Below are 51598 nucleotides of genomic sequence, written 5' to 3' on the forward strand. Positions count from 1 at the left end.
AATCAATCCTTTTTGATTTTATTCCCATAATGTCGGTATCACTACCTCACCAACATTGCGTAAGAACCACTCCTATTTTGCATTACACATGGATGCGCTCGTGACCGCTGATCTCCTTGCCCCGGTCCGTCGTCGCCGTCTCGAACGTGCCTTCCGGGAAGGCACCGTGCACCGCATGGATCGCCCCCTCCATCGAGGCCGCGGTGCGGTCCGCGATTGGCAGGGCGAGATAGAACCGGCTCTTCCGCTCGATGAACGTCGCGACGCACGCCTTCGATTTCTCACGTCCGGAGACGACGGTGTCGAGCTCCCAATGCCCGAATGTCCGGCGACCCCTGACCTCTGGCGGCCGTTGCGAGATGGGGAGTCCGATGTTGATGCGCCCGTGCGTCTCGGTCGGCTTTTGACGTTTCCCTTTCTGGCGGAGCACGGTCAAGGGCACGTCGATCCGTCCCGCGTAAATCCAACGGTAGATGGTGGAGAAGGCAATTTTTTCCTGCGTAGAGGCGGCCGACGATCTGTTCCGGGGACCAGGTCGCACGCAGCTTCTCGACGATCGTCCGGCGCATCGTGTCATCGAGTTTCGTCTTGGCACCACAGTTGGTCTTCGCCTTCTCGTAGCGTTTCTGGGCACGTTCAGCCACGTAGTCGGGGTTCCGTCTGATCTCCCGCGAGACGGTCGATGGCTGTCGACCGTCTCGCGATGGACCGGATGGACATCCCGAGCTCCAGATACGTCTCTATTTTCACGCGTTCCGTTGTGGTAAGATGGGTGTAGCTCATAGCGATTCCTCCGTCTGAATGTTTGTGTCGTAACTTCATTCTACACGAGGACGTCGCTGTGGGCTTTTTGTGCGTTCACTTTTAGGTGTTGCACTTAATTTTATAATTCATCATGCAAAAATAATTTTAGGCTTAGAGCCATTATTCTTTTTGTATTTTTTCCATCATACATTCTAATACTACCATTAATTTTAAGGCACGTTTTATTTGACCTACTGCAATATTTTTACGAATCACAATAATTAGCTCTTCGATCGAACAAATCAACTTCCAATTGTTAGAATTCTTATTTGTACTCGCTTGAAAAACTAATAATTCGACCTTTGGATTTTGAAAAAAGCTGTCTACCTTTTGATTTAATACTAATTCAATTGAGGTTGCTTGATACATTTCGATGTCATTTATGTTCATAACCTTACCTCATTAAACGCTGTAAAACTTCCATATCATTTTTATTTAACGTAGTTAATTCTTTAAAGGCACGCTCTAATAGCTTCGCGGTATCTTTCGTTTCCTCAGTTTGATCTTGTAATGAGTGTAGCACTTCTTGATTCTGCATAATCACTTCTTTTGAGCCATTCATAATTTCTACAAGCGATTTACTTTGCTCTTCGGCGGAACGTGAAATTTGCGTAATCGCACGCTCTAATTGCGTTGACGAATCCTCTAATAAATTGCTTACCTCTGTCTGTAAATGCTCAACCATTTGCTTTGTAGCTTTTTCCTGTTCCTCTGTACCTTCTAAAAATGCTTCTAAAAATTCTCCGAATGTTTCTTCAGATACGGCGCGTTGATCCTTCAATTCTTCAATGCCTAAAGCTAACGTTTCTTTTGAAGCAGTTAATACGTCTGTATACTTTATTAACGTATTTTGTAATGTTGTAGCAATTGTTTCTTTAATTGATTGCTGCGTATCAATTAATTGCTGATGCTGCGCTGCTAATGCTTCCTCATGTTGATTCACTTGACCTGTGTACTCTTTAATTTGCTCATACGTATCCTCATAGAACGATTGCGCTGTGTTAAATGTTTGCTGCTGTTGATCTAATGTATCGCGCATTTTTTCGTTCGCTTGCTCTACAGTTTGTAACACAGCAACCGAATGTTCATTTTCGAGCTTACGTAAATCCTCTAATGATTGAAGAGTACCATTCCAGCCATCAATAATTTTAGCACTTAATGCTTCACTATTTGCCTCGATTATTGATGTCACTATTTTTTGCGTATCCATAATGTGTGAATGCTCTTGCTGGCGCATTGCTAGTTGCTGCTCAGCGATTTCTTTCCATGCTGCTAATAAATCCTGATGCGATAGCTGTGCTTGCTGCTGAAGCGCTTCTTTTAACTGCTGCTGCGCTACTTCGAAAACATCACGCTGCTCTTGTAAGTGCTTGCTATATGCAGCTTCTTTCGCTTCAACTGCGGCAAGCATCGTATTAAATGCTTGTTGCTCTGCTTGGCGAATCATTAATTGCTCCTCATGGTGACCACGCCATAGCTGTTCAATTTTTTCATTTGCTACTGCTGATTCTTGTAATAATGCCGCATGCGACGTTTGAACTGCTGTAAACGTTTTTTGTGCAACTTGTTTTTGCTCTGTTAGCCACTGCTGAAGGCTTGAGGCAGTTTCATCCGCTAATTGCTTTTGCTGTTGTTGTAAAGTGGCAAGCTCCTGTACTAGCTTTGCTGTTGTCTCTTTGATTTCTTTATTTTCTGCTAATAGTTGCTGCTGCGTTTTTTCCCAAGCGTCCATAAGAGACTCATTTGTTTGCTTCGCTAAATCTGCCACCGTTTGTGATAACTGATCTTGATATGCTCTTAAGCTTTCTTTCATCGTTTCGGCTGAATCCGTTGTTACTTTGACTAATTTACCTTGCTCTTGCACTGTTTGCGTCGTTAAATCTTCAATAGCGACAGTTAACTGCTGTTGTACAGTTTGTAGGCTCTCTGCGACTGCTTTAGTTGATTGCTCTGTCGCCTCTACTAATTTTTGCTGCTCATTTGTCGCCTGCTTGACTTGCTGCTGCTTTCCTAAACCTACAAATATCGCAGTTAACAAACCCACCACTAATGAAACAACAATCGCTGTAGATCCTTCATATAGTGGATATGTAATCGCTGCTACGACAATGAAAGCCGTAATGGATGGAAATAAATTCATCTACTTGTCCTCTTTCTATACTATGACTAAATATTTATTAATCATATTTTCTAAATAACGTTGTACTTCTGTCGGAAGACGTCTTTGAACTGTATCGATTACATAATCGTAAAACGCCACTTTTAGCTCTCGCGTTTTCAGCTCATAATCAATTTGAGTTGTATAATGATCTGTGAATGCCTTTCGACGCTGTAACATTTTAAGCTTGCGTTCAAGCTCATTCCAAAGTACGTCACTGATACTTCGTAAATCCTTTTCAATCGCTTGCGCCTGATGAATTTCATCGAGATTATATGCCTCATTTAGCTCCTGCTGCACAACGGTAACGAGTTCATTTTTAAATAACTCTTTTAATTGTTGAATCCATACTGCATAAATATTATTCTTACGAATATGAGAGAAGGCGAAGCATTGCTCCAACTTTAAAATCCATTGATTGCGCTCAAGTGCAAATTGTAAGTCGTCTTCGATAAAAATCAAGCTCGCTTGAATGTTCTTTAACACCTCTTGCTTATCCGCAATAATCTTTTCCACGTAGCTATTTTCAACGTTTAATGCCCCTAGCATGATGGAGCGTTGCAACGGAATAACTGCGTAGTCCTGTAAAATTCGATAGCCTTTATGTAAAAAGTATTTTTTCGCATTGCGTATGCCTACCTCTACACTACCAATATCACTGATGACGAAATCACGTTCGATTTGTGTAATGGCCACCGAAATTTGCTTTTTCGATACACCAATTTCCTGCAAATAACGCAACTGTTTAACCGTGTCGGCCTTACCATATGGAAACCCTTCAAACCAAATATAAGCACTCGCATTATTGACAAATGAACTTTCCTCAAAATACTTTTTAAAGCGATCCTCATCTGTAAAATACGGCGGGAAAACTAGCTTCACATTAAGTGGAATTTGCCCTGGACTAACTGATAAAAAATATGTCCCCCCCGCTTGAATAGTACTCAATTCTCGTATCCCTTTTTGTGTCCATTCATAGCAAAGTGGTTCATCTGAAGAAAATAAAACCCATGTACATTGTTTAAAAATACTATCCTCTGGATGCCAATATCTTTCTAAATTTGCATTGCTAGATGCAAAGGAGCGAAACAATGCGTAACGCTCCGACCCTACATCTCCTAATACAAAGAGAGAACGTTGATATGGCAAGATCTTTTTTATTTCCATATCAACCTGCTCCTAGCTATTTAGTAGATGTAAATATTTAAATAATTGCTGCTCGTACTCAACTTGTACTTCTTTGTTTTGCTGACGTAACGCTGTTAATTCCTCTAACTGCTGCTTTTGTAAATGTAGCTGTTGCTGAAGCTTAAGCGAAATAACAGTTGGTAAATAAGCTATAAAGCGTGCTAAATATTCCTGCATATTCTCTCTGTAGCTGGCTAATAACTTATTGAGTTGCAACTCAAACTGTTGAATGAGCTGCTGACGATATGAAACAACCTGCTGTTCTTTTAGCTGCTGTGTGCGCTTTTGCTCAAGTTCGAACATTTCTTGTTTTAATTGTTGCTCGTATTTCTCTTGTAATCGCTTCTCTTCACGTAATTTTTCCTCACGTGTCTCAAGTAAGCTTAATTGTTGCATACGAGAAAGCTCTAATTGTCTTGCATGCTCAACCTTCGCTTCAATTTTCGATTTTTCATGTAAATACGCTTCACGGTGTTGCTCATCCTCAACAATTTGAGGTGGACCATCGATTGCTTTACCAACTTGACCAAACCAATATTCTAGTGATAATAAGTTCAAAATATTAAACTTACTTTCTTTACCTTCCCCACGCTGCGAGTTTTGTGCTGTTTCTAATAGCTTCGTAGCATCTTTGATTTTATCGGTTTTTGCAAGTACCTTACCAGCCTTTTCAACACCTGATGCGATTTTAGCTGCTTGATTCACATATTTCGTGCCATCCGCCACATTCTTAATCACACCTGCGACTTTAGCGGCACCTGTCGAAAATGCTTTACCTGGAATAAAAATCATTGCTATATCAACAATGTTCCCAAACGCACTTAATGTTTCTTGCGACGAAGTATCTTGCTTTTGAATATACTTCGCCTCACAACCGCCTAACTGCTGCATTTCTTCGTTAGCCGATTGCATTTGTACAGAAATCGATACAGCCTGCTGCTCCATTTTTTGACGTTGCGCTGCAATCTCCTGTATGCGTTCATCATAAGCTGATGAACCTTCAATTTTTTCACGAATCATTTCACCTTGTATGAAAATATCATCTACAGATGGCACATCAACCTGCAATTGAATATTTGGCACATTGCTTAATGAAAACTGACCGATTTTGTCCTGTAATGCTTCGTTGGTCTCCGCAGCAGATTGCTTTAAAAACGCATTAAGCTTATCATTCGTGAAGTCTTTTATTTCAAGTGTTAGGTTTTGAATTTGCTGCTCTGCCTGTAAATCCGCCGCATGTTGAAGCTCTTCAACTGTATTATACGTACGCAATGCTTGAGTAAAATCAAGAACCGTTTGTTTAAATTGCATTTCGTATTTCGAAACGATTGATTTCTTTGTCGCTTCGAATAGGGAATGGAAGTTTTGTTCCTGCTTCTGAATGCGTTCATGCACGTATTCAATTTCACCCTGCAAATTTGCAATTTTTTGATGAATATCTTGATCAGTTACAGATTTACTCACTTCAAGCTGTAGTTTACGCTCATTCAAATTGCACAAAAAATCGTCCTTTACAAGAGTAAGCTGACGCGTTACAGATTTACTCTTCTTCTCATCGATATTGTGAACGAATTGCACTTGTAAAAACTGGATAAAATCATCCATTAATTCTTTCCAATGAGGGAACACTAGTAAATCGACCTCATTTGTCACACCAAAATAAGTCGCCTTCCGACCAATTGCGTCCTCTAAAAGCATTTGGTCCTGCTGCATGATCTTTTTAGGTGTGTCATTTTCATCTTTACGTAGCTCATCTAGCTTCGTTCGAACGAATAATACGTCAATCCCAAGCTGATCAATCATCGAAACAAGCTGCACATCAGCTGCTGTCAAAGCTTTCCCCATAATATACAACACCGCGTGCGCCTTCGGAATAATATCGATTGTACGGTTTTCATGATTCGAAATAATCGTATTCAAACCAGGTGTATCCACTAAAACAATGCCTGTTTTAAATAGCTCATGTTGCAAATAGACATTAATGCATACAATGTCGACATTCTGAATTGGTTCAATTTTTAATAGCTCACTTACAGACGTTGGTGACTGTAAATTCCGTTGACTTAATGCCATCAATTGTTCTACTTCAAACTTAATCGATTTATTCGCTGTTACGATTTCAGCAAACTCTGTCTCGCCGTAATAAATAAAAGTTGTAAAAGCAGTTGTTTCACTTAGCATTGTTGGCAAAATGCGTCGTCCAATTAAATTGTTAATTAAGCTTGATTTACCTGACGAAAACTGGCCGACAATCGGTAAATAAAAATGCTGTTCCTGTAACTTTTCACGCATCCCTGAAAGTTTTTCTAAGGCAATTCCATCCTGTAAAAACTCACCTATTTCAATATATTGTTCTACTATTTTTTGCATCGTTCATTCTCCTGACTATGCGAAATTCGTTTGCTTTGATTCTTGCTTAATTACATCGACATTAATCGAATCAATTTCTGAAATAAATTCTAGTACATCTTTTGCTAGCGCTTTTAATTGTTGTTTTTCTTGCTCTAACTCTTTACGTTTTTCAGCACGCTCGGTCTCATCTGATTGCAGAATGTCGACTAGTTCCTGTAGCTTTGCTTGCTTTTCCTGAGATTGCTTTTCAAATTGCATATCTAATACTTCGATCATTACTTTTGCAATTTGCTCCTCTTTACCTCGAATGTTCGTACGAACCATTTTCGAAATTTCGCGGCTGATTGCTGTTAAGTAATCCTCAAATTCATAGCGAATGTTTGTTAACACTTTTTGCTGCTCTTGTTGAAGCTTTTCACTATACTCAGCGATATATTTGTCGCGCTGCTGTTGTAAATACAACTGCTGTTGCTGGATGCGCTGTTGCTCTAAATCGTACACTTCTGGATCAACAGATTCTTTACTATACAGCTCGTTTTTAGCTTGCTCTAGTTTTTTACGAGTATCATTAATTTCTTTACGTAACTGTTCGCGTTCCTCATCGTATTTACGTTGCGCACTATCGTCCACCTCGTATTTTGTTCCCGTAACAGATTTTTTACCTAGGAAAACATTGCCGATGAAACCAAAAATACCGCCGCGGCCTTCCTTATGCTCTGTTTGAATCGTATGTCGTTCAACTGCTGGACGCTCACCAAGGAAGCTTAATTTAATTTGCTCCTCCTGCTGAATTTGAATCATTTGGCTTTCTAGCGCATCCATCTTACGCTTTACTTTGATTGCTTCTAGCTTTTTCATGCTTGTATCATCGGTCTTTTTACGAAGCTCTTCCATTTCTTGCTCGATTTCTTTCGTTTTTTGATCATATGCATCCATATTGATGCGTACATCCGTATTCGCCTCAAAGGCAATTGTACGAATCGAATTAGAATTTGGCGCTGTTTCCGCAATTTTATCATTCGCAAGCACTGCGATTTCTTGATATTTGCTATTCATTTTTTTACGTAATGACGAAGTAAATTCATCATCTAGATGCTCAACAATTTGCTCACATTCACGATTCACTTGTCGATTAATGCGGTCAATTTGTGTTTGAATCGATTCCAAATCAGTAAAGCCGTTGATTTTTGATTCTAAACCTGTACGTATTTCTTCAATTTGAGATTTCGCACTGTTTTTAATATCCGAGACAAGCTCTTTGATTTCTAGTTGAATTGAGCCTTTTTGCTGCTCTAAGTTTTCACGAATAATTTGTAGGTCCGCTTCAACCTCTTGAATACGAACATTAATTTCATCTGCATCCTTTGCATCAGCAAGTGACTCAAGTGTTTCGTTAATGACCGCACTACGTTTCACTAATTCGTGCTGAATCATTTCAGCTGGTGCACGTAGTTCTTGAATTGTTTTTTCACCATCCGTCACAAATTTCCATAAACGTTGCTCAAATAATCCAATGCGCGATAGCTCTAAAAAACGTGCACGTGCATCTGCATCATGATCCTTTTGCATAGAATTATCTGGATATTCTAACTGCTCCTTCGTGCGTGAAACAAGGGCTGGATAAGCCGCAATCGGATAAATTTCTGGCATTTTGTGATCAGGGAAAAACGTTAAATAGTTTTCACGTAAGCGGTTCACTACCGATTCAACCGTTTCTTCTGACTGTTTAATTTTATCGATTTGATTTAACACTAGGAAAATATTATCAAAGCGCTCTGACAGCTTTGCTAAAACTTCAAAATCTGATTTTGAGCCTGGCTGAGACGCAGCAAACATATAAATACATGCATGCGAGCGTTCAATTTGACGCTCTGTTACTTCCGCGTGCCCTTTTGCTACACCGTTTAAGCCTGGGCTATCTACAAGTGTGATACCTTGCTCTAATAACGGTGAATTTAAGTAAAGTGTTACCGATTCAATGTCTTGTACAACTTGGTCTCCACCTAATGTCGATACATTTTTCGCAATCGACTCCTTCGTGGCTTCACCGTACTTCGTTGGTGTTGACGGATTTTTATAATCAATTTGCATCGTATGACCGTTCGGTGATTTCGATACATGCTTTAAAAAGTTTATTGTTGCTGTCGTCTCACTTGTAAATGAAGGTAAATAACGGTCACCCATTACCGCATTTAAAAATGTCGATTTTCCTGCACTAAACTCACCAACGATTACGATAGAAAAATCACCATTTTGTAAATCTGTTGAAAATTGCTTTAAGCTCTCAACCTTTTCGTCCTCACCAATGCCTGCAAAGTATTCTGCGGAACGAGTTAACAAAGTCAACAATGACTCTTTTCGCTTTTGGTGTTGCTGTAAATGTAAATTCATTTCAAAATCCCCCTACGCTAATGTCTTTAATACTTTTTGTAAGTTTTGCTGTGCATCAATCAGTTGCTGAGGTGTTGCCTTTTGCACAACCTGCTTTTTCAAGCGTTGCAGCTTATCGATATAGCCTTTATACGTGTGTAAATAATGCTCATCAATTGCTTTATTCAGCTTCGGCAATTCTTTATTTAAAATCGTTTCGATTTCCTGACGGTAAAACTTCGCTAAATCGACCGTCAAATATTGCTCTAGCGCATATAGTATTTCCTTCTTCTGATTTGCATAATAAAGCTGCTTATTACGGTCATAAATTTCTTTTTTCTCCCGCTCTAAACTGCTTAGCTCCCCTTGCAAGGATTGCAATTTAAATTTCAGCTGCTGTAAGCAGGTATCCGCTTCAGCAGAGCTTTCCTCATAACGACGTAACCTTTGTTCAGCCGCTATAATTTGACGCTGTAGATTTGCTTCATTTTGGGTAAACTGTGACTTAATACGCTGTTCCTGCTGGTCCCAAGCTTTTCTTCTTGAATCGTCCGTTATAGTACGAGTTCTTGTTTCATACCCCCCACCAAATAATCGTCCGAAGAAACCACTGATTCCACCCTTTTTTACTTCATAGCTCTCCTTACGATGCTCAATTTCTGGTCTTTTTCCTAAACGTTGAACTTCACACTGGCGATCTGATGTCAGAGAAACCTTTCGTTGGCGCAAAGATTGCACTTCCGATTTCACTTTCGAATAATTTGCCGTCTCTTTCGTGTATTGAGTTAAAGCGTTACGCTCTTGCTGGCGCAATTCCTTAATAGTAGCATCTGTTTTTTCAATTTTTTTTACCGCACTTAAGCTTTCTAAATTCGCCTTCTCAAGCGCAACTGCAAACTCGACCTTCTTCTTCGAAATCGTTATTTTCGGATAATGACTTTCAATTCTTAGAACAGCACTTTCGTATACTTCATTCAAAAACTCCGTTAATATTTGAATGTAGTTCGTCGTATAATTACCTTCTGCCTTTTTAAGCTCTTGTTTTAAATTATCCTGTAGCTTCTTTAAATTCTCTTCTGGGTTGTTTTGAAGCTTTATAAATCCCGCTACCTCTTTAGTAATCTTTGACTCTTGCACCTTATAAAGCTCAGCAAGATCCGATTTTATACGATCCATTAACATACTACGAATATCCGTCTTTTTCGCACTTGTAAAGTTATGTAAATTATTGAGAAGCTCGTCCTTTGACTGAAGAGCCGTATTCATGCGGAATTCGATTTCCTTTAACTGACGCTCATCGATTTCTACCTCTTGAATTGCCACTTGTTCTTTGAATTCAGTAATAATATCCTGTACTAATGCATTCAACTTATGCTCAATATTTTGTTGCTTTAGCTTTTCTTTCTCACTATTGGTTAGACGCTGCCAAATCTCTTCCTCCACTTGCTTGAAATTTGATCGTTCTAGTAGCTCCACCCGTCGAGCATCTGTCATTTCTAACGAATCGTATTGTGATAGCTTTGTAATTGAATGGTCTTTTGCAGTTAAAGCAAGCAGTGACGACACACCTAAAATGGATGGATTATTTTTCACACCAATATTTGCTAATTGTTGTCGTAGCTCAGCAATTTTTTTATCAGCTGTCTCACCCTCAGCTTCCTTTAACGTATCAATCGCATTAATCACAAAAAGAAAAGACGATTGGTATTGCTTTAATAGTTCATACATTTGTACGTTGGATTGCGATAATCCACGAGTTGGTAATAAGTAAATACTCATATGGGCACGCTGAATTTCATAGCGTGTACGCTCATAATGTCCTTCCGCAACACCATTTAAACCTGGCGTATCGATAAACTCAATCGGCTCATCCGTATATGGAAAATCGATATGTATTGTCACAGCTGATACTTCTTGTACGACGTTGTATTCTTTTGCCATCGTTGTTACATATTCTGTTAAACCTTTGGCATCCTGAGGCAAATCGATAATAATTGGTTCCGTCTCATTGAAAAACTCGATTAACACTTTATTGCACAGTGGATCAGAGGTCTTTACATTTTTTATGTATGTAACCGTTGCCGTTGTTTCATTTACAGAATGCGGTAAAATATCTTTTCCAATTAAAGCATTAAGAAACGTCGATTTTCCCGCACTAAATTCTCCAACAACTGTAATGCGAAATGATTTATCATTTACTTGCTCTTGTAAAAATTTGGCGCGCTGAATAAAGTTTTGATAATAGTCTTTATCTAATTGTTCTAACGTCAATATTTTATTAAGCCGTTCTTCAACATTTATCGTTTTCATTTTATACCTCACTGAATTTTAATAAATCTCCAATTACCCCAACTAAATCCGTCTAATATTGTTATAAGCACCATGGATAGATTCAATTTTATTGATAAATTACATCGAATTGATTTCTCACTTATTTGAAATCGTATCGTTTCTTCCTTCTTCATCATTTTTAGCCTTCATATATCGATAATATATGATGTATTTGTGCCTTTTTTTCTCAAGACGGTTTGTCAAATTAAGCGCAACACTTCCTCGGTGAAGGCCTCGTGTGCGGTTTTCCAGTTCAGGCATTTTCTCGGCCGCCCGTTGATCTTGGCCAGCGCGTCCGCGAGTTCGTCATGCGCCACCTGCACGAAGTCCGTTCCTTTCGGGAAGAACTCGCGCAGGAGCCCGTTGGCGTTCTCGTTGCTCCCCCGTTGCCACGATGCGTACGGGTCGGAGAAATACATCGGCACACCGAGTGACGCCTGGATGCGCTCGTGACCGCTGAACTCCTTGCCACGGTCCGTCGTCGCCGTCTCGAACGTGCCGTCCGGGAAGGCGCCGTGCACCGCATGGATCGCCCCCTCCATCGAGGCCGCGGTGCGGTCCGCGATCGGCAGGGCGAGATAGAACCGGCTCTTCCGCTCGATGAACGTCGCGACGCACGCCTTCGACTTCCCTCGCCCGGAGACGACGGTGTCGAGCTCCCAGTGCCCGAACGTCCGGCGCCCCCTGACCTCTGGCGGCCGTTGCGAGATGGAGAGTCCGATGTTGATGCGCCCGCGCGTCTCGGTCGGTTTTTGACGTTTCCCTTTCTGGCGGAGCACGGTCAGGGGCACGTCGATCCGTCCCGCGTAGATCCAACGGTAGATGGTGGAGAAGGCAATTTTTCCTGCGTAGAGGCAGCCGACGATCTGTTCCGGGGACCAGGTCGCCCGCAGCTTCTCGACGATCGTCCGGCGCATCATGTCATCGAATTTCGTCTTGGCACCGCAGTTGGTCTTCGCCTTCTCGTAGCGTTTCTGGGTACGTTCAGCCACGTAGCCGGGGTTCCGTCTGATCTCCCGCGAGACGGTCGATGGCTGTCGACCGTCTCGCGATGGACCGGATGGACATCCCGAGCTCCAGATACGTCTCTATTTTCACGCGTTCCGTTGTGGTAAGATGGGTGTAGCTCATAGCGATTCCTCCGTCTGAATGTTTGTGTCGTAACTTCATTCTAAACGAGGACGTCGCTGTGGGCTTTTTTTTGCGTTCACGTTCAGATGTTGCACTTAATTTTATAATTCATCGTAGATAAAATAACGGATAGGGTTCAAATGAGAAGTGTACTTGTGAGACAAAAAACTCCATTACGTTGATGGAGTTGTATTATTTACAGATTAGAATTTGGTTTTAATCGAGTCGATCTACTACATCTGAAATACTGTTAAACCCTAACCCTTGGATGCTATCTAATTTTTCATGCAAGTCTGAAATAGTATTATATAGACCTGAACCTTTCAATTCTTCAATCGCTTCTATAATGTCGCCAAAATTGTGCAATCCATGACCTTGAAATTCCACAAGTTTATCGTGAACATCAGTGACGCTATTAAACATTCCCGACCCTTGAATCTCTTCAAGTGTAAAAGTAATGTTTCCTAATTCTGTGTTCACTCCAGACAATGTGGTATTTAAAAATGAGGTTTCAGATTCTATATCACTTAATTTTCCCTCGATACTGTCCAGTTTATTAGCGATTTATTGCAAGTAAAATACCACTTCTTCCATAGCTACAATCCCCCTAAAATGTTTATTGGTTAAATAATACAATAAATTCTTTAATATTCGTACTACCAACCTTTTAATATTTATGCGCAGGTTAGATAACTATTTCATTCAAAAATAATCAGACTAAAGTTATAATGTTAATTGATTCCTAAATAGACGGGAAACATTCCCTATGTTTGGAATGAGACGACTGTCACACCATCGTTTTTGAAAGAAAGAAGGATTACACCATGAATGCAACAACCCAACAAAAGACAGCTGATTTATTTAAGTTTTTAGCGGCTGTCAAACGGATGGATATTCGTACTGAAACCAATACAAAAAGCTATGAACTTCTTTTATCTCCCGAGGCGTTAACGTATCCGAACGTTCGCGTCAATCAAGAAGAGGAGCTCTCCATCGAAGTTCATTTTCTCGCACCATTCGCAGAGAAGCGACCGAGTCTACCGCGAGAGTTGTACGCCTACGTTCTCCAAGAAGGCGAAACGTATAAACGGACAGAATTGTTTCCTGAAAAACTCGACGCGACGTTCAATGACTTTTTAACCTCGATTGAAACGTGGGAACAAGAGAAAAAAGCACACGAGTCTGCTCGAAAATTATACGACACGATGTATCGGACGATGCAACTTCTCTCGACCGAGAGCGATACATATGAACTTGTCTATTCATTCGGGATGTTGCACTGGCCGAATGACAAAGTCGAACGGCCGTTGTTCACACGAGCAGCCGTACTCGAGTTCGATCAAGAGAAGAGTCTGTTCCGCATCGAAGCGTCAGCCATACCGACGAAACTCGAACTTGATATGCTCGACCGTGACCATGTTTGGATGTCCTCTGAACTATCCCGATACGAAGTCGATTTTAAAGAAGAGCTCACCTTCGACTTCAAACCATGGGTCGAAACAGAATTAAAAGAGCAGTCCGAGCGTGTATTGAAGCTGTTGAATGACGACCACGCCTATGGCGAAATCGCAACCGTCTATGCAATGCCCGGCATGCGCTTATACGTTCGCAAGAAGTCTGCCCATGCGTGGGTCGAAGAACATGAGAACTTGGCCACGTTGATCGAAAACGGTCTATCACCTTCACCTGCCTTGCAACAGTTTTTGACGTCGAACGACGAAGAAATCCACGCGCTTGACGCGCTTGATCGTGACACGTGGAAGCCGGTCGGTGAAGAGATTCTCTTCCCGCTTCCATATAATGAAGAACAAAAACGCATTTTAAGTCAATTGAGTAACCATGCCGGTGTCGTCGTACAAGGACCCCCTGGCACCGGGAAGAGTCACACGATTTCAAACTTGATTTCGCACTTGCTTGCACACGGAAAGCGCGTCCTCGTCACCAGTGAAAAGGAACATGCGTTGAACGTCTTGCGTGATAAACTTCCGGCCCAAATTCGCCAGCTCGCGGTATCCGTCCTTGGATCAGATTCAAAGACGACAAAGCAGACGGAAAGTTCACTCCAAGAGATTGCCTCGTACTTGAATCGCACGACCGCTTCGGAATTAGAGAAGACAGGAACACAAAAGCAACAAAAATTGTATGAGACACGTGAAGAGATTGCCCGTCTGCGTCGGAAAATGATTGAGCAAGCCGCTAGCGAGCATACAGTGATTCCATATCTCGATGAGACGCGTTCACCGACCGATTGGGCGAAATGGACGAGCGAACAAAAAGTCACGATGCAGCTTCCGCTCCCCGTATTGACAGACACTTGTCCGCTGACGGCTGATGAATTGGCGGACTTCTATCAACTCATGGCAGAACGGGAAACGCTCAACCAAGGACCGAATGTGACGACCTATCCAGCGACGACAACGCTTCCGTCTCTTGAAACGTTCTTAGCTGAAAGCAGTCGTTACGAACAACTCGCCGCTCTCGAACAGACGCAGGCCGCTGCGTCATGGTTACAGGAAAAATCAACGTCACTTCGTCAACAGACACGAGACCATATTCAGACGTTGCTCGAGTCATTTGATCGTCAACCCGAGTGGCTACGTGAACGGTACAGCTACTGGGCCACCCATCGAAGCGATGAAGTGCAATGTGAAGAAGACTGTCAGACGTTTGAACGCGACGTCAAAGCACTCGAGTCGTTGGAGCGTAAACTCGCCGTCCACGACATCGAATTGCCGTCTACTTTACCGAATGATTTATGGACGCTCGCTGACGAACTCGGTCCGGTTTTAGACGAAGGAAAGACCGACGGCTTTTTCTTCAAACTGACAAAACGTAAAAAATATGCCGTCTTACTCGATGAAACCAAAATTGACGGGAAGGCTCCGCAATCGAGTGCCGACCTTCAACTGTTGAAACAATTCGATGAATTGAAGTCATCTTTGACGACATTATCACGTCGTTTCAAATATGCGTGTGAGCACTTTGAGCTCGAGTTAGAGACGCCTGAATTTTCGTCTTATCGGACGGCGCTTCATGCGCTCCGTGAATGGAAAGCTGTCTTTGTGACGTACAACGAGTCATTGGCTCCGGCTTTCCGTCTGTACGACGAACGGTTCCGCTATGAGAAAGCTTGGTTGACGCAAGCTAAACAAGAGCTAGATGCCTCGCTGGCGCTCGACGAGATGAAGGAGCTACAGACAATCCAGACGTCTTATCTCTCACTCATCCATGACACGCACATCCATCCAGCGGCGTTACGTCTCAAACAAGCGGTGCAATCTTGGGATGCCGCACGTTACACACAGTCCATTGAAGAGTTGGCATTACTCGAACAACAAAACACAAAAGCGACACGCCTAAAAGAACTGACAGAGCGCATCAAACAAGTCGCTCCGGGTTGGTTGAACGCGTTTTACGACGGGACTGCTCCGACGCTTCAACTTCAGACGTTCGAACTCGATTGGAAAGTAGCCCGTGTCTTGACGCTACTCGAAGCACTGAGCGACGACGATTATCGGGAGAAGATGAAACGATTGGAGAAAGAGGAAGGAAAAGCGACAGCGGACTTGTGTGCGACATACGCGTGGAAAGAGCAGCTGACGCGGATGACACCGTCGAAACAAGAACGCTTGAACAGTTGGGCGAAGTTGATTCGCCAAATCGGGAAAGGCACCGGGAAACATGCGGCTCGTCATAAGCGGGAAGCCGCCCGTCAAATGGCTGCAGCCCAAGACGCGATCCCAGTCTGGATTATGCCGGTGAACCGCGTGCTCGAATCGTTCAAAGAAATCGACGAGCTGTTCGACGTCATCATCTTCGACGAGAGCTCACAAAGCACTATGGATGCCATCTCGCTCTTGTCGCGTGCTCGAAAAGCCATCATCGTCGGGGATGACCGCCAAATCAGTCCAACGACGTTCCAAGATCAAAATGCGATCCAAGAGAAGAAAAAGACATACTTCGGAAACGACACGACGATGACGTTATTCGATGGCTCATCGAGTCTATACGACCTCGCCTCCGTCAAGTTCAGTGCGACGGTCGGGCTCCGTGAACACTTCCGTTGCGTACCGGAGATTATCGGTTTCAGCAACGCCCATGTGTACGAAGGTCGGATCGTCCCACTCCGACTCCCGCAACGTGCCGAACGGTTGACGCCGGCGGTGCAGAGCGTCTTTGTCGAGGATGGGAACGTCTCTGAAACGACGAAAGACAAGTTCAACGTCCCGGAAGCGAAAGCGCTCGTCGCTCACTTGAAGCAGTTGATTGACGACCCACGCTACGCGAAGCGGACGTTCGGGGTCATCTCGCTCCTCGGGAAAGCCCAGACCGATCAAATCGAGCGGATGGCGACCGACTTGATCGGAATCGACAAGCTGATTGAGCACAACGTCCGCTTCGGTGACGCCTATACGTTCCAAGGTGATGAGCGTGACGTCATGTTGCTGTCACTCGTCGTTGCGCCTAACCGCCGTTTTGCCGCACTCACGAAAGAGACCGACAGCCAGCGTTTCAACGTCGCGGCGAGTCGGGCTCGAGATCAGATGATTTTGTTCCACTCTGTCACGTTACAAGACATCGGCAACCAAAACTGCATGCGCTATAAACTCGTCAATTACTGCCAGAACCCGCTCGGTGATCAAGAGTCGTTCGAAGCGGTCCAACACTTGTTCGACTCTCCATTTGAAGAGGAAGTATATAAGCGTCTGACGAATCGCGGCTATCTCGTCCGTCCTCAAGTTCAAGTGAACGGCTATCGCATCGACCTCGTCGTCGAAGGCGAATCGAACCGACTAGCGATTGAGTGTGACGGCGAACGTTGGCACGGTCCTGACGTATACGAGCAAGATATGTTCCGGCAAAAAGTACTCGAACGGGCCGGTTGGACATTCTGGCGCGTCCGTGGTCGCCATTTTTACCGTGATGCGGATCAAGCGATGGAGCCGTTATGGACGTTGCTTGAGGAAATGGGGATTGAGCCGATTTGATAAGGAAATTAAGGAAATTTTTTCTATTTTTCTAATTATATGTCAATATAATCAGTATATAGAATTGGATCTAATAGATTATTGTTAAGCAATATTCTTGTATTTTTAGGTGCACGTAAATTGAACATTTTAAAGTTTGAAAGACCGAAAAAATAAATAATAGAAAAATCCCATTTTCGTTACTAATAATTAAATGGGATTTTTTGTGTTTTTATATTCAATTATAACCACTCTTTAAACGTGTCATATTCAGCTGCAATTTTTTTCTTTTCATTCATACACTCTTCGTACTGCGCTCCCAATACAATCTCTCTTAACTGTTTTATAGATTGTTTACCATCATTACTAGTAAAGAATCTTAATCCTCTTATTTCAATATGTTCTGAAACGTCTTCAAATTCAATTTCAGAATTAAACTCGTTTATATATAACAATAGATCTTCTTTCCACAATTCGTATGGGTAACGAGAACCATCAATTGCTTTAGGCTCTATAAAAATCTGAAAATAAACATTTTCATTTTCTAGCAAAAGAAGAAAATCTGGCTGAAATCCTTGTAATGATACATCCGCCTTACTTCCATCACTACGTAATCTCTTTCCAAATTGATGCAATTTTAATTTTTCACCTTTAACAGATTCACGATGCATATTCTCATCCATCCTAATAAGATAAAAGGACTTTCCATATACACGTCTAATACTTTCGATATTCGCTTTAATTCTTTCAATCAAGCTATATTCTAGCTTATTTACAACGGCCTTATCGTACACGTAAAAATCATTTTCGGGCCCAGACATATCATATATAGCCACTTCTTGATTAATAAAACTACTGTCGTTGTGAAGCGTATCATACTGAGGAATTCTTTTACGGTAATTTGTAACATACTCATCAATTTCATAGCCAACAAATTTATTAGTACCTCTTTTTTTCAAATAACCTTTCTTAATTTTATTTTCATATTCTTTCAAAAACTCTAGTGTGACTTTTAGAATGTCGTTCGGTGCTACATCTGAATCCGCAAAATTATTAGGGACGCGAAGAATTAATTTTAAGTTATCTGCATTTAACCATCTATTACTATAAATAAATTCATTTAAAGATTTTATATTAGGGACAAAAAGCTTTAAATTTGAAAATTTATAGAATTCGATTTTCCTCATAGCTTTTTTTATATATCTAACATTAAACTTTCTAATGAAAATACTTTTGAATTCTGTAGTTGATTTAGTTTCAAGATATCCAGATTCATTCGAAGTTAAATTTAATGTTCTCTCAATTTCAATTTTATGATTAATACCATATTTACTTAATGAATCAAAATATTCTTCTTTGACTTCAATAGTTGAATTATAGTAAATTTTACCTTTTTTAAAAATTTCAGTATTTTTAAACGAAGGCTTAACATTTATTTCAATAAGATGATTTTTCAATTCTTTCCCAGTTGGCAGATCAATTTCTTTTAGAGATTTTATTAGTTGTTTTAAATATTGTGGTTCATTCATAGTGTGATAGTGTAAAGTTTCTAAAATTAACGAGTAATGAGAGAAATCGTCATCAAATCTACGTTTATAGCTTTTTTGATCTTCTAGTGAAAAAGGATAATACCGAGCGCCCCGTCCAATTAACTGCGCTTCTACCATAGTTGCATTTTTGTTAGTCGGTGCTTCCTTTTCAATACGCACAATATCATAAAGATTTAATACATCCCATCCCTCAGTTAATTTTGCTACAGCAAATACTACACGATACAAATTATTTGGGTTTTCTAAAGAATTCAACATTTCAAATTGACCTTTTTCTAACATATTTCCACTTGCGTCATTAGCATTTATAACATTACGTTTGTCAAAATCTCTTTTTATATCCCTGATTATATTCGAAATTTTTTCTTCATTTTTCAAATAGTATTCGTAAGATAGTTTTAGAGCAGTGTCTTCGCCACTTTCTCTAAGAATTTGTTTTTTGACAAACTCCATTAGATTCAATGGGGTCAAATCCTCAATTAGTTGATTGAATATTTTATTTGAGTCATGTGATACTGCAACTTTCGAAGATTTAAAAAGTATAATAGGTTTAAAGTTTGTAATACCTAAATCATAGGCAGTATATTTGCGATACTGAGAGAGTAAAACGGCATTAAGCATTTTTTCCGTATCTTCTGCTGAAGTTTCAATTCTCCTTACTTGTTTCGAGTATTTATCAAACATTAGCTTACTTAAAGGATATCTATATAAAACTTTTTCTTTATACTTGTTATATATAGATTCTTTTTCAAAATCCACTGTAGCAGTAAACTCTAAAAGAATATTTCCCAAATCTTCATCTCTTCTAGCATTTAAGACTCTGTTTATTGCTGTCTCCCAAGTATTTTCATCATTTTTTTCTTTCTTGGTATTTGCAGAGTAATGGTGGGCTTCATCGGCTAAAATTACTACTGGATGTTTTTCGTAATCAATAATCCCCATCTTATTTTCTTTAATTACAAATAAATCATCAGCTATTTTTTGGACTGTGGAAAATTTAATATATATAGTATTTTCTTCAGGTTTCAAAGGGAATTTCTCTACTTTTTTGAAGTTTATTTGATTTTCTTCAATCAAAATTCTTTGACTATACAAATATTTTCCACTATTTTTATCAACTAAATTTTTTATAGTTTTCTCTAATACGGAGTTTGTATTCACGGTAAAAAGAAAGTTGTGATAATTTCTCTCTTTAAACAAGTACAAAATAAGAGCTGCCATCAAATCTGTCTTTCCACTCCCAGTTGCCATGTTAAAAAGAACATGATTTTTATTCTCATCTTCTTCGCTAGACTGAGAATAATGAAAATACCGTAATGCTGACTTTTGATAATATCTTAAATTATGCTTTAAGTTTTCTGTAATATAACTGGGTATGTCATAAAAAGATTCTTGTTCAAATAAAGTTTCCTCTTTAAGGACGAATTTATTTATGAGTGGAAATTTTAATTCCATATCTTTTTTTTTAGTCAATTAACTCAACCCCTTCATAAAAAATTTTATTAAATTTAAACTCATCTTCTGTTAAGAATTCTTTAACAAATTCATCTTCAATATCGCAATAATTAAAATAGAGGCCGTTTTTATCTAAGATTTTTAGTAGAAGTCGCTTGTTATCGTTAAAATTTCTAGTCCAATCAATTTTTGATAAATCAGCTCTATAATCGATATCAGCCTCAATATTATAAGGACTATTATCTAACATTCTTTCATATACTGCTTTTAATTCTTCCGAGTTTTTACTTTTTATAATTTCTTTAAAATATCCCATGTTCTTCGGGAATAATTCTGCGTAGACGAAACCATCATTACGCTTCTTGTCATCTTCTGCTAATAAACGAGGAACTTGAACCGTTGAAATGTAATCCATTTGCTCTATTGAAACAAATTTCCTATTACCGCCATCGTCATAATTTAACATTTGAACGGCATGAGCGGTTGTGCCTGAACCTCCAAAGAAATCTAAAATAAGGGCTTCTTTTCTATTTTTTACAACTGCATAAAGGGCGTCATAAACAGCGTAAACCGATTTTGGAAAAGAAAAATTGGCGTTTGGGACTAATTTCTTTAGAAGTTGCTTTCCATGGACACTTGAATCATAAAGATTCGACTGCCATACAGTTTTATATTGTCCAAAATCCTTACCAATCATTACTTCAAAATTACCGTCACTTCGTTTCTTTACATGAAGCATTTCTTGGATAGACTCTATAGTCTGTCTCGCGTAACGCCATTTCCTCTCTACTCCCTGAGGATCAATAGGATATACATAGTAAACTCCGTTTAAATACTCTGTTTGTTTAGGGTGAAAATCTTCAGCGCAGACTTCTCCAAATCCTATAATTTTATCATCTTTTATCAAAATTGGGAAAAATGTATTTTTTCCATCTCCTCTTAATGACTCCCCACCCCAATTTCTCAAATTAGATAAGGTTATTTCACTATCTGATAACTTTCTATTCTCAATTATTTTTTTGCCTTTTGGAAATACAAAATACATAAATTCATTAGTATATGAAAAATTCGTACCTTGAACCCCTCTCGGGTTATGTACAACAGTAATTAGATGTTTTTCATAATCTGTGTAAATTTCATCTAGTAAAACGCCTAAATAGCTAACTTCATTTTCGTCTATTGCAATAATCAAAACTCCATTTTCACGTTTCAACATTTCTTTCGATACTTCTAACCTGTTTTTCATAAAAGTTAACCACGTAGAATGATTAAAATTATTGTTATAAGTAAAAGAATTATTGGACGAAGGAACATTATATGGAGGATCAATATAAATAACATCTAAACTATTATTATATTTACTTTTTATTGTATGTAACGCTAATAGATTGTTTCCTTTTAGAACTAAATTATCTTTATTTTTATCAAAAGATATTACATTATTCTTCTTGCCTTTCTCGTCATAAGTAACAATATTTTTTAATATTTTCGTATCTAACAGTTGATCTATCTCTCCTTTTTCAATAACTTCATTTAAGAAGGCATTATCATAACCTTCTTCTTTATCTTCTTTAGTCATTGAAGCAGTTAAAATACAATCTTTAAAAGGAAAATTCAATACTATTTTTTCCGAATCCGAAATGTATGTACTCTCATCGCCTAACCCAATTCTGTTTTCATAACGTGTGTAACTTGTGTCCCAGTAATTACTGTATAATAAAGCCTCCTCTAGCTGATCAATTAGCATAAAATTATCCTTATTTATTTTTTTTATATAATATTTTCTGATGAAAGGAATTTTAAATAATTCGGTTAGTAATTCTTCATTATAATTTCTTAAGTCTTGGGAAAGACTTGCTTTATTTAACTCTTCGTTAATAAAGTATTTATTATTGAATTTAACTAACACTTTTTTTATTTCTTCAAAAATTTTAGGTTCGATTACGCTCATTTTGATTCCTCCATACAATTATTTGGAAATTTTAGTTTGTAATAAAACTTTTTAAAAGCTAAAATAAATTTATAAATCTAGTGAGGTGATTATATGGAAATTTTTATTATGGACCCTGTATTTAACGCTAAAGTGACTGGAACCCTATCAATGATTGAGCAATTGGCGCATGACGATATTCCAGATGCTATGCAATTAATTAGTCGGAGAGACGGCACACAAAATTTGAGTGGGCATTATCAGAAGATCATTCCTTTAGCCATAAGATTTTCAATATTTAATCCCGATCTTTTAGCTAGAGTAAAATCGAATACCTATTTAGAAAATTCTATGGATCCCCATAATGCTGATACACGCTCAGAAATTTGGGAAGAAGTTAAAGCGGCTATGATAACCCTTGTTGAAAATAACGGAAACGATGTAGTAATCACAAACAGTGATAGCCACCCTTCTTCTGTTAAAGAAATTGCTGATACATATCTAAGTACTAGATATGGTGGTAGTCATACTACAGGTGGGGCAGGTGACACAGTATTTAAGCGTACTTTAAAATTGCTAGCACATGTGTTTTACTAAAACAATCTACTTCCTAATGTTTTTATAATCACCCTTTTATTTTATCAGATTGCTGAGCTAATATTAATTAATATACAATTTATTTAATTGAGTACAATACTACTTTTATAGACAGTTTCTGATCCTTCTCTCAGCTTATAACTCCATGGTTACTAATTGCCTACGGCAATACAAAAGTTTTATTTAGTCGCCCCTTATAAAGTTTATTCATTGAACGAGACTCCCAAGTCACAGTCCTAAACCAGAAGTGGATGACCAATATCACCGAGTTCCATCTTTTTGGGGAGAAACTCTATCCCTCACCGATGATGGACCTGGCAAACCGTGAAATCATCGCCTATTCGATATCCGATAAGCCTAGGTATCCGTTCATCAGCGAGATGTTGGACCAGGCCATCGCAAGACTCGACAGCAAGAAAAGACCAATCCTCCATTCTGACCAGGGCTGGGCAATACCAGTTCTAAGCGTTCACGGCGAAGCGGTGCGAACACACACGGCATCATTCAAAGTATGTCTAACTGTCTAGACAACGAGGCCGTCGAGTGCTACATCGCGTACTAGAATCATCGTCACATCAAGAAACGACCTCTAGAACCTATGTAGTCTCTAACTTTATTGAACTGCCCCATAAAATTCGGACGTAAAAATCCAACTTTTATGGGGTCTTTTTATGACCAAATTTACAAAAGTCTTGAAAATACAGATTGCTGAACGCTACTTGGCAGGTAAAGACGGCTACACTGCGTTAGGAAATGCGTTCGGGTTAAATCTTAAGACGGTACGTGAGTGGACACTTCTCTACGAGCGCTGGGGAGAGACAATCTTCGATCCGTCCTAAACAGCCCACTCGCAGGCATTTAAACTAAGGGTACTAAACGATATGGCGCACAACGGGCTGTCCTTGATGGACACGACCCTGAAATACCGGTTCTCCTCTCGCGGGATGATCTCCACCTGGCGATCGACGTACGAACGGGAGGGACCCGATGCCGAGAAAGAAGATCCAGGAGTCCAAAGAGATAACGGAGGTCGAGAAGCTCAAGGAACGGGTCGAGTTCCTCGAGATGGAGAACGAAACGTTAAAAAAATTGAAAGCCTTGGTTCAAGAAGAGGAAGCGCGACAAACCTGATCAAGGCCCAAGTGATCGACGAGCTACGGGCCACCTATCCTGTACCAGGGCTCCTCCAGGTGATAGATATGGCTCGAAGCGTCTACTACTATTGGCGGACGATGACAAGTACGCGGACGTGAAGGAAGCGATCCGGACCCTCTTCCACGAATACGAAGGACGTAGTGGCTATCGGCGCATCCATGCGCTCCTCGAACGCCAAGGCTTCAGGCACGACCCAAAAACCGTATTGCGTCTCATGGGCGAGCTCGGTCTCAAGTGCCTCGTCCGCATGAAGAAATATCGGTCCTACAAAGGAGAGGTCGGAACGATCGCACCGAACCTCCTCGAACGAGATTTCCAGGCCACAGGCCTAAACCAGAAGTGGGTGACCGATGTCACCGAATTCCACCTTTTCGGGGAGAAACTCTATCTCTCACCGATGATGGACCTGACAAACCGGGAGATCATCGCATATTCGATGTCCGACAAGTCTAGGTATCTCTTCATCAGCGAGATGTTGGACCAAGCCATCGCAAGACTCGACAATGATAGAAGGCCAATCCACCATTCTGACCAGGACTGGCAATACCAATTCCGAGCGTTCACGGCGAAGCTACGCGAACACGGTATCACCTAATGTATGTCCCGAAAGTGCAACTGTCTCGACAACGTGGCCATCGAGAGCTTCTTCACTGTACCCAAGTCCGAACTCCTTTATCTCAGGAAATTTAAGGATATGCCTCATTTCAAACAGGGGCTCGAGCACTATATCGAGTATTACAATCATCGTCGCATCCAGAAACGACTAAAGAACCTGAACCCGGTTGAACACCGGACGCAGGTTTTAAAGGTCGCCTAACAAAATTATTTATTGTCTAACTTTTTTGGTTCATTTCAAGTGAAGTACTTTTTTCAAGTGTCCATCATTCAGGGTTCAGTTCAAACACGACCCGTTTATGTTTACTTAATTGATCAATATAAATTCATAACCGAAACAAAAGTGTAACTAGAGTCAGATTCCTCTAGTTACACTTTCATATTCATTGCTTATAGTTGTAGAGGCTATTCGCCGCTTCATATACTTTTGCAATTCAGAATCGCAACAATACACGTAACAGCCCTTCATCCCACGAGTCATTAATGTTCGATACGTATTTTTCACGAGTTTTTCAAGAGCGTCCACTTCATTCTTCTTCGGTTTTGCAGGTCTTGCCCCGCTATCTTTGAATTCTTCCCGTCGCACAATCAATTGTCTTGATTGTGGATCATATCCTAAATCCGGTCCGATAATCACACCTGCGTATGTCATTTCTAATCCTTGTACTGTATGGATGCATCCAATTTGTTCTCTTCCATCTGGATGAATGGCCCAGTCCAGACGTTTTGCATCATTCCATGCCATTGCAAAATCATGTTCAGGAATCTGAACATCTGGAACAAGTTGTCCATCTATTCGTTCTTTCGTCCAACTCCATGCATAGCCTGCAGTCACACGACCATCACGTTTTGATACAACCTCATCCATCAATTGTTGTGGCGAATCCAACACTCGAATATCATATGATCCATCTAATTCAGTCGTTGCTTCATTATTAAAAAGTTCGCTTAACCATTGGATGTAGTTACCTGACCCGCCACATCGAAATTGAGAATCTAGTGTTAATTCATGAATAATAGCGTCTTGTCTCTTAGCTTCTTCTTTGATTAACGTATATGATCCAACGTCTTTCTTTGAAATCATTTGCTCATCGTCAATGAAGAAGACACTCATTTTCGCACTCCGAATAATTTGAGTCGCTTGATTCTCTCCTGCAATTTTCCGTTGCATATGTCCATGATTTTTCAAACGGTGTGCCTCATCACAAACTAATACGTCAATTTTATTTATTTGAGTATCCACGTAAGAACCCGAACCTTTAAACATATCTCGAATTTCAATCATACTTTTTTGTCTTACTAATTTTTTCCGTAAAACTTCTCGGAAAGCTGCATTCGGCGTAATGTACTCGACTAATGCCTGTTCATTCACGAGTGCCTTTAGAGCATTTAAACCGATTACAGATTTACCCGTTCCCGGTCCCCCTTTAATTAAGACAACGTGCTTCTCGTCCGTATGTAACACGTGCTCAGTATAGATCGTTAAAATCTGTTCATAGGCCACTTTTTGTTCATCCAATAATATGAACTCTTCGTTCCCTTCAAACATCAGATTTAACGTCTCTACTAATTTTTTTGAAGGTCTCAGTTTTCCGGTCTCAATTTCCTTAGCAATGTCTGCGCCTTTACCAGCCCCTACTCGTTTTGTGACGTAAGCAGCTAAGCGCAAATCATCCATTTTGAAATAAATTGGTGCTTCTTTATAGTAGTGACTGTATCTATCATTTAATAAAGGTTCAGCTTCATTTTTTCTTGAGCGAATATAATTATGTAAATAAGCACATGAATCAAGCGTTATATCAGACTCGGCCGGATCTACCGATTCGAGATAATTTTCTAAGTACCGTCGATACGATAAAGCTTGATAAGAAGGGTGGACTGTCGATTGGGTTCTTCCGCGAAATGCAGTTTGGACAATACCATCTCCGTCAGCAAGTTCCGCCTTCGTCCATTGCTTTAGTTCTACAATAACTGCATTCTTCTGACCATCTTCGTCTTTCCCCGCAATAATAAAGTCAATTCGCTTTTGAGTTGATGGCAAATTAAACTCAAGTAGAATATTTACATCATCAGGTATCGATTCTCCTCGAATGACTCGCATCATTTCTGAAAGTGAATTTTCCCATGAGGTCATTTCGGAAGCACTAACGCGTCGATTCATCTTTTCTTCAATATTTTTACTAAGGATATAACTAATTTCTTTTTCCAGAATGTGCTCTACAAACATATACTTCGGTTCGTTATAAATGATCATGATTTCCTCCTAGATTAGATTTTATTCGTTTTTTCAGCTGTTCAATCGTTAAATACTCACCGCCTTCTTTTCGATGAAGCATCGCATGACAGTTTGGACAAACCGGTCTCATGTCTTTTATTGGATCCACCACATAATTCTGGCCTATTTCATGGAGTGGTTTAATGTGATGGACGTGAATAAAATCTTTACCGACTTCACCGTATACTTGTTCGAAGTCGATTTGGCAAACTTGACAGTTCACACCGTAGTACTCTATGCATCTCTTCCGTGCGAACGGGTTACGTTCATACGTATTAACTGCAACGACTTTTCGTTTGCCTTCCTCTAATGATTCCGGCACTTCGTCTGGATAATACTCACTTGTTAAATCTTTATCGAAAAACGAAGTGATGTAGTCTTTCAATTCTCCCGTCAACTTCATCGATCCTTGAATATTTCCTTTCAGCCCATATTCACGCAAATATTCTAAAGACAATAGGTCAGTGTCTACTTCGTCTAACAAACGGATGCGAGACCAGTCCCATTGTTTAGAATCCTCAAACTTATCTTCATCTTTCCAAAATGTGCGATTATGAAACACATCAGAAGAACGCACAATCCCTTCCACCACTTCAACTTTATAACGTACTTTCCGAATATGGCCGGATAAATAGATAAATAGGATATCTCCGTTTTCATAATTGAAAGACCGTTTCCAATGTAATGAATCATACCGACTGAATGCGCGCTCTAAGTCATATTCATTCGGATTTGCTGGGATGAGCCAAATCCGACGGGCATTATGATGATCTCTCTCTTCTAATTCAATCCTTCTCTTTAGCGCAATATCCTTTGGAGCAACAAAGCGATACTCATCCTCTTGATCAAAAAATGGAATGTCGTATGTATAACCTCTCTCAATCGCGTTAAAGCATTTCGACTTATTCATATTCAAAAGGTCTGAGAAGAATGTTGCTGCTAATTGAATATTCGACTCTTCACTTAGCTTCTGATTATTTTTAAATATTGTGATAGGTGTGGCCATTTCAAATCCTCCTTCACTGTTTGAAGTTAAATAATCCACTTCATATTTTACGTTGATAACAACTGATTTAAGTTACTTTTATTTACTCTTTAGTGAATGACGGTTTATCAAATTGAGCGCAACACTTCGTCTGCGATGGCCTCGTGTGCGGTCCTCCAGAGGCCGGGGGGCGTCTCGCAATCGACCGGACATCCCGAGCTCCAGAGAGGTCTCCATTTTCACGTGTTCGGATGTGATAAAACCGTTGTAGCTCATAGCGATTTCTCCGTCTGAATGTTTGCGTCGTAACTTTATTCTACACAAGGCCATCGCTATGGTTTTTTTGTTCATTTTGGGCTGTTGGACTTACACCTAAGTCCCATAAAAATATTAAGGTTGGTCAATTTTATTACATACCTCATTCTCACTCTTTTTCTACAATCAATTTAATGATGTGATTGAATTTCCGCTTTCAATCAAGTGAATTCATTTGAAGAAGGGATGAGATGTTATGAATACCGATCAGGAGATTACAGAGTGGTCGTATTGGAAAGCTGTTGTGCGTTATGGACATGTAGGGAAAGGAAAAGAAATTAGTGTAGCAAGATATCTAGTGATGCCTGGCGGTTCGACTACGGTCGACGTGATGGCAGTCATCACGGAAATGCCAGGGACAAAAAAACGTTCCGTCGGTTCAATCCGAAAAATTGACCACCTAGAATATCTCGAAGGTCTTCGCGCAGAGAAGGAGAACTTTTTCCTGCAACGACTTTTCGATGGAAGACAAGCTCAGTAATGTTACAAACTATAAGCCACCTAAACATTTCAACTATGAGATGAATAGGTGGCTTGACATTTTATTTGATCCTCGAAAACGAATAGAGTCTTTTATCAAACGTCCGTCATTCCGGGTTCAGTTCGATATTCTACTGTTCCTTTTTGCACGTCATTCCGCCGGGACCGTGATCCACGCTCGTTTCAAAGGCAAGGAAGCCTACATGTTTTCATCAAGTTCATCATATACTCGGAGCAATGCCTCAATCAGATCATCTGAATCCCGTAGACTCATTTTAAAGTGTCGTTGAATTAAGCCATCAAAGTGTTTTATGATTTTATATTTTTTTTACAGCATACGTTCTATTTCGTTGCCCACCTTTTGATGAGAGTTCAATTATACGTTCTTCGGCTAATTGATCAAGACAAGCACAGACGTCTGGATAAATTTTATAGCGCCTTGTATTGTAACGCTCATTTGAAGCTCCATTAGCCACTAGATATTCTGTTACATCGTCAGTATTAATTAATCTCGCACTGCAGGCTTTGATGTATTCTAGAATCGCCGTCCTAAAATGGCTCTTAGTTAGCGAATTCTTCGAGCTATCTCGACGGTTTGATGAATCCTGGCGCTTGTTTAGTAATTCAGTACTACTTGCGTCTTCGATTTCTTTTTGTTTCGCCATGTGTTCTTTTTCCTTCTGCTGCACTGCGTGTAAAAAGGAATCTCTTAGCTGCATTTCGATTTGAGGATCGCTTAGTTGTAAAGTTTGGGTAGTTAACAGCGCAGTAGATAGGCTGATTTCATATCCTTCATTTAAGGCAAATGCTCGGAATGGACTTTCTTGCCTATCTTCAATAAAGCGTCGAACATAGAATTGGATACTATCTTCTTTAGATTGGATGTAGTAAAGGCTTCGAACCTTATAAGAGTCCGGAGTATTTTGATGATGGTAATCAAATAATTCAAATAAGGATTGATCACACGTTATTTCATTCAACAACGTTTCCCACATTAAATCTTCAGGAGTCTTCATCGCAAGATTCAACTCTGCTTCCCAAAGGTGTATCACATGACGATCTAAATCAAGGGATTGTTCTGTATTTTCAATGAACCAAATCGGTATAAGTCCTTTTTCTTTAAAGTATGTATTCCGCTTAATAATTTGACTAGCTAATTTTTCATCTCGATTTTGTGTAACGTTTGTAAGCACCGTAATCGCTATTTCTTTATCCACATTTTTTACGATAATGTCAGGATAATAACGCCACTTTTCAAGCGCTTTTGCTACAAAACCGTATTCAACTTCGAGCTCCTTATTTAATTTCTGTTGAACTTTCAGTTCATCATGAATGAAGTTTTTTATAACTGAATGTTGTTTTGACTCCCGTTTAATCTGATCCTGGTACTTGTCACTTTCAGTAGCGACAATAGACAGTTCACAGGACTTTGATTTCTTGTGAGAAAAATGATATTTTCGTTTATCTCCAGACTTAATAACAAGTGTTTCATTACAATAAGGGCATCGAAACGCTCCTTTAGACGAACTTTTTTTCAGTTCACGAATTTCTCTTTTCCCATCTAATAAAACAGATAATGTAATATTTTGTCCTTCATATATCGCTTCTTGCAAAATCAATTCCCCCTTATCAACATAGAATTTTATAATACATTATATTACTTTTTTATTTTATTAATTCCATTATATAACATGGGGATTATTTAAAGAATACAATCGGTAGTGAAGAAGAAGAATTCTTAACTGACTTTGCTAATTGTCACTCCAATTGTTAAGCATCACTGTCAACACAAAAAAACCACCCACCAGCTTCCGCTGATGAATGGTTTCTAATTGAGCGTATGACTTACATCATTCCGCCCATTCCACCCATGCCACCCATGTCAGGCATGCCGCCGCCAGCGCCTGCTGGTTCTGGCTTGTCTGCGATGACCGCTTCCGTTGTGAGGAACATGGCTGAGACAGATGCTGCGTTTTGAAGTGCTGAGCGCGTCACTTTCGCCGGATCGACGATCCCGTGTGCGATCATGTCGACGTACTCGCCCGTCGCGGCGTTGTAGCCGATGCCGACCGATTCGTTCTTGAGCTTCTCGACGATAACCGAACCTTCTTCGCCCGCGTTTTCCGCGATTTGACGGACCGGTGCTTCGAGGGCACGAAGGACAAGTTTGACACCTGTCGCTTCATCCGCTGTCACTTCTGCAAGCAACGCACGAACCGCTGGGATGACGTTAATGAACGCCGTACCACCACCTGCGACGATCCCTTCTTCGACCGCTGCACGTGTCGCGTTGAGCGCGTCTTCGATGCGGAGCTTACGTTCTTTAAGTTCCGTCTCTGTCGCTGCGCCGACTTTGACGACGGCTACGCCGCCTGCAAGTTTCGCGAGACGCTCTTGGAGTTTCTCACGGTCGAAGTCAGATGATGTCTCTTCGATTTGGTTGCGAATCGTTTGAACGCGTGCTTTGATTGCCGCTTCGTCCCCAGCACCTTCGACGATTGTTGTCGTGTCTTTCGTGACGACAACTTTCGATGCGCGTCCGAGCTGTTGAAGCGTTGCCGACTTGAGCTCGAGGCCGAGGTCTTCAGTGATGACTTGGCCGCCTGTGAGCGTCGCGAGGTCTTCGAGCATCGCTTTACGACGATCGCCGAATCCTGGTGCCTTGACTGCGACCGCGTTGAACGTACCGCGGAGCTTGTTCAAGACGAGTGTCGCGAGCGCATCGCCTTCGATGTCTTCCGCAACGATGAGGATTGGTTTCCCTTGTTGTACGACTTGCTCAAGCACTGGGATAATTTCTTGGATGTTCGAGATTTTCTTATCGGTGATCAAGATGAACGGGTTGTCGAGCACCGCTTCCATCTTATCTGAGTCTGAGATCATGTATGGTGACAAGTAACCACGGTCGAACTGCATCCCTTCGACGACGTCAAGTTCTGTCGTGAAGCCGCGTGATTCTTCAATCGTGATGACGCCATCGTTGCCGACACGCTCCATCGCTTCAGCGATCAACTCGCCGACTTCTTCGTCCGCTGCTGAGATGGCCGCGACTTGGGCGATCGCTTCTTTCGACTCGATTGGTTTCGAGATTTCTTTCAACTCTTCGAGTGAACGACGAACTGCTTTGTCGATTCCTTTACGAAGAATCATCGGGTTTGCGCCCGCTGTCACGTTCTTGAGACCTTCACGAATCATCGCTTGAGCGAGGACTGTCGCTGTTGTCGTACCGTCCCCTGCGACTTCGTTCGTCTTCGAGGCGACTTCAGCAACGAGCTTCGCGCCCATGTTTTCGAAGTGGTCTTCGAGTTCGATTTCTTTCGCGATCGTCACGCCGTCATTCGTGATGAGCGGTGAGCCGAACTTTTTCTCAAGGACAACGTTACGTCCTTTCGGTCCGATTGTTACTTTTACCGCGTCAGCGAGTGCGTCGACACCGCGAAGCATCGCATGACGTGCATCTTCTGAGAATTTGATTTCTTTTGCCATTGTTCATTTCCCCCTAAACAAGATTTTTGAAAAATGGTGAGTCTTAGCCTACGATTGCGAGAATGTCGCTCTCTCGAACGATTAAGTATTCTTTGCCTTCATGCTTCACTTCGGTACCCGCGTACTTCGAGTAGATGACCAAATCATTTTCTTTGACGTCGAGCGCGATCCGCTCACCTTGGTCCGTGACGCGGCCTGTACCGACTGCAAGGACGCGTCCTTGTTGCGGCTTCTCTTTCGCCGTGTCAGGAAGCACGATGCCTCCGATCGTCTTTTCTTCTTTCTCCACGACTTCGATGATGACGCGATCGCCTAGTGGTTTTAACATAGAAAAAACCTCCTCCGAATATGAATGATGTATCGTTGAATCGTAAGTTTTAGCACTCATCAAAAAGGAGTGCTAACACTGATTAGTGTAGTATGAGACGACTGAAAATGCAAGCGGGAACATCAAAAAAATGCTTCCACTCGCGGTCAAGAGACCTTATTTGTTACAATGGTGAAAAGGAACGTTGACTCTTAGGAATAAGGACGTGTTGAATTGGCTACACTAAACTCAAACCAATCGATAAATACCCGTTTTTCGATGGCGCCTAACATTCGGATTCGGCATATCATCCCGATTCTGCTCTACGCGTTTGTTCAATTCTTTCCGGTATTGATTAGCGGACTGCGTCCGGAATGGATCACGCCGACGTCGACCGGACTCTGGTTCGCTATCGGGTTCAGCTTGACAATCATCATCTCGGTCTTCTTGCTCTGGCCCGACTTGAAGCTGTATAAACAGCAAGGCATCCAGGCGAACTTGAACGACACGGTCAAATGGATCGGGCTCGGAATCCTCATGCAGTACGGGCTCGTCATCGTCGCCAACTTGATTGAGACGTGGATCTCCGGTGACGTCATGGGCTCCCAGAACACCGAGCAAATCGCGGACATCGTCCGTCTCGTCCCGGTCATGACGCTCTCGGTCGTCTTGCTCGGACCGATTATGGAAGAGATTCTGTTCCGTCACATCTTGTTCGGCAATTTGAGCGCCCGCTTCGGGTTCTGGATTGCCTTCGCGGTCAGTTCGCTCTTATTCGCGCTCATCCATGGTGACAACAAGATTCTCGTTTACGTGGCGATGAGCTTCGCCTTCACGGTCGCTTATGCCAAGACGCGTCGCTTGATCGTGCCGATCGCGATTCACGCGTTCAACAACGCGCTCGTCATGGTCGTATTATTCTTAATGTAGAAATGAGGTGGCATCGATGCCGCGACACTTAAAAGTTATGTTTTTGTTCAGTCTCTCATTCGGGATTCTGTTTACCGTCCTCGCCTACTACTCGGTGCAAGAGTACGGCTTCAGCTTCTGGACGTACTTCATTATCGCCGTAGCCGCGTATGACTTCTTCAAGGTGTATCAGATTTTGACGCTCGCCCGAAAAGCAAAAAAAGAAAAGACCGATAAATCGGCATAAGAAAATCCCAAGCGACTCCGCTTGGGACAGAGAAGACCGGTCAGGCCTAAGTCTGACCGGTCTTTTCTATGTTCTTCTATAACACGATAAATCCGACCGTCAACAGTCCATATAGGAAACCGAGCACGATCATACTGATGGCAATCGACTTATGTTGCGGATATTTATGTAACACGACCGCTCCCGCGATCACGTGGATAAACGCGACGATAAATGTCAAAATGGCGAAGCCCATGTGTATCCTCCTACGACAATGAAATTAGTGTTCATCCCTATTATACGTGTACCTACGCAAGACGGCCACGCACTCGCGTAGCCGTCTTGATCGTCAGAAATTATTCTCTTTCAAGTAAAACGCGAAATTCCGGTGCTTCCGTTCTTTCGTCGCATAATGAATCCATAGCCAAGCGAGCGACTCGAGCTCTCGCGCCAGTTTCAAGTGACGCAGCGTATGGGCGTCGAAGCCGATCTTCGAGGCAAGGTCTTGAACGGCTCGCACCGACTCTTGCTCGTCACCGGCGATGAACATCATCGACATGTTCGGGTTCTCCAAGTTCTCGACACCGGTCTGATTGAACGCCTTGACGATGCGGACGTGCGGCGCAAGTTCCTGCAGATGCTCGGCCCCTGATTTCCCTTCCGGCCGCTCGATGGCGTCAAACTCTTTGGCAATCGGATTCGTCACATCGATGACAATTTTGTCGTCCAAGTCCCGGAGCGATTGAATCAAATCGACGGCCGCCGCGAACGGTGTCGTCAATAAGAGGATTTGCGCATTCGATGCTACTTCCTGGAGCGACAGCGTCCCCTCGCGCTCCGAGCGTGTCCCATACAACACTTCATAGCCGACGTCTTCGAACTTGCGCCCGAGCGTCCGTCCGACTTTCCCGGCCCCTAAAATACCAATCTTCATGTAGTCCGACTCCCCTTCACAGTTCTTAGTCTGTCCGTGTCACCGTGCCGCCAAGTTCAGCCGCCAGTCCATCGAGCACCGAGTGATCGAACTCTTCCCCGATTGCCATCACCCCGGTCTGTCCGGGCTCGATATTCCCGACCGTCCGCTTGAACGTCTCTTGAATACTCTGGACGTGTTTCAAATCTTTCGTTCCTCCGATGAGTCCTCCCGTGAGCGTACCGAACAGAATCCCGAACGGTCCGCCGAGAATCCCGACGGCCATACCGATGAGCGCGCCTTTGGTCGACTTGTTCGTCGGTGTCAGTTGAACGGCATCCTCGAACGAGAAGGCACCGTTGTCTTCACGCTTGATGATGACGAGTTGTTCGAACCCGACGAGTCCTTCGGCGTGATACTTTTTCAACTTGCTGAACGCTTGATACGAGATGGACTCCTCTGGAAACGTGAACGTGACGATATGGTACGGTTATTTTTCCTTCTTAGCCATATGGGCTCCTCCTTTGACAGGACCAGGTGACACATTAGCTTTCTCTTACCACTTCCCCGGCTTCAGACGAAAAAAAACCTACGAAACCTATACATTTCCAGTAGGTCTATATGGTAAAATTTTCATATCACAGTTGAGATAGGAGCCATGCTTATGCAACGTCCGCTTCGTAAATCCGCCACGAACCGATCGCTCTTTGGTGTCTGCGGCGGCATCGCCGAGTATTTCGACTTGTCGCCCCTCGGTGTACGTCTGCTCTTCCTGATCGTACCGGGGAACGTCCTCATCTACATGATTCTCGCCAACTCGATGAAGGACGCCCCACGCTATCTATAAAAAAACTCGGAAGCCGCGGCTCCCGAGTTTTTTTATGCGTTGACTTTATCTTTCATCGCCGCGAGCGCACCACTGTTGATGAAGTGCCATGGCTTGTTGTAATGCGGTTGGAAGAAGAAGTCGACGTAAGCGAGCTCTTCGACCGTCATCTCGTTTTGGATCGCGAGCGACAACGTGTTGACCGCTTGCGTCATGTCCGCTTTCGAGAGAACTTGTCCGCCGACGACGCGATGCGTGCCGACTTCATAGACGAGTTTGAACTGGACCGGTTCCGCCGTCGGCATGAACTCCGGACGATACGCGTCTTCAACCACGACGCTCTCGACGTCGAGGCCGAACAGGCCGGCCGCTTCTTCCGTGAGACCTGATGAGGCGATGTTCCAATCATACAGGCGAAGACCTGACGTCCCTTGCGTCCCTTGATAGCGGACACGCGGTGCGATCAAGTTCTCAGCGACGAGCGTTCCCATGCGGACGGCATTCGTCGCGAGCGGGATGTAGGCGTGTGTGCGCGCCGGGTTGTAATAGACGGCACAGCTGTCACCAGCGGCGAAGACGTCCGGGTTGCTCGTGCGCATATACTCGTCGACGATGATGGCGCCGTTGCCGAGCATGTCGACTTGGCCTTGAAGGAGTCCTGTGTTCGGGCGGAAGCCGACACAGAGGATGACGAGGTCAGCCTCGAACTCACCTTTATCGGTCACGACGTGCGTGACGTTTCCATCTGTCCCACGGAACGCTTCGACCGTCTGGCCGAGCTCGAGGTCGATGCCGCGTGACGTCATGTCTGCCTCGAGTTGGTCTGTGAACGATTTGTCGAGGTACTTGTTCAAGATGCGGTCGGCACTATCGATGAACGTGACGTGTTTGCCGTACACTTCGAACGCCTCGACGAGCTCGACACCGATATAGCCGGCACCGATGACGGCGATGTTCGTCGCGTCTTTTGCCCGCTCGATGATGCGTTGGGCGTGGCCATAGTTTTTGCAGAGCTCAATCCCCGTCATCTCGATGCCAGGAAGCGTCGGGACGATCGGCCATGAACCAGTCGTGACGATCAAACGGTCGAACGTGTCATAGACGTCTTCTCCCGTGTCGAGGTTTTTCGCATGGACCGTCTTCGCTTCCGTGTCGATGTTCAACACGTCGTGCTTCATGCGCATCGTCGCACCGAGTTCTTCGAGCTCGGCCGGTGACGCGTAGAAGAGCTCCTCCGCACGTTTGACGACACCGCCGACGTGGAGGGCGATCCCACATGAGAGAAAGCTGACGTTGTCGTTGCGTTCATACACCGTGATGTCGAGATTGTCGTGCTTGGCGAGTAATCCTTTGACGGCTGCTGTTCCTGCGTGTGTACATCCGATGACTGCGATTTTCATATGGTTGTCTCTCCTTTGAGTGTTAGGCAAGTTATTGTTTGTGATAAATATCACATTTACTTTCTGAACTTAGTGTACTATTTCACAAGAAGGTTTGACAATCCCTTTGCTCATTTTTTCACGTAATTATGTCTAAAGTTTGAACTCCATGTGTGACAACAAAAAAACCGTCCCGTAACCGGAACGGTTCACTTATGAGTTTGTGGTGCGTCGCCCTTTGACCCAGTGATAGATAACGACGCTGATATAGGTGAGGAGACCGATCACATACAGACTAATGCCAATCAAAATCCAGCCCAGCGCGTCCCACCCGCGGACGAAGACGAGTCCGATGATACACGATACGTATCCCACGACGAGCAACGTTAACGAGAAGACGAGTCTTCGCTTGAATCGCGATTTCAAAAAGTTCAGCACGGCAATCAACAAAATTGTCGTCAACACGCCGATGATGATGAGTTCATCCCCATAGTACTCCCAAGCCATCGCTTCTCCCCCTGACCTATGTTCGATTGGCTCCATCGTATCACGTCCTCCCCCTGTTCCCCATCTCTAAAAAAAGCCATCCGCATCATCGCGAATGGCTTCTCAGTTAACGAACATAAATCGTCTTCGTCACGCTTCGGCCTTTTGGCGTCACGAGACGGAGTGTCAATTTCGTTCCTTTCTTTTGTGGGGTGAAGCTGAGCGTTGTCGACGTGGCCGTCACCGTCTTCTTCGCGAGGACCGTCGATCCCCGCGTGAGCGTCAATGTGCCGTACGCGACGTTCGATGTCGCCTTCAGTGTCTTCGATGCACTTGATGGAATCGTCGTTATGAGCGTCGGTGTCGGTCCAGTCGTCACCTTCACCGTCTGCACATGTCGGAACGTCCCGTTTTGGCTCGTCAACGAGAGCGTCGTATTGACCGGTTGACGGGTGAAGCGGAGCGTCACCCGTCCGGTGCTGCTCGCTTTTGCTGTGGCGAGCACCGTCGACCCTTTTTTCAACGTCACCGTGCTATTCGGGATCACATATCCGACCCAGAGCGACTTCTCATCGTTAATCGAGAGCGTCGACAACGATGTCTTCGGCAACTGGATCGAGACGTCACGCGATTTCGAGCCGACCGATGCTTTGACGCGAACACGATCCCCCGGTTTGGCGGGGACGGTGTAACGTGTCGTCGAGAGGCGTTTGGCCGAGACGAGCTTGTCATTTACATAGAAGCGCACCGTCGCCGTGCTCGTCTTCTTGATCGTGAGCGTCGCTTGTGTCTTTGTCATCAACGTATCCGTCACACTGAGCGTCGGTGTGAACGCACGAACTGTTTTCGTGAGTTCGTACGTCGCATCGCCGTTCGAGCGTGTGACGAGGATGACTTCCCCTTCTTTTAATGGCGTCTCGAACGTGTACGGCATCGTGCGGGTTGTCGCCACATGCGTACCGTTTCGATAGATGCGATAGGCTTGATCGGTACTCGATGTGACGTTGATGGATTTGTCGTACATCAACGGTGTCCGAGTCCACGTAAAGACAGGCGGTTCCACTCTTGTATCCACGGTTGTGAGCCGGAACGCTGAAGCGGGTGCCTCTTTCAATTTAAAGTAGACTTTTGTTCCGATGTCTACAGGCATCGTATTGAACTCTTTAATCGAAATGAGTCCGTCTTCATCTGCCTGCTCGTTCGAAATTTCGTAGTATTTGCCACTGCGAATCAACACATCCACTGCGGCGTTCGGCGTCGTTTTCAATGTGACACCTGAAGTGACCGTTTTCGTCAGAACCGAGATACCATTTGATGAAGTATCGTCACTTTCTTTGACCGTCTGAAGTTCAATCGGATCGGCGTAAACACCTGACCCACTACCGATTTTCACAGTCACACGCGATCCAGGTGTGAACCACCGCGCCGGTTGCCACGTGTAACGCCCCGACTCATCCGATTGGACCGTCGCCGATTGATAGTTCAACAATGAATCCGATGAGTTCGATTGATACAAGTTTTTCGTCACACTGACAAACACCGGCGTGTTCGGTGCCGTCTTCCCGCTAATCGGACCTAAGACACCGGTTGGCGGGTCGAGCGTGAGCGGCACATAGTTCGATGCCCATAAGTCTAACCGGCGCTCAAAATCGTTCCACTTAAAAATCATGTCATACGACTCATTCGTCTGTAACGTCAGTTTCCCTTGCTCCCAAACGAACAGGTCGTCTTGATAGGCTAAACGTGCCGTCAGCTCAGTCGCTGGAATCGGTAAGGCCGTACCATCAACGAGCGTGGCCGTTCCGTTGACGTCATATGGACGACCTACCTCATAGCGATTCGTCGTTTTCGGCACATTGACATTCAGTTGCCATGGCGCTTTCCATAAAGACTCCGGCGTGTACACTTCCGTCTTCTTCATACCAAAAACGTACCACGGACCGTGTTGTCGAATGTCAGCGTCATCAATCGGTGCCTCTTTCCACTCATTCGTGCTGACGTTATAACTGACATAGAATGTCGTATACATTTCTCGCGTCATGAAGTAGTAGGTGCCGTCTTTCCACGTAAGATTACTTACGTTTGCTGCATCTTTCTCAATCCATCGTTTCGTCGCCAAATCGAAAATAAACATGTGCTCCGAGTCATCACTTTTGATCACGAACCATTGATTCGCTTCTTTCATGTGACGGGCCCACCTCACCTGTCCTGAATAGGAACTGATTGTCTCAAGCACCTCTCCTGTAACCGTCCGCTTCGTCACTTGACCGTCGGCGAATGCGAGGACGTTCCCGTCATCGAGCAGACTGTATACCTGATCGCTGCCTTTCGTTAGCGATCCGAGAATATCACCTGACATCGATGTGATAATATACTTTTCGTCATCAGCCCATAACATCATTCCTGTTGTTACATTCGTTGAGACGAGTCGATTCTCACTTCCTGCTTCGATTGGGAATGTCGTCGCTTCATTCGTACGTATATCCCACATCACCCACTCCGGCCATCCTTTTAACATAAATCGGCCGTCTCCGATAGCATACATATTATAAGCAGCAGACACGCGAATCGGTAACGTATATTCCTCACCGGTCTCAATGTGAACAAGCGTCTCCGGATTTCCCGAACGCCACACATACCCACTATCTCCTACGACTTCTCCTGCCGGAATGATTTCCGGTTTGGCATAGTCTTCTGCTCGAACTTCGACTCCCGGTGCCACCATCATGACGAGCACCACGAGCATGCTCCATAACCACTTGTTCATTAGTCTCCTCATTTCTGTTTATGAATGCATAACTTTCAAAAATAATCCATTTTTTGATTTAACCCTCCTAATTTTAAGTTGTTTTTTCAAAATTGAATAGCCCTAAAATCAAAAAAACACCACGTCGTATGACATGGTGTTCACTTCTCATTCATTTGTTTCATCAAATCCATCTGTTCTTTCACCATCGCCTCTTTCTCACGTCGGAGCACGCCCCGGTACGTGATACGTGAAATCGATAAGCTGATCTCATACAAGAAGAAGAGCGGCAGTGACACCATAAGGTGCGACGTCAAATCCGGCGGCGTGATAAAGGCCGCGACGACGAACAAGGCGAAGTAGGCGTACTTCCGAATCGATGACAGGAAGTACGGCGTCACGACACCGATGCGCGTCAAGAACATCGTCACGACCGGCAACTGGAATAACAGTCCGAATGGGATGGTCAGTTGCAGCAAGAACGTGAAGTAGTTCGACGCCCCGATGATTTGCGTCAGACCAAGGTCTTGCCCGAGGTCCGTCGAGATATCGAGGACGAGCGGGAACAACCAATAGTAGGCGAACGCGAGACCGATCAAGAACAAGATGAAGATGATCGGAATATAGGCGAGCGTCGCTTTCCGCTCGTTCGGATGCAGACCAGGTGCGACAAACGCCCACAGTTGATACAGTAGAAACGGACCAGCCGCGACGAGCCCGATGACGAGCGCCAAGTTCAAGTAAATCATAAGCGGGTCCGCGACCCCAAAGGCGTTCAATTCAAGGCCTCGTTCGACGAGGTCGGCCTGGAGATAGGCGAGCACATATTTGACACTCGGCAAAGCAATCAAAAAGAAGGCAAAGACGACAAATGCCGACAGCATCAGTCGTCTCCGCAGCTCTGTCAAGTGGTCGGACAGTGCCCGTTCTTGATCAGGTTGATGATTCATGATTACTGCTCTTTCTTCTCAATTTCTTTCTTGTCTTTCTCGTCATGCTCGTTCATCATGCCACTCGTGGCATTTTTGAACTCACGGAGCGTTTGTCCGGCGGCGCGTCCGAATTCAGGCAATTTCTTCGGCCCGAAGATGATAAGCGCGACGATGGCGATAATGAAGATACTCGCTCCCCCAGGAATACCGACGACGAGCAACGATGATAGTAATTCCATTATTGATGGACCCCCTCAGCAGATGGATAGTGTTGCATAAAGTAAATGAGCGACTGGAGTTCGATCGACAAGTCGATGTGATGGACGCGGACCGTGTCCGGCACCGTGAGACGGGCCGGCGTGAAGTTCAAGATGCCTTTGATACCGAAGCGGACCAAGTCGTCCGCGACCGGTTGCGCATAGGCAGACGGCACCGTGAGAATGGCGACGTCAATCTTGTTCTGTTTCATGATCTGTTCCATCTCATCGACGTGATGAATCGGGACACCGGACATCGTCGTGCCGACTTTTGTCTCGTCTGCGTCGAACCCGACGACGATATGTGTGTTATTGTTTTTAAGGAAGTTATAGTTGACGAAAGCTGTCCCGAGATGACCAACCCCGACCAAGGCGACGTTCGTAATCTCGTCCTGATTCAGTGTCTTACGGAAAAAGTCTAACAGATACTGTACGTTATAGCCATATCCCTTTTTACCGAGCGCACCGAAGTACGAGAAATCGCGACGGATCGTGGCCGAATCGACCTTGACCGCCTCGCTCAGTTCAGCAGAAGAGACACGCTGTTTTCCTGATGAATGTAGGCTTTGGATAAACCGATAGTATAGTGGCAACCGTTTGGCTGTCGCTTGCGGAATCTTTGGTTCGTTTTGACTCAACGGAAAGAGCCTCCTTTTTACGACGCGTTTCAAACGAATCTAATTTCATACACCTTGATTGTAAACGAATTCACATGACCACTCAATGAATATACCTGAAATGGGGAAGAAATAAAGTATACTAAATAGAGAGAAAGGGGTTTTTTCACTTGATCCTACTGCAAGTCAATAACTTATCGAAATCATTCGGCGTCGAGCCGATTTTAGAGAACGTCAAACTCGAAATTCAAGAAGGCGAACGCGTCGCCCTCGTCGGCCGGAACGGCGCCGGCAAGTCGACATTGCTCAAAGTCATCGCCGGGGAATACAACTATGACTCAGGCGATATCATGAAACCGAAAGACGTGACGATCGGCTATCTCGCCCAAGATTCAGGGTTAGAGTCGAACGAGACGATGTGGAACGAGATGCTCACCGTCTTCACCGATTTGATCGAACAGGAGAAGACGCTCCGCCGTATGGAACAAGACATGGGTTCTGAACGCATCTTGAACGACCCGGCCGCCTATGAGCGCCTGCTGTCGTCTTACGATGAAGAACAACATACGTTCAAAGACCGCGGCGGCTATCAATACGAGGCGACGATCCGCTCTGTGCTTCACGGGATGCGCTTCTATCCGGACGACTTCGAGCGCCGTATCGATACGCTCTCCGGTGGACAACGAACACGTCTCGCCCTCGCGAAGATGCTCCTGCAAAGTCCAGACCTGCTCATCTTGGATGAGCCGACGAACCACTTGGACATCGAGACGCTCGGCTGGCTCGAGAAGTATTTGAGTGGCTATAAAGGCGCCGTCCTCATCGTCTCCCACGACCGCTACTTCCTCGACCGTGTCGTCTCGGTCGTTTATGAGTTGTCACGCCATCGGAGCCGTCGCTTCGTCGGCAACTATACGAAGTATCTCGAACAAAAGGCCGCCATCTACGAGCAAGAGAAGAAGCAGTTCGAGTCGCAACAAGAAGAGATCGCCAAGATGCAGGACTTCATCCAGCGTAACATCGCCCGGGCGACGACGACGAAGCGGGCCCAGAGCGTCCGCAAACGTCTCGAGAAAGTCGACCGGATGGAAGCGCCGGACGGTGATGAGCGCAGTGCCGTCCTCTCGTTCTCAATCAAACGTCAAAGCGGGAACGACGTATTGAGTGCGAGCGATCTTGCCATCGGCTATGAAGAACCGATCGCCCAACAGCTCCGCTTCCAATTGCAGCGCGGCGAATCGGTCGCCCTCGTCGGCCCGAACGGAGTCGGCAAATCAACGCTCCTGAAAGTGTTGACGAAACAACAGCCGCCCCTTACCGGTGACATCCGCTACGGCACCGGCGTCGAGATCGGCTACTACGACCAGGAGCAACAGAACTTGTCGGATGCCAACCGCGTCATTGACGAGATTTGGAACGACTGGCCGCTCATGCGTGAACAAGAAGTCCGCAGCCTGCTTGGTCAGTTCTTGTTCAGCGGTGACGACGTGATGAAGCGCGTCCATGAACTGTCGGGTGGAGAGCGGGCCCGCTTGACGCTCGCGAAACTGAAGCTCGAGCAACCAAACTTGCTCATCTTGGATGAGCCGACGAACCACTTGGACCTCGACTCGAAGATGATTCTCGAGAACGCCCTCGTCGACTACCCGGGCACAATCTTGTTCGTATCGCACGACCGTTACTTCATCGACCGGCTCGCGACGCGCGTCTTAGAGATCACACCGAACGGCATCGACGAATACCTCGGCGATTACTCGTATTACGTCGAGAAGAAAGAAGAACTTGAAGAACTGGCCCGACTCGCACGCGTTGAGACGAAACAAGTCATCGTCAAGAAACAGCGCGCCGACAAGGAACAGCAACGCGAGGAGCGCCGGATGAAACAACGGATCGAGGAGATCGAGCTCACGATTGAGCAACACGAGGCCCGTCTCGAAGAGATCGAGCAACTGTTGTGTGAACCGGACGTCTTCAACGACTTCGCTCGGGCACAGGAACTGTCGACCGAGTCCGATGCGACGAAAGAATCGATCACGGCACTGTATGCAGAATGGGAGGAGCTCCATTCATGATGCGATTCCGTGCGATGCGAATCGAGTGGATGCACGCCTTCCTGACTGGTCTCGCCTACATCGTTCCGACCGGGACGGAGTACGTATCCGAACTGATTCGTGGGGAACCGACGGTCGTTCCGTCGTTCCTGTTTTATTTCTTGCCGGTCGTCATCGGCTTCATCATCCAGACGTGGAGCGGGATTGTCATCAGCTTGTTGAGCGGCCTGCTTATGAGCACCCTGTTTATCCGCCTCGTCGTCTGGCCAGTCGATGTGACCGTGCACAGTTTTTACGCCCCGGGCTCGGTGTGGGGACACTTCTATCAGTCGACGCTCCTCATGTGGGTGCTCGCACTGATTGTCTACGTCGTGAGCCGGGTGAATATGTGGTATAAACAAAAGAAACATCATCCAGAAGTATAAAAACAGGGAAGCCGCTCTCCATTGTGGAGGTCAGCTTCCCTGTTTTACGTTTAGAAATAACGCAGCGGTTGGAATCCGCGTGTATGGAAGTCGAGCTTGAGGCCGTCTTCCGTGATGAAGAACACGTACTCGTTCGTGTCGACGTCGCGGACGAACACTTTGTAGAACGTGAGCGTCTCCTCACGGTTCGTCACATACTTCGCCTCATGCGTCGAGATGACTTGTGCGAACAGTTGCTCTTCGTCAAATTCGTTGACGATGTCCTCGAACTTGGCCGCTTCCGCTTCGGTCGCTTCCCGGCCCGGGGCGATCTCGTAATACGCGTCGCTCGCTTTCGGTTGGACGCCGAGGTTGCGGTCGACGACGATGACGCTCTCGATGTCTTGATCGTCTAGGCTCTTATAGCCGTACAACGTCTCGACGAGCGTGTTCTCCCCCGTGACCCGGCCGATGCCTTCGAGCGATTCCGCTCCCGTGAGCGACCGGACGCGTGTCGCTTCCGGCACGATTTCTTCTTGATAAGCGATATTATAAGCGCGGATAATCTCTCGTACTTGCAAAAACGTCGCGACGACGAGCAGTACGACGAGACCTCCAATGATTATGCGTTTCATCATCTGTATATTTCCCCCTAGACTGTCATGCTCTCTTCTAAGGATAACCCAGGAACCGCATTCATCGCCAGTGTATCGCGCTTTCCGCGCACATATGCGTGATGTGCCGCAACCCCAATCATACCGGCGTTGTCTCCGCATAGATCAAGTGGTGGGATGACGAGGCGGATACCTTCGCGGTCCGTCGCTTCTTTGAGCGCAGCGCGGAGTCCACGGTTGGCTGCGACGCCACCTGCGACGAGCAATTGCTTCGCTCCTTTTTCTTTCACGGCACGAATCGCTTTCTCGACGAGCACTTCGACGACACTCGCTTGGAAACTGGCCGCCAAGTTTTCAGGGATGACCGTCTCCCCGCGTTGTTCGGCGTTATGGACAGCATTGATGACCGACGACTTGAGTCCGCTAAAGCTGAAATCGAAACTTCCGGCTTCGAGCCGGACCCGTGGGAACTTATACGTATCTTCCCCGTCGGCTGCGAGACGGTCGATGGCAGGTCCACCTGGGTAAGGAAGACTGAGTGTCCGTGCGACTTTGTCATATGCTTCTCCGGCCGCATCGTCACGTGTCTCACCGATGACTTCGAACACACCGTGCTCGGGCATATAGACGAGCTCCGTGTGTCCGCCCGAGACGACGAGACAGACGAGCGGGAACTCCATCTCCTCGACGAGTTCGTTCGCATAGATGTGTCCGGCGATGTGATGCACGCCGATGAGCGGTTTACTATGGGCGAAAGCGAGCGCTTTGGCCGCACTGATTCCGACGAGGAGTGCACCGACAAGACCCGGCCCTTGCGTGACCGCGACGGCGTCGACGTCTTGCATCGTCACACCCGCTTCACTGAGGGCGTCATCGATGACGTAGGTGATCCGTTCGACGTGGTGACGCGAGGCGACCTCGGGCACAACCCCGCCAAACCGTTTATGACTTTCAATCTGCGACGAGACGACGTTCGATAAAAGCGTCTTACCGTCACGCACGAGCGCGACCGACGTCTCATCACAACTCGACTCAATCGCGAGGATGAGCGATGTGTCCATCTGTTTCACTTCCTAACTTCGCCCAGTAAATATAGGCGTCTTCATTATTGTCTTGATAATATCGCTTCCGGCGTCCGGCATTTTCGAAACCGAACTGTTCGTACAGCTTTTGAGCGCCGATATTCGAGACACGCACTTCGAGCGTGAGTGCCGCGAGTGACTTCGAGCGGGCGAATTCAACGAGTTGCATCAACAGCAGATTGCCGATGCCTTGCCCGCGATATTCCGGTAAGACGGCAATGTTCGTGATGTGCCCCTCGTCTACAATTTGCCAAACCCCGACGAAGCCGACCACGCGTCGTTCATGCACAGCGACGAAATAGATCGCTTGGTCATTGCGGAGCATCTCGTTCATGAACGCTTCTTTCGTCCACGGAATAGCGAACGAGGCTTCCTCGACCTTGGTCACTTCTTCGACGTCGAGCCATGTCATGCGCCGGATTTTAATATCAGCCATTGTTTTGTCCCTCGAGCCATTTCGCTTCCGCCTCAGCGAGACGAAGATACTCGGGCTCAAACGCATGGACATCATTCGTGACTTCACCTAAGGCGACGAGATCGCTCGCCCGGCCGTAGCTATGCGCGGCCGGTGCTTCGGTATAATCGTAAGACGCGAGTGCGTCACGGAACGGCTCCACGTCGCCGACGACGACGAACGGTCCTGTGATATTGACTTCGAGCCAAGCGGCGACCGAGGCGTGACGGTCGGGTGTGACGGCCTCGTTCTGTTGATAATGCCCGATATAGGCATTCCCTCGGCGGGCATCGATGAGCGCGACGACTGGGAGCTCCGTGTTCGGGGCCGCCGCCATAAGACGGAGCGCCGAGACCCCAACGAGCGGGATCTGAAGCGTGTAGGCGAGCGTCTTCGCTGTCGTGACACCGATGCGAATCCCCGTATAAGATCCAGGACCTGTCGTCACGACGATGCGTTCGAGTTCGGTCGGTGTCCATTTGACCGCGCTCATCAGTTGTTCGATCATCGGCATGAGCGTGACGGCATGGTTTTTCGAGACCATGACCGTCGCCTCGGCTTGAATCTGTCCGTGCTCACTCAAGGCGACAGACAGACGTGTCGTCGACGTGTCAATCATGAGTTGTTTCATGCGAGCACCTCCTTCACAAGTGCATCGTACGTGTCGCCGATAGGCGCGAACGTCAACTGACGTTCCTCGTCCCCGATTCGCTCGATTGTGATGGCGAGCCGTTCCGTCGGAAGTGACGACTCGATCAAGTTCGACCATTCGACGATAGCGACACCATCACCGTTGATGTATTCCTCGAGGCCAATATCGTCCCCCGTGTCTTCGAGACGATAGACGTCCATATGATAGAGCGGCAAGCGCCCTTGGTATTGTTTCATGATGGTGAACGTCGGGCTGTTGACGTTACGCGTGACACCGAGACCTTTGCCAAAGCCTTGGGTGAACGTCGTCTTACCGGCACCGAGGTCCCCATCCAACGTTATGACCGTCCCGGCTTTGACGAGCGTGGCGAGTTTTTCTGCCACCGCTTGCGTCTCGGCCGCGGAGTGGGTAATCAATGTATACATGATGTTTCTCCTTTAGTAGTTCTAGCGATACGTACTCATTGTACACTCAATTTTGCGCAAAAAAAAACACGAAACGTCATCGTTTCGCTATCTCATTTAAAAAATTGGTTGCGGGGGCTGGATTTGAACCAACGACCTTCGGGTTATGAGCCCGACGAGCTACCAGACTGCTCCACCCCGCGACGACATATGAAATTAAATAAAAATTGGTTGCGGGGGCCGGATTTGAACCGACGACCTTCGGGTTATGAGCCCGACGAGCTACCAGACTGCTCCACCCCGCGATGGTTTGAATTGTTTCGACATCCTCTATAATAAGTGAAGTAGTTATATAATGCAACCTTTTTCTTCATGTTTTTTCAGAATTGGAATCGGGAACATTTAAAAGAGTGCAATCTATAAGAGAAAAGGAGCGCGACCGTCATGTCGAAATGGGGTAATCGCTTTAAAAAATGGTTCTTTTCCGAACTGGACGCATCCGTCTATTTTCACACTGTCCCGTTCATTCCGAACGAGACCGTTCATGGAACGCTGCGGGTGTTGAACACCACTTCGCATGTCGTGCGCCTGCAAGAGTTGACGCTTAATTTTTTGACGACGTTCAAAGATATCACGCTCGAAGGCAACGAGTTTAATCGGGAGGCCGACTTGCAAGAAGTCCCAATCGTCCTATCCGCCGAGCTTGAACCGGGTGCTGAAGAGCACATCCCGTTCACGTTCGATTTGACGATGTATGCCCCATCAACAGCCGGAGCACCATACAGCGTCGAAGCGACCGTCTGGGACACCGACGGCAAACGGGTCTGGTTCGATGTCGTCGAAAAAGTCGAAGTCGAACCGCTCCCTGCCTTGAAACGCTTGTTACAGGCGACCGAACATGCCGGGCTCGAGCTCATGTTCGTCCGTAACGTCATCGACCCGATCGGAGAAGAACGGCCGTATCCGTTCGTCGAGAAGTATGGATTCAAACCGGTCGGTGACTGGGCCGACGAGTTCGAAGTCGTCAAATCGTTCTGGCGGGTCGACGAGGACGGGGTCGACGTCTATTACTGGCTCGACAATATCGAGAAGCAGCGTACGCTCGAGTCAATCGCCAATGACGTCACGATGCGCCATCGTTCACTCACCTGGGAACAACTCGAGCGCGAGCAAGATCGACTCGGACTCGGCATTCAAGAGACGTTACGTAGCCACCGTTCTTCATGAGCGGTGGCTTTCAATTGTCCAAACATCATTACTCGTCGAGACGACCGTTTGGAATTTCTCGCGCTGCGGATGCATGAACAGCTCATATTGGAGTCGGCGCTCGTCGTGCGATGCCTTTAAATAAGTGAGATCCATTCCCCGTTGTTGGACATCGCGAACGGAACGTCGCGCAAACTCGGTGTCACTGTCCGTATATAGGTATACCGTTATGTCCCACCAGTCAGCAGCGAGAAACGCGACGCTCATGCCTTCGATGATGGTGATTCGTTTTGCCGGATCGATCCACGTTCGTTCAAGGTATGGGACGTCAATCGTGAAGAAACCGATGCCTTCACGTACCATGCGGACGTCACGTTCTAGAGATAATAGATGGTGTGCGGACGGATGACAGGCCGTCATCTTATAGTGATGCTCCTGTCCATCGACCGTGTAATCGAGCATGGCACTCTTTCGTAACATCGAGTCCGTGATATATGGATCGGTATTGATGTAGTTCACGTCTCCGAGGCGCTCGCGTAGTGCGTCTGCGAATATCGTCTTCCCAGCACCCCCGTGTCCTGAGATGGCGATCATCGTGCGTTCCTCTCGTTCAGCCTGGGAAACTATCCTATCAATCAATTTATTCATAATGCTCCCCTTTTGATACACTTCATATAGAAAGGAAGTGTACCAAGTCCATGTCAACTTGTCCATTTTGTCATCCACAACTAGATCCATCCCAGACGGTTGTCGCCGAGAATGAGACATGCTACTTTTTGATGCACGACCGTGAGCAGGACGTTCTCGTCGGCTCTGGCGTCATCGTCCCGAAACAACATCGCGCGACGACGTTCGACCTCACGCCTTCGGAATGGCACGATACATATGCATTGCTTCATGAAGCGAAGTCATTCCTCGAGGAGACGTATGGCCCTGACGGTTATACGCTTGGCTGGAATGTCGGAACAGCATCAAACCAGACCGTGCCACATGCTCACCTACACGTCATCCCTCGCTACGCCGACGGACCGCATGCGGGGAAAGGATTACGCCATTGGTTGAAACGACCAGAATGACCAAACAGCTCATCGTGTGAGGATGAGCTGTTGTCGTTTCGTTTCGATTTCTTCAAGTTGCTGCTCTAGACGTTCCACTTCTGTTGTCATTTTCTCAATAAGCTTAGTGATTTCACGATCAAGGCCTTTTACCTTGTCGAGCGAATCATTGATTCGTCCATGCATCGTCCACTCGGAAAAGATGTCATCGAGGAAGTAGTCCGCGAATTGAATGAGCGAACCGCGTTCAATGTGTAAGCCACTGACGACGCCTTTCACATCAGCCAATTCTCGTGAGAAGCGCTCAAGCGCAGCTTGAAGTTCATGCATCTTCCGTTCCGAAGCATCAATGGCGTCATGTTTCATTGCTGTCGCGATCAAGCCACCTCCAAAGAACGTATCATACGTCGACCAACCTTTCGCACTATCGAGATGTTTAAGTGTTCTGGAGATGGCCGTCCGTGCTGAATTTCCAGCAACGATAGCTTCTTTATATTCAACAACTAACTCAGTCGTTTTCACCTGTTGATCCGTGAGTCGATATAATTCTTCCCTAACAGTAGAATCTTGCTTCAAATGAGTTTCCTTCTCTTTTATGAACGTCTCCCATTCCGCATCGATCCCATTATATGTCTCAAATGTCTCATGTAAGTCACGACGCTCAAGTGCTAACTCATCCACCATCGCTTCGTGTTCCCGTAATTTCAATTCGGCCCGGGCAGCCTCTTCCAACTCAATCGTTTTTTGTTCGTTGAATGTTCCCCTGAGTTTACGCCATGCGTTGACGAGCGAGAATGAATCTAAGTCATAGACATCGCGTTGTTCTTTCGTAAACGAATTGAGAAGTTGCTTTCGCACAGCTTCATGTTCGGCAATTTGCTTGTCGAGTGTTTTTAATTTCCGGGCGAGTCGGTCCCGTTCTGCCATCTGTTGTTGTAAGTCGTGTTGGGTTTGGTAGAGATCACTCATAACGTTTCATTCCTCCAGTTTCTTTTCGATAATGTTCTAACAGGTCTTTGACGTGTACCCCATCAATCGTTAAGCCGTCAATCGATGAATCCTCGATCTGGACCCCATCAAGCCGACAGTTTTTCATAATCGTGTTCGTCAGGTTTGTATGGAAGAACGTCGTCGCCCGTCCTGACTCGTACATGGTGACAAATCGATATTGTGAGCCGGAAAGATTCAAGTCGTCGAACTCGGTTTCTCTGAAGTTAATATTGCGGAATTGGCTCCTCGTGAAATTACAATTGCTGGCCCGTAGTTCTGAGACGTTACTATTCGTGATGGCGATTTGACTCGCATCCATTCCATACGCTTGGGCACCTTTGATCGAGCGCTCTTCATATCGCAATGTGATTGCTTCATCTACGGGTTGCTTTACTCGTTTGACGAAACAGACCTCTTCGCTTGATTCGAAGACGGATTGGTAACCGACTGCCCGATAAAATGCCACATTGTGGGGTTGGGCTGCTGATGTCTCCAACTCCCAAATTCGTACAGTCGGATGAAGCTTCACGGATTTGCATACTTGACTCCCCCTCTTCTGTCTCTTCATACGAGATGATTAGATGAAAAGTTTCAAAGGAAACGACAAAAAAGGACGACCAAGCATCTGCTTGATCGTCCTTCGCGTTGGCCTAGCAACGTCCTATCCTCACAGGGGGAGACCCCCAACTACTTTCGGCGCTGAAGTACTTAACTTCCGTGTTCGGCATGGGAACGGGTGTGACCACTTCGCTATCGCCACTAGACAATTATTATATTAGCATTGTATATCCCGTTTGTCAACACTTTTATAAAAAAAAGAACGACCAAGCAGATGCTTGATCGTCCTTCGCGTTGGCCTGGCAACGTCCTATCCTCACAGGGGGAGACCCCCAACTACTTTCGGCGCTGAAGCGCTTAACTTCCGTGTTCGGCATGGGAACGGG

At 45.0% G+C, this 51598-nt stretch carries 46 protein-coding genes, 2 tRNA genes, 2 rRNA genes and 2 pseudogenes; 15 read left to right on the forward strand and 37 right to left on the reverse strand.

Annotated features, from left to right (window positions below; genetic code table 11):
- Positions 1-106: 106 nt before the first annotated feature.
- From KNP64_RS13650 to KNP64_RS13695, 9 genes and pseudogenes are all read right to left on the reverse strand, one after another.
- Positions 107-783, reverse strand: a pseudogene (locus KNP64_RS13650) (IS30 family transposase); the annotation flags it as partial.
- Between the two features lie 141 nt (positions 784-924).
- Positions 925-1194: a hypothetical protein gene (locus KNP64_RS13660; protein ID WP_128124317.1), complete on the reverse strand. Its 270-nt coding sequence runs from the start codon at positions 1192-1194 to the stop codon at positions 925-927.
- 4 nt (positions 1195-1198) lie between these two features.
- Positions 1199-2944 (reverse strand): coiled-coil domain-containing protein, encoded by a 1746-nt coding sequence (locus KNP64_RS13665; protein WP_128124316.1) that lies wholly within the window; start codon positions 2942-2944, stop codon positions 1199-1201.
- 15 nt (positions 2945-2959) lie between these two features.
- Positions 2960-4129 (reverse strand): hypothetical protein, encoded by a 1170-nt coding sequence (locus KNP64_RS13670; protein WP_214793952.1) that lies wholly within the window; start codon positions 4127-4129, stop codon positions 2960-2962.
- Positions 4130-4141: 12 nt separating this feature from the next.
- Positions 4142-6520, reverse strand: coding sequence for a dynamin family protein (locus tag KNP64_RS13675; protein WP_214793954.1), 2379 nt, complete (start codon positions 6518-6520; stop codon positions 4142-4144).
- A gap of 15 nt (positions 6521-6535) precedes the next feature.
- The gene (locus KNP64_RS13680) at positions 6536-8893 is read right to left on the reverse strand and encodes a dynamin family protein (protein WP_214793957.1); all 2358 of its coding nucleotides are present in this window, start codon (positions 8891-8893) and stop codon (positions 6536-6538) included.
- Positions 8894-8905: 12 nt separating this feature from the next.
- On the reverse strand, positions 8906-11182 hold the full coding sequence (locus KNP64_RS13685; RefSeq protein ID WP_214793960.1) for a dynamin family protein: 2277 nt from the start codon (positions 11180-11182) through the stop codon (positions 8906-8908).
- A 221-nt stretch (positions 11183-11403) separates the two neighbouring features.
- Positions 11404-12334, reverse strand: a pseudogene (locus KNP64_RS13690) (IS30 family transposase).
- 216 nt (positions 12335-12550) lie between these two features.
- A complete protein-coding gene (locus tag KNP64_RS13695; protein WP_214793963.1) occupies positions 12551-12757 on the reverse strand; it encodes a hypothetical protein in 207 nt (68 codons plus the stop codon).
- Between the two features lie 401 nt (positions 12758-13158).
- Between KNP64_RS13695 and KNP64_RS13700 the strand changes: the two genes are divergently transcribed.
- A complete protein-coding gene (locus KNP64_RS13700; protein WP_214793966.1) occupies positions 13159-17322 on the forward strand; it encodes an AAA domain-containing protein in 4164 nt (1387 codons plus the stop codon).
- Between the two features lie 221 nt (positions 17323-17543).
- On the opposite strand, the gene KNP64_RS13705 is transcribed toward KNP64_RS13700, so the two are convergent.
- Together KNP64_RS13705 and KNP64_RS13710 are read right to left on the reverse strand one after the other, a co-directional pair.
- Positions 17544-20324 carry a DEAD/DEAH box helicase family protein gene (locus tag KNP64_RS13705; protein ID WP_371815360.1) on the reverse strand — a complete coding sequence of 927 codons (2781 nt, stop codon included), beginning with the start codon at positions 20322-20324 and terminating at the stop codon, positions 17544-17546.
- Positions 20317-22257 carry a DNA methyltransferase gene (locus KNP64_RS13710; RefSeq protein ID WP_251126463.1) on the reverse strand — a complete coding sequence of 647 codons (1941 nt, stop codon included), beginning with the start codon at positions 22255-22257 and terminating at the stop codon, positions 20317-20319. The genes KNP64_RS13705 and KNP64_RS13710 overlap by 8 nt, the downstream gene beginning before the upstream one ends.
- 93 nt (positions 22258-22350) lie before the next feature.
- Here KNP64_RS13710 and KNP64_RS13715 point away from each other — a divergent pair, with 93 nt between their 5' ends.
- The 6 genes from KNP64_RS13715 to KNP64_RS15015 all read left to right on the forward strand — a co-directional run bounded on the left by KNP64_RS13715 (position 22351) and on the right by KNP64_RS15015 (position 24805).
- A complete protein-coding gene (locus KNP64_RS13715) occupies positions 22351-22833 on the forward strand; it encodes a hypothetical protein (protein WP_214793969.1) in 483 nt (160 codons plus the stop codon).
- A gap of 251 nt (positions 22834-23084) precedes the next feature.
- Entirely contained in the window at positions 23085-23360 is a 276-nt protein-coding gene (locus KNP64_RS15010; protein WP_214793972.1) for a DDE-type integrase/transposase/recombinase, read from the forward strand.
- Positions 23361-23504: 144 nt separating this feature from the next.
- The gene (locus tag KNP64_RS13725) at positions 23505-23672 is read left to right on the forward strand and encodes a helix-turn-helix domain-containing protein (protein WP_214793975.1); all 168 of its coding nucleotides are present in this window, start codon (positions 23505-23507) and stop codon (positions 23670-23672) included.
- A 148-nt stretch (positions 23673-23820) separates the two neighbouring features.
- Positions 23821-23964: a hypothetical protein gene (locus KNP64_RS13730; RefSeq protein WP_214793978.1), complete on the forward strand. Its 144-nt coding sequence runs from the start codon at positions 23821-23823 to the stop codon at positions 23962-23964.
- 91 nt (positions 23965-24055) lie between these two features.
- On the forward strand, positions 24056-24583 hold the full coding sequence (locus KNP64_RS13735; protein WP_214793981.1) for an IS3 family transposase: 528 nt from the start codon (positions 24056-24058) through the stop codon (positions 24581-24583).
- Between the two features lie 3 nt (positions 24584-24586).
- A complete protein-coding gene (locus tag KNP64_RS15015) occupies positions 24587-24805 on the forward strand; it encodes an IS3 family transposase (RefSeq protein WP_371815361.1) in 219 nt (72 codons plus the stop codon).
- 153 nt (positions 24806-24958) lie between these two features.
- On the opposite strand, the gene KNP64_RS13745 is transcribed toward KNP64_RS15015, so the two are convergent.
- Together KNP64_RS13745 and KNP64_RS13750 are read right to left on the reverse strand one after the other, a co-directional pair.
- Positions 24959-26857 (reverse strand): DUF2075 domain-containing protein, encoded by a 1899-nt coding sequence (locus tag KNP64_RS13745; RefSeq protein WP_214793987.1) that lies wholly within the window; start codon positions 26855-26857, stop codon positions 24959-24961.
- The gene (locus tag KNP64_RS13750; RefSeq protein WP_214793990.1) at positions 26844-27884 is read right to left on the reverse strand and encodes an HNH endonuclease; all 1041 of its coding nucleotides are present in this window, start codon (positions 27882-27884) and stop codon (positions 26844-26846) included. Before KNP64_RS13750 ends, KNP64_RS13745 begins: the two co-directional genes overlap by 14 nt.
- Before the next feature lie 490 nt (positions 27885-28374).
- Between KNP64_RS13750 and KNP64_RS13755 the strand changes: the two genes are divergently transcribed.
- Positions 28375-28659, forward strand: a complete 285-nt coding sequence (locus KNP64_RS13755) for a hypothetical protein (protein ID WP_214793993.1) — start codon at positions 28375-28377, stop codon at positions 28657-28659.
- 316 nt (positions 28660-28975) lie between these two features.
- On the opposite strand, the gene KNP64_RS13760 is transcribed toward KNP64_RS13755, so the two are convergent.
- The 3 genes from KNP64_RS13760 to groES all read right to left on the reverse strand — a co-directional run bounded on the left by KNP64_RS13760 (position 28976) and on the right by groES (position 32472).
- Entirely contained in the window at positions 28976-30271 is a 1296-nt protein-coding gene (locus KNP64_RS13760; RefSeq protein ID WP_214793996.1) for a competence protein CoiA family protein, read from the reverse strand.
- A gap of 232 nt (positions 30272-30503) precedes the next feature.
- Positions 30504-32144, reverse strand: a complete 1641-nt coding sequence (groL, locus tag KNP64_RS13765) for a chaperonin GroEL (RefSeq protein WP_131472786.1) — start codon at positions 32142-32144, stop codon at positions 30504-30506.
- Between the two features lie 43 nt (positions 32145-32187).
- On the reverse strand, positions 32188-32472 hold the full coding sequence (gene groES / locus KNP64_RS13770) for a co-chaperone GroES (protein ID WP_021065365.1): 285 nt from the start codon (positions 32470-32472) through the stop codon (positions 32188-32190).
- Between the two features lie 213 nt (positions 32473-32685).
- Between groES and KNP64_RS13775 the strand changes: the two genes are divergently transcribed.
- Together KNP64_RS13775 and KNP64_RS13780 are read left to right on the forward strand one after the other, a co-directional pair.
- A complete protein-coding gene (locus KNP64_RS13775) occupies positions 32686-33381 on the forward strand; it encodes a CPBP family intramembrane glutamic endopeptidase (protein WP_251126464.1) in 696 nt (231 codons plus the stop codon).
- Positions 33382-33397: 16 nt separating this feature from the next.
- Positions 33398-33607, forward strand: a complete 210-nt coding sequence (locus tag KNP64_RS13780) for a YdiK family protein (RefSeq protein ID WP_021065367.1) — start codon at positions 33398-33400, stop codon at positions 33605-33607.
- Between the two features lie 76 nt (positions 33608-33683).
- Here KNP64_RS13780 and KNP64_RS13785 read toward each other — a convergent pair whose 3' ends face one another.
- From KNP64_RS13785 to KNP64_RS13795, 3 genes are all read right to left on the reverse strand, one after another.
- Positions 33684-33842 (reverse strand): hypothetical protein, encoded by a 159-nt coding sequence (locus KNP64_RS13785; protein WP_199666979.1) that lies wholly within the window; start codon positions 33840-33842, stop codon positions 33684-33686.
- A 93-nt stretch (positions 33843-33935) separates the two neighbouring features.
- Positions 33936-34520 carry an NADPH-dependent F420 reductase gene (locus KNP64_RS13790; protein ID WP_214709399.1) on the reverse strand — a complete coding sequence of 195 codons (585 nt, stop codon included), beginning with the start codon at positions 34518-34520 and terminating at the stop codon, positions 33936-33938.
- A 25-nt stretch (positions 34521-34545) separates the two neighbouring features.
- On the reverse strand, positions 34546-34926 hold the full coding sequence (locus tag KNP64_RS13795) for a hypothetical protein (RefSeq protein ID WP_251126465.1): 381 nt from the start codon (positions 34924-34926) through the stop codon (positions 34546-34548).
- 237 nt (positions 34927-35163) lie between these two features.
- Between KNP64_RS13795 and KNP64_RS13800 the strand changes: the two genes are divergently transcribed.
- The gene (locus KNP64_RS13800; protein ID WP_034815538.1) at positions 35164-35346 is read left to right on the forward strand and encodes a PspC domain-containing protein; all 183 of its coding nucleotides are present in this window, start codon (positions 35164-35166) and stop codon (positions 35344-35346) included.
- Between the two features lie 32 nt (positions 35347-35378).
- Here the strand turns inward: KNP64_RS13800 and KNP64_RS13805 are convergent, their stop codons facing one another.
- The 6 genes from KNP64_RS13805 to KNP64_RS13830 all read right to left on the reverse strand — a co-directional run bounded on the left by KNP64_RS13805 (position 35379) and on the right by KNP64_RS13830 (position 41763).
- Positions 35379-36725 (reverse strand): FAD-dependent oxidoreductase, encoded by a 1347-nt coding sequence (locus KNP64_RS13805; RefSeq protein WP_214793999.1) that lies wholly within the window; start codon positions 36723-36725, stop codon positions 35379-35381.
- 192 nt (positions 36726-36917) lie between these two features.
- Positions 36918-37211, reverse strand: a complete 294-nt coding sequence (locus tag KNP64_RS13810) for a YesK family protein (protein ID WP_214764632.1) — start codon at positions 37209-37211, stop codon at positions 36918-36920.
- 106 nt (positions 37212-37317) lie between these two features.
- Positions 37318-39957 (reverse strand): hypothetical protein, encoded by a 2640-nt coding sequence (locus tag KNP64_RS13815; protein ID WP_214794002.1) that lies wholly within the window; start codon positions 39955-39957, stop codon positions 37318-37320.
- A gap of 140 nt (positions 39958-40097) precedes the next feature.
- Entirely contained in the window at positions 40098-40886 is a 789-nt protein-coding gene (gene tatC / locus KNP64_RS13820; protein ID WP_214794005.1) for a twin-arginine translocase subunit TatC, read from the reverse strand.
- A 2-nt stretch (positions 40887-40888) separates the two neighbouring features.
- A complete protein-coding gene (locus tag KNP64_RS13825) occupies positions 40889-41107 on the reverse strand; it encodes a twin-arginine translocase TatA/TatE family subunit (protein ID WP_131436738.1) in 219 nt (72 codons plus the stop codon).
- Complete coding sequence (locus KNP64_RS13830) at positions 41107-41763, reverse strand: redox-sensing transcriptional repressor Rex (protein WP_029596207.1); 657 nt, start codon at positions 41761-41763, stop codon at positions 41107-41109. The genes KNP64_RS13825 and KNP64_RS13830 overlap by 1 nt, the downstream gene beginning before the upstream one ends.
- A 149-nt stretch (positions 41764-41912) precedes the next feature.
- On the opposite strand from KNP64_RS13830, the gene abc-f reads away from it, so the two are divergent.
- The gene (gene abc-f, locus KNP64_RS13835) at positions 41913-43814 is read left to right on the forward strand and encodes a ribosomal protection-like ABC-F family protein (RefSeq protein WP_214794008.1); all 1902 of its coding nucleotides are present in this window, start codon (positions 41913-41915) and stop codon (positions 43812-43814) included.
- On the forward strand, positions 43811-44218 hold the full coding sequence (locus tag KNP64_RS13840) for a hypothetical protein (protein ID WP_214794011.1): 408 nt from the start codon (positions 43811-43813) through the stop codon (positions 44216-44218). The genes abc-f and KNP64_RS13840 overlap by 4 nt, the downstream gene beginning before the upstream one ends.
- A gap of 50 nt (positions 44219-44268) precedes the next feature.
- Here the strand turns inward: KNP64_RS13840 and KNP64_RS13845 are convergent, their stop codons facing one another.
- The 7 genes from KNP64_RS13845 to KNP64_RS13875 form a co-directional block, all read right to left on the reverse strand.
- Positions 44269-44835, reverse strand: a complete 567-nt coding sequence (locus KNP64_RS13845) for a hypothetical protein (RefSeq protein WP_214794014.1) — start codon at positions 44833-44835, stop codon at positions 44269-44271.
- Between the two features lie 14 nt (positions 44836-44849).
- Positions 44850-45872 carry a tRNA (adenosine(37)-N6)-threonylcarbamoyltransferase complex transferase subunit TsaD gene (gene tsaD, locus KNP64_RS13850; RefSeq protein ID WP_034781406.1) on the reverse strand — a complete coding sequence of 341 codons (1023 nt, stop codon included), beginning with the start codon at positions 45870-45872 and terminating at the stop codon, positions 44850-44852.
- Entirely contained in the window at positions 45844-46329 is a 486-nt protein-coding gene (gene rimI, locus KNP64_RS13855; protein ID WP_214794017.1) for a ribosomal protein S18-alanine N-acetyltransferase, read from the reverse strand. The genes tsaD and rimI overlap by 29 nt, the downstream gene beginning before the upstream one ends.
- Positions 46322-46978 carry a tRNA (adenosine(37)-N6)-threonylcarbamoyltransferase complex dimerization subunit type 1 TsaB gene (gene tsaB, locus KNP64_RS13860; RefSeq protein ID WP_214764626.1) on the reverse strand — a complete coding sequence of 219 codons (657 nt, stop codon included), beginning with the start codon at positions 46976-46978 and terminating at the stop codon, positions 46322-46324. Before tsaB ends, rimI begins: the two co-directional genes overlap by 8 nt.
- Positions 46975-47424, reverse strand: a complete 450-nt coding sequence (gene tsaE, locus KNP64_RS13865) for a tRNA (adenosine(37)-N6)-threonylcarbamoyltransferase complex ATPase subunit type 1 TsaE (protein ID WP_214764625.1) — start codon at positions 47422-47424, stop codon at positions 46975-46977. Before tsaE ends, tsaB begins: the two co-directional genes overlap by 4 nt.
- Positions 47425-47529: 105 nt before the next feature.
- Positions 47530-47606: transfer RNA gene (locus tag KNP64_RS13870), tRNA-Met, on the reverse strand.
- Between the two features lie 25 nt (positions 47607-47631).
- A tRNA-Met gene (locus KNP64_RS13875) sits at positions 47632-47708 on the reverse strand.
- 139 nt (positions 47709-47847) lie between these two features.
- Between KNP64_RS13875 and KNP64_RS13880 the strand changes: the two genes are divergently transcribed.
- Positions 47848-48630, forward strand: a complete 783-nt coding sequence (locus KNP64_RS13880; protein ID WP_214794020.1) for a sporulation protein — start codon at positions 47848-47850, stop codon at positions 48628-48630.
- Here KNP64_RS13880 and KNP64_RS13885 read toward each other — a convergent pair.
- Positions 48625-49257 (reverse strand): uridine kinase family protein, encoded by a 633-nt coding sequence (locus KNP64_RS13885; RefSeq protein WP_214794022.1) that lies wholly within the window; start codon positions 49255-49257, stop codon positions 48625-48627. The two genes, KNP64_RS13880 and KNP64_RS13885, sit on opposite strands and share 6 nt — an antisense overlap.
- A 50-nt stretch (positions 49258-49307) precedes the next feature.
- On the opposite strand from KNP64_RS13885, the gene KNP64_RS13890 reads away from it, so the two are divergent.
- Positions 49308-49685 carry an HIT family protein gene (locus tag KNP64_RS13890; RefSeq protein ID WP_214754806.1) on the forward strand — a complete coding sequence of 126 codons (378 nt, stop codon included), beginning with the start codon at positions 49308-49310 and terminating at the stop codon, positions 49683-49685.
- Positions 49686-49694: 9 nt separating this feature from the next.
- Here the strand turns inward: KNP64_RS13890 and KNP64_RS13895 are convergent, their stop codons facing one another.
- From KNP64_RS13895 to rrf (KNP64_RS13910), 4 genes are all read right to left on the reverse strand, one after another.
- Positions 49695-50633, reverse strand: a complete 939-nt coding sequence (locus tag KNP64_RS13895; RefSeq protein ID WP_214794025.1) for a coiled-coil domain-containing protein — start codon at positions 50631-50633, stop codon at positions 49695-49697.
- Positions 50626-51150: a pentapeptide repeat-containing protein gene (locus tag KNP64_RS13900; protein ID WP_214794028.1), complete on the reverse strand. Its 525-nt coding sequence runs from the start codon at positions 51148-51150 to the stop codon at positions 50626-50628. Before KNP64_RS13900 ends, KNP64_RS13895 begins: the two co-directional genes overlap by 8 nt.
- A 152-nt stretch (positions 51151-51302) precedes the next feature.
- Positions 51303-51418 (reverse strand): 5S ribosomal RNA (gene rrf / locus KNP64_RS13905).
- A 91-nt stretch (positions 51419-51509) separates the two neighbouring features.
- Positions 51510-51598: ribosomal RNA gene (gene rrf / locus KNP64_RS13910) — 5S ribosomal RNA — on the reverse strand; the annotation flags it as partial.

The organism is Exiguobacterium sp. s64 (assembly GCF_018618035.1).
Lineage (GTDB): Bacteria > Bacillota > Bacilli > Exiguobacteriales > Exiguobacteriaceae > Exiguobacterium > Exiguobacterium mexicanum_A.

Coding starts and splice junctions, on each gene's coding strand:
- KNP64_RS13880 (WP_214794020.1), top strand. CDS start 47,848: ATGTCGAAATGGGGTAATCGCTTTAAAAAATGGTTCTTTTCCGAACTG.
- KNP64_RS15015 (WP_371815361.1), top strand. CDS start 24,587: ATGTCCCGAAAGTGCAACTGTCTCGACAACGTGGCCATCGAGAGCTTC.
- KNP64_RS13725 (WP_214793975.1), top strand. CDS start 23,505: ATGACCAAATTTACAAAAGTCTTGAAAATACAGATTGCTGAACGCTAC.
- KNP64_RS13750 (WP_214793990.1), bottom strand. CDS start 27,884: ATGGCCACACCTATCACAATATTTAAAAATAATCAGAAGCTAAGTGAA.
- KNP64_RS13675 (WP_214793954.1), bottom strand. CDS start 6,520: ATGCAAAAAATAGTAGAACAATATATTGAAATAGGTGAGTTTTTACAG.
- KNP64_RS13805 (WP_214793999.1), bottom strand. CDS start 36,725: ATGAAAATCGCAGTCATCGGATGTACACACGCAGGAACAGCAGCCGTC.
- KNP64_RS13825 (WP_131436738.1), bottom strand. CDS start 41,107: ATGGAATTACTATCATCGTTGCTCGTCGTCGGTATTCCTGGGGGAGCG.
- groL (WP_131472786.1), bottom strand. CDS start 32,144: ATGGCAAAAGAAATCAAATTCTCAGAAGATGCACGTCATGCGATGCTT.
- KNP64_RS13745 (WP_214793987.1), bottom strand. CDS start 26,857: ATGATCATTTATAACGAACCGAAGTATATGTTTGTAGAGCACATTCTG.
- KNP64_RS13785 (WP_199666979.1), bottom strand. CDS start 33,842: ATGGGCTTCGCCATTTTGACATTTATCGTCGCGTTTATCCACGTGATC.
- KNP64_RS13890 (WP_214754806.1), top strand. CDS start 49,308: ATGTCAACTTGTCCATTTTGTCATCCACAACTAGATCCATCCCAGACG.
- KNP64_RS13780 (WP_021065367.1), top strand. CDS start 33,398: ATGCCGCGACACTTAAAAGTTATGTTTTTGTTCAGTCTCTCATTCGGG.
- KNP64_RS13885 (WP_214794022.1), bottom strand. CDS start 49,257: ATGAATAAATTGATTGATAGGATAGTTTCCCAGGCTGAACGAGAGGAA.
- KNP64_RS13800 (WP_034815538.1), top strand. CDS start 35,164: ATGCAACGTCCGCTTCGTAAATCCGCCACGAACCGATCGCTCTTTGGT.
- KNP64_RS13730 (WP_214793978.1), top strand. CDS start 23,821: ATGCCGAGAAAGAAGATCCAGGAGTCCAAAGAGATAACGGAGGTCGAG.
- KNP64_RS13755 (WP_214793993.1), top strand. CDS start 28,375: ATGAATACCGATCAGGAGATTACAGAGTGGTCGTATTGGAAAGCTGTT.
- KNP64_RS13695 (WP_214793963.1), bottom strand. CDS start 12,757: ATGTTTAATAGCGTCACTGATGTTCACGATAAACTTGTGGAATTTCAA.
- KNP64_RS13700 (WP_214793966.1), top strand. CDS start 13,159: ATGAATGCAACAACCCAACAAAAGACAGCTGATTTATTTAAGTTTTTA.
- rimI (WP_214794017.1), bottom strand. CDS start 46,329: ATGGCTGATATTAAAATCCGGCGCATGACATGGCTCGACGTCGAAGAA.
- groES (WP_021065365.1), bottom strand. CDS start 32,472: ATGTTAAAACCACTAGGCGATCGCGTCATCATCGAAGTCGTGGAGAAA.
- KNP64_RS13845 (WP_214794014.1), bottom strand. CDS start 44,835: ATGATGAAACGCATAATCATTGGAGGTCTCGTCGTACTGCTCGTCGTC.
- KNP64_RS13815 (WP_214794002.1), bottom strand. CDS start 39,957: ATGAACAAGTGGTTATGGAGCATGCTCGTGGTGCTCGTCATGATGGTG.
- KNP64_RS13715 (WP_214793969.1), top strand. CDS start 22,351: ATGGAAATTTTTATTATGGACCCTGTATTTAACGCTAAAGTGACTGGA.
- KNP64_RS13790 (WP_214709399.1), bottom strand. CDS start 34,520: ATGAAGATTGGTATTTTAGGGGCCGGGAAAGTCGGACGGACGCTCGGG.
- KNP64_RS15010 (WP_214793972.1), top strand. CDS start 23,085: ATGACCAATATCACCGAGTTCCATCTTTTTGGGGAGAAACTCTATCCC.
- KNP64_RS13680 (WP_214793957.1), bottom strand. CDS start 8,893: ATGAATTTACATTTACAGCAACACCAAAAGCGAAAAGAGTCATTGTTG.
- KNP64_RS13685 (WP_214793960.1), bottom strand. CDS start 11,182: ATGAAAACGATAAATGTTGAAGAACGGCTTAATAAAATATTGACGTTA.
- KNP64_RS13670 (WP_214793952.1), bottom strand. CDS start 4,129: ATGGAAATAAAAAAGATCTTGCCATATCAACGTTCTCTCTTTGTATTA.
- KNP64_RS13710 (WP_251126463.1), bottom strand. CDS start 22,257: ATGAGCGTAATCGAACCTAAAATTTTTGAAGAAATAAAAAAAGTGTTA.
- KNP64_RS13660 (WP_128124317.1), bottom strand. CDS start 1,194: ATGAACATAAATGACATCGAAATGTATCAAGCAACCTCAATTGAATTA.
- tatC (WP_214794005.1), bottom strand. CDS start 40,886: ATGAATCATCAACCTGATCAAGAACGGGCACTGTCCGACCACTTGACA.
- KNP64_RS13665 (WP_128124316.1), bottom strand. CDS start 2,944: ATGAATTTATTTCCATCCATTACGGCTTTCATTGTCGTAGCAGCGATT.
- KNP64_RS13895 (WP_214794025.1), bottom strand. CDS start 50,633: ATGAGTGATCTCTACCAAACCCAACACGACTTACAACAACAGATGGCA.
- KNP64_RS13810 (WP_214764632.1), bottom strand. CDS start 37,211: ATGGCTTGGGAGTACTATGGGGATGAACTCATCATCATCGGCGTGTTG.
- tsaB (WP_214764626.1), bottom strand. CDS start 46,978: ATGAAACAACTCATGATTGACACGTCGACGACACGTCTGTCTGTCGCC.
- tsaD (WP_034781406.1), bottom strand. CDS start 45,872: ATGGACACATCGCTCATCCTCGCGATTGAGTCGAGTTGTGATGAGACG.
- tsaE (WP_214764625.1), bottom strand. CDS start 47,424: ATGTATACATTGATTACCCACTCCGCGGCCGAGACGCAAGCGGTGGCA.
- KNP64_RS13840 (WP_214794011.1), top strand. CDS start 43,811: ATGATGCGATTCCGTGCGATGCGAATCGAGTGGATGCACGCCTTCCTG.